This is a genomic window from Halobellus salinus, from assembly GCF_014646875.1.
Taxonomy (GTDB): Archaea; Halobacteriota; Halobacteria; order Halobacteriales; family Haloferacaceae; genus Haloquadratum; species Haloquadratum salinum.
The window spans coordinates 55,168-112,838 of sequence record NZ_BMOC01000003.1 but is presented as its reverse complement, the minus strand read 5'-3'; the positions used below and the strand labels follow the sequence as shown (position 1 = coordinate 112,838).

Below are 57,671 nucleotides of genomic sequence, written 5' to 3'. Positions count from 1 at the left end.
ACGAACGCAAGAATATCCGGGAAGTAGTCCTCAAGGGCGGCCTCAACGGCCTCGGGCTGGTCCTCAGCGAGGGTCTCCAGCCGGCCGTCGTGGTGTTCGAGGTGGAAGTACTCGTCTTCGCCCATCTTCTGGACCATCCCGGTGAAGTCGTCGTGGTCGATGGCGTCGAGCAGCAGCCACGCAGCCCGGTCGGTGAGCGCAACCTGGACGATGAACGTGGGCCACGCGTCCGCCTCGGTGTCGAGCGTCGCCGCGTTGGCGTACTCGTCGGGAGCGCGCTCGGATTCGAGCCACTCGTCGTCGACGCCCTGGCGGGTGAGGACTCGGAACAGCTGTCGGACCTGTCCGATCTCGTCTTGGGCGTTGCTGGCCCCTGAGATGTCGTCTTCGAGGTTTGGCCCCTTCAACATCCACTCGCCGTAGCGCTGGCCGAGCAGGATCTTGGTGTCGGCGATGGCCTGAACGTAGTCGACCGCCGGCTCCGGCCACCCGTCGTCGCTCATGCGGTCCTCCCGCCCGCGATGGGCTGTCCCTCGACTTCGATGAGGTTCTCCTCGTGGACGACGCCGATGAAGTCCCAATCCTCCTCGTCGTAGGTCCGGTGGGCGTAGATCCGCGCGAGCCGGTCGGAGTCGGCCTGGACCGTTCCGACGTGCATCAGGTCGTCGCCAGCGCTGACGCGGGTGAACACGTGGTACTTCATAGGCTGATACCGGCGTCCCGGAGCTCCTCCCGGGCGTTGTTGGTGAGCATGTCCTTCGACCAGACCGGGTCCCAGGTGATCTCGATGTTGACGTCGGTGACCCCGCGGACCGTCCGGAGCGCCGCGCGCACGTCGTCTTTGATCATATCGTACGCGGGACACCCCATACACGGGAACGTCATCGTGACAGTCACGTCGCCGCCGCCGGCGTCGATATCGTAGACCATCGCCATCTCGACCAGACTGACCGGGATGTGTGGATCCGGGACGGTGTCGAGGGTGGCCCACAACTCGCGCTCGAACTCGTCGGCGTCCTCGCTGGGGCCGGCGTGAGCGCCCGCGGCGATCGACCCCGCGGTGTTGACGCTCATGTCACACCCCCACTTCGAGCGTCCCGGACTGGATGAGGTCGACGTGCGTCCGGTTGGCCGGGCCACGGTCCCGCCAGCGGTCGATCACGCCGTCCCAGCCGATCGGCTCCTCGAAGCGCCAGTCCTTGCTCCCGGCGTCGAACGCGACCGGGGCGTCGTACTCCAAGACGAACTCGTCGGACTGCTCGTCGTAGTGGGCGGGCACCTCGAGGTCGAGGTCGTCCGCCAGCGGCACGACGTGGCTCATCCACTCCTGGCGGAGCTCGTCGTTTGTCTTGCCCTTGATGCGGTAGTCGAGCTGGTCGGTGTTGCGCTTCTGGCTGTCGGGAAGGCCGAACCACTCGACACCCATCGGAAACATCCAGTCGACGGCGTCCTGGACCTTGCCCTTGGTCTTCTCGGACTTGCTGGTCAACCGGCGCATCCAGGTCTCGCCGTGGCGGAGGTGGAACTGCTCTTCCTTGCCGACCTTCCGGAGCGCGCGCTTCCAGGGGGCGTAGGAGGTGTGCTCCTCGATGTCGCTCAGGAGGACCATCCCCGCGCGGTCGAACATCCCGTGCGAACAGACCAGCTCCGCGAACGTCTCCAGCGGTTGGTCGAAGCCGTAGGTGTTTCGGAACTCGTGGGGCTCGCGCTCGTACAGGAGCTGCTCGCGATCCTCGCCGAGGTCCTCGAGCAGGCGGTAGGCGATGTGGCCGTGGCCGAGCTCGTCTTGGATCACGCTCACACACGACGCCCGCGAGTCCAGCGTCGGCGCGTTCATCGACTGCTCGTAGTACGCCGGGGCGCTCATGAGTTCGGTGTCGGCGGAGACAAGCAGGGTTCCCTTCAACGCCTTCTTATACCCATCGGTCATCTCCGACTCGTCTTCGATCATGCGCCCGTTCTGTAGCTGCTCTTTGAAGCGTTTCTCTGTTGGCATCGCGAATCAATCTCCGTACTGCGTGGTTCGACTCTACCGTCTTAACCGTTGTGGCAGGCGTGCGAACCGTAGTCACGGTAACTGTCGCCACAGACCGGCGCACGGGCCACAGCGGCGGACGGCCACAGGCGCGGATCCGACCCCCTCCCAACGCGAATCTTTTAGACGCACCGGTTCGGTACGGTGTGTATGGGTATCCGAACGCGCCACGCCACCGAAGCCGACGGCGAGGAAATCTTAGCGCTCTGGCACGGGTTCACGTCGTACCTCTCGCGGTTCGACGAGCGGTACGAACACTCGGACCAGGCCGACGAGCGCTGGCTTCAGTACTTCGAGAACCAACTCGTCGACTCGAAGTACGGGACCGTCCTCCTGGCGGAAAACGACGACGACGACGAGTTCCTCGGGGTGCTCGAAGCCCGGGTGATGGGTGACCACCCCATCTTCCGGCTGGCGAACCACGGCTACATCAACGGGATGTACGTGCGCGAGGACCACCGTCGGAAGGGGATCGCGAGTCACCTACTGAACGGCGCCGCGGAGTGGTTCACCGAGGATCCCCGCGACGTCGAGTTCTACCGCATCGACGTCCTGGCCGGCGAGGAAGACGCCGCGGCGATGCTCGAATCCCACGGACTCGAACCGGTTGAACACGTCTACGAACAGCGACTCTAACATGGTCGAGACCTACGAAGTCGAGTTCGTCGACAAGGGACGCACAATCACGGTCCCCGAAGACCGGCCCATCCTGGAGGCCGCCGAGGAAGTCGGGGTCGACCTTCCCTACCAGTGCCGGATGGGCGTCTGCGGGGTCTGCTCGGCGCTCCGCGTCGAGGAGGGCGAGACCGACCAGGTGGAGGCGATGTTCCTCTCGGGGGGCGAAAAAGACGAAGGGTACGTTCTGACGTGTGTCGCGAAGCCCCGGTCGGACCTGAAGCTTCGGTCGAACGAGAGCCCGTAGCCGGCTCCGGTGCGGTTCCTCTGTATCACGTCGTCGACGCCGAGAGAGCCACTACCCCTTCGGTCGCCTCCTGAACGGAACGCTCCGACCCCTTGCTGGGGTGTGTTGCTGTGTTAGCTGGTGTATACGAACCCGTATACGACAGTCGTGGATCGACTGACGGTCCGCGCTCCACCGCGGCTGAAACAGAACTAATAGGTGTACAACTGTGATTCTAAGCGGCGCGTATGTTAGTATCGTTTCTGAAGAATACCGGCCCCGGCGCTGTATACGGGTTTGTATACAGTTTTTTCGCGGGGCTCCTGCGCGGCAGCATCCGAAACGGCAGATCGCTGCTTCACCCGAACGTGCGGAGCAGTCCGGGCGTAGGTCACTTCTACAATATTTAAGTCTCCACCCGGTGTCGATTGGCGTATGCAGGTCACAGTACTCGGAGCTGGCACGATGGGCCACGGCATCGCACAGGTGAGCGCGATGGCGGGTCACGACGTGACACTCCGGGACATCGAACCGGAGATCGTCGACGAGGGGGTCGATTCGATCCGGTCGAACCTCGAAGGCGGCGTCGAACGCGGGAAGGTCACCGAAGCCGAGATGGACTCGGCTCTTGGGAACATCACCGGCGAGACCGATCTCCCGACCGCGATCGGAGGGGCCGACCTCGTCGCGGAGGCGGTGCCAGAGGACCTCGGTCTGAAGACAACCGTCCTCACCGACGCCGAGGACGTGGCGAGCGAGGAGACGATCCTCGCAACCAACACCTCGTCACTGTCAGTGACAGAACTCGCAAGCGGGTTGGAACGGCCGGGGAACCTGATCGGACTCCACTTTTTCAATCCGGTCCACATCATGTCCCTCGTCGAGGTGATCGTCGGCGAACGTACCGACGAATCGACCCGCGCGTTCGCAACCGAGTTCGTGGAAGCGATCGACAAGACCCCAGTCGTCGTCCGCGACGTGCCGGGATTTGCCTCCTCCAGGCTCGGCGTCGCACTCGGCGTCGAGGCGATCCGGATGGTGGAAGAAGGCGTCGCCGCCCCCCGCGACATCGACAACGCCATGGAACTCGGCTACAACCACCCGATAGGGCCGCTGGAGCTCACAGACGTCGTCGGGCTGGACGTCCGCCTCGACATCCTGGAGTACCTCCGGACCGAGCTCGGTGAGCGGTTCACCCCGCCCCAGTTGCTCAAGCGGAAGGTCCGGGCGGGGAAGCTGGGGAAGAAGTCGGGTGAGGGGTTCTACGTGTGGGAGGACGGCGAGGCCGTCGCGACCAGCGGGGAGTGGAGCGACCGATGAGCGACGATATCTTCACCACCGAGTTCGAGTCGATCCGGGTCGAGCGCGACGACGCCGTGGCGACTGTCACGATCGACCGGCCCGACGACCGGAACGCGCTGAACGAAACGGTCAGATCGGAGTTGAAGACCGCGTTGCCCGCGATCGAGGACTCCGAGGCGCGGGTGATCGTACTCACGGGCTCCGAGGAGTGCAACGCCTTCGTCGCGGGCGCGGACGTGACCGAGTTCCGCGACCGCGACCTCTTCGAACAGCGGGCGGCGAGCGCCCGCCCCCGGGTGTACGAGGTCGTCGACGGGCTCACGACCCCTGTCGTCGCCGCGGTCAACGGCCACGCCCTCGGCGGCGGACTGGAGCTCGCGACGGCCTGCGACATCCGGATCGCGAAGGAAGGCGGCAAGCTCGGCCAACCCGAAATCAACCTGGGGATCATCCCGGGCGGCGGCGGCACGCAGCGGCTCCCCCGGCTGATCGGCGAGGGGCAGGCGATGCGGCTGATCCTCTCGGGCGAGCTGGTCGACGCCACGGAGGCGGCCGAGATCGGGCTGGTTGAGCAGGTGTGCGATTCCGAGACGTTCGACGACCGCGTCGCGGCACTCGCTGGGTCGATCGCCGACAAGAGCCCGTTGGCCCTGGAGTTCGCCAAAGAGAGCGTCCGGGCCGCGTCGCGGACGGGGCTCGACGAGGGGATCGACTACGAGGCGCAGTTGTTCGTCCAGCTGTTTGCCACCGAGGACAAAGGCGAGGGTATCGACGCGTTCTTCGAGGATCGGGCGCCCGAGTGGCAGGGTCGGTAGGCCTCGACTACGGCCGGCTCCCAGTTCGGAAGCCGGGGAGTGAACCGCCGATTCCGGCGTTTTCGCCCGTGTTCGCCGGGCCCGCGGCGGCACATTCACAAACTATTTGTAACGTGGCGGGGTTCTCACGCACGTAATGAAGTCCTTCGACGAACTCGACCTCGAGTACTTCCAGACGGAGACGCGGGACCACGTCGGGATCCTGCGGATCGATCGCCCGCCGGTGAACGCCCACAACATCGATGTCCTACTGGAGCTCCAGCGCGCCGTTGAGGGCGTCCGCTTCGACGACGAAGTCCGGGTCTGTGTCTTCGGCAGCGCGAACGACGACATCTTCTCGACCGGCTACGACATCAACGCCCTTCAAGAAGAGACCGGCGAGCAGACCGGCTACGCCAGCCAGACCTCGAAGGAGATCATCATGAAGATGCGGACGACGGACACGCTGTTTATTGCCGCCGTCGACGGCCACTGCATGGGCGGCGGCCTCGAACTGGCGCTGGCGTGTGACTTCCGGTTCGTCGGTGACGACGACGACTATCGCGTGGGGATGCCCGAGATCCACCTCGGCCTGATCGCGGGCGAGGCGGGTACCCAGCTGCTGCCCCGCTACATCGACCGCTCGGAGGCGCTCCGTCTGATGGTCACCGGTGAGGAACTGACCCCCGCAGAAGCCACCGAGAAGGGCATCTTCGACGAGCTCCACCCGCCAGAGGAGCTGGAGGACGCCGTCTTCGAGTTCGCGGAGATGATCGTCGACAAGCCCGCGGGCGCGGTCGGCCACAACAAGCTCGCGGTCAACGAGGGGCTTGAGCTCCCGCTTTCGGACGCACTGGCTCACGAGCGGGAACTCCAGAACCAGCTGCTCGGCTCCGACATCGCCGAAGAGGGGGTCGACGCCTTCCTCAACAAGCGCGAGCCCGACTTCCTCGGGGTCGAACTCGGCGACAAGGAGCCCGGCTCCGACGAGTAGACGCGCGCCCGACTCCGCCAGCCGACATCTCTTGCCGATCCGAGGCGTCGAGAAGCCGCACGCCCGCGGCGCGAACAGACACGAGATCGACCGGCTCCCGTCCCCGGTTACCCGAGATTTAGGTTGACGCTCTTCGACTGGGTGTACTCTCGCACCGCCTCGGTGCCCTGTTCCCGGCCGAGCCCGCTTTGTTTGACCCCCCCGAACGGCGTCTGGGGGAACGTCTGCGGATACTCGTTGACGCTGACCATCCCGTATTCCAGCCGACTCGCGGCGTCGTGAGCCGTCGAGAGGTCGGTGGTCCATACCCCGGCGCTCAGCCCGAACGGCGAGTCGTTGGCGATCGCCATCGCTTCCTCGAACTCCGAAAACTCGATCACACACAACACGGGGCCGAAGATCTCCTCGCGGGCGATCGTCATGTCGTTGTCGACGTCGGTGAACACCGTCGGCTCGATGAAATAGCCCGCCGGCTTGTCGTCGGGGACCGATCCGCCGGTCGCCAGCGTCGCCCCTTCGTCGATTCCGGTCTCGACGTAGTCGAGCACCTCCTCGCGGTGGGAGCCGCTGACCGCCGGCCCCATCCGACCGTCGTCGTCGATGCCGCTGCCGAGGGGTGTCGCCTCCGCGCGTTCCACCACGCTATCGACGACCTCGTCGTGGACATCCTCGTGGACAAGCAGGCGGGAGCCCGCCCAGCACATCTGGCCGCAGTTCATGAAGATCCCGTAGTGGACACCCTTCGCGGCGGCGTCGAGGTCGGCGTCGGGGAAGACGACGTTCGGTCCCTTCCCGCCGAGTTCCAGGGTCACGCCGGTCAGGTTGTCGGCGGCCGCGGACATGAGTCCCTTGCCGACCCCGGTGCTGCCGGTGAACGCGACGTGGTCGACCCCCGGGTGGTCGACCAGTGCGCTGCCGGCCTCCGACCCGCGGCCGGGGACGACGTTGACGACGCCGTCGGGGAGGCCGGCGGCCTCGGCGGCCATCCCGTAGTAGAGCGCGGACAGTGGCGTGGTCTTCGAGGGTTTGACCACCGCGGTGTTGCCGCACGAAAGCGCCGCCGCGAGGCTCCGGCCGGCGAGTTGGAACGGGTAGTTCCACGGGGCGATGTGTGCGGTGACCCCCAGCGGCTCCCGAAGGGTGTAGTCAAGCCGGTTGCCCGGGACCGGGATGGACTCCCCAGTCAGTTTGTCGGCCCACCCCGCGTAGTACCGGAAGGTGTCGATCACCATCTCCACGTCGAGTTGCGCCTCGAACGGCGTTTTCCCGTTGTCGTGGGACTCGACCAGAACGATCTCGTCGGCCATGGCCTCGATCTCGTCGGCCATCGCCCCCAGCGCCGCCGCGCGTTCTTTGGGGTCTGCGCTCCGCCACGGCGCGTCGTGCTCGGCGGCCGACTCGGCGGCGTCGACCGCCGCCGCCACGTCCGCTTCGGTGGCGCACGCGACGGTCGCGTACGTCTCCTCGGTCGCCGGATCCTCGGTTTCGATCGTGCCGCCGTCTACTGATTCGGTCCACTCGCCGTCGATATACAGGGCTGTCGGGCCCGCGTAAGTCATGCGTCAGGAAGTCTCCGTGGGGGATAAAAAGCGTTGGCACCTTCCCACCGGCCGGGTCAACTCACTCGAAGTCGGGTCGCTCGCCGTTCCGGAACGCCTCGACACCGGTCTCGTGGGCGTCGCTCCCGTACGCCAGCACTTGGAGGTACGCCTCACGTTCGAGTGCGTCGCGGAACGGTCGGCCGATGTTCTCGTGAAGCCCGCGCTTCGTGAGTCCCAGCGTCTCCGTGGGCTTCCGGTCGAGCGCCCGTAGAAGATCCGCGACCTCGCTGTCGAGATCGGCTGTGGGGACCGCCCGGTTGATGAGGTCCATCTCGGCGGCGTCGGTCGCGTCAAACAGCCGGCCGGTCATGGTGAGTTCTTTTGCCGTTCTGAGCCCGACCAGCGCCGGCAGCAGGACCGTCCCGCCGGAGTCGGGGATCAGCCCGACGTTCCCGAACACCTCGCCGAACCGAGCGTCCTCGGTCGCGTAGACGAAATCGCACGCAGCGGCGACGTTCGTTCCCGCGCCAACGGCGTCGCCGTTCACCTTCGCGATCACCGGCAGCGGCAGGGTCAGGAGCGTCTCGATCACCTCCGAGAGCGTCTCCCGGACGCGGTCGTGCGCCTCGCTCGGCGTTTCGTCGCGGGCGGCCATCGCCTCGATGTCGCCGCCCGCACAGAAGGCGTCGCCGTCGCCGGTGAGCACGATGGCGCGGGCGTCGGCCTCCTCTGCCGCCTCCAGCGCGTCGACGAGTTCGGTTGCCGCGTCGGCTGTGAGCGCGTTCTTCGCGTCCGGTCGGTCGAACGCGATCGTGTGGACGCGACCGTCGGTCTCGACTCGTACCATAGCCCGCGTCGCCGTCGAGCGGTAATAAACCCACCCGAAGCACGTACTTTTTAGTCGCTCCTCGCCGGGGAGAACGTATGACCGATGCGTATATTATCGGCGCCGGGCAGTCCGACTTCGGTTCCTTCCCCGACCGGTCTTACCGGTCGTTGTTCGACGACGCCTTCGACGAGGCCGTCGGGAGCGTGGATGGCGATTTCGACCCCGCCGACGTCGATGAGGCGTTTCTGGGAACGCTCGGGGTTGGGGGGCGGCAACTCGGGCTGAGCGGACCCGCCGTCACGGAGCATCTCGGACTCCACGGCATCCCGACCACGCGGGTCGAGAACGCGTGTGCGGCATCGGGGTACGCGCTCCGGCAGGCCGTGATGGCGGTCCGGTCCGGGATGGCCGACCTCGTGCTCGCGGGCGGCTACGAGGTTATGACAGATATGAGCGGCGACCACACCAAGTGGTGGCTGGGCGTGAGCGGTGAGACCGAGTGGGAGCGGCTCTCCGGCACCACGTTCGCGGGCGTGTACGCCCAGATGGCGAGTGCGTACCTCCGCGAGCACGACGCCACCGTTGAGGACCTCTCCCGGGTCGCGGTCAAGAACCACGGCAACGGCGCACAGAACCCCCACGCACACCTCGGGTTCGAGTGCACCCTGAAGCAGGCGACGAGCGCCCCCGATGTGGCGGCGCCGCTGAACCTGTATCACTGCTGCCCCACCACCGACGGCGCGAGCGCAGTGCTCGTCGCGAGCGAGGCGGTCGCCGCGGACCTCGCGGACGCACCGGTCCGGGTGTCGGGTGCGGGCGCTGCCTCCGGCCGCGTCGGGCTGTTCCAGCGCGACTCACTCACCGGGATTCCGGCGTCGGAGACGGCCGCCGACCGCGCGTACGAGGAGGCGGGCATCGCGCCAGAAGACCTCGACTTCGCGGAGGTCCACGACTGCTTCGCGATCGCCGAACTCGCCGCCTACGAGGATCTCGGCTTCTGCGACCGCGGCGAGGCGCCGCGGCTCCTTCGGGCGGGCGTCACCGACCCCGACGGCGACCTCCCGGTGAACACCTCCGGCGGACTGAAATCCAAGGGTCACCCCATCGGGGCGACCGGGACCGGCCAGGTCGTCGAGGCGTTCGCACAACTCCGCGGCGACGCCCACGTCCAGGTCAAGGACCCGGCGATCGGGCTGACGCACAACGTCGGCGGGTCGGGAGGTGGCGTGACGGTCCACGTGTTCGAGCGGGTCGAGGAGGGGGAGCTATGACCGGCGCTGGAAACGGGACGGGTCGCGGGATCGCCGCGACCGGGCTGTATCTCCCCCGCCAGCGACTCGACGGTGCCGAGATCCAGGCCGCGTGGGGCGCGGCCGCGCCGGTCGACCGTGCGGCAGTGCCCGCGGCAGACGAGGACGCGCTCACGATGGCGGTCGCGGCCGGCCGCGACGCCCTGAGCAGTGGCGACCTCGCCGCCGCCGACATCGCCCATCTGGCGGTCGCAACGACTACGCCTCCCTTGGAGGAGGAGGCGTTCGCGCCGCGGATCGGGGCGGCGCTCGGGCTGGACTCGGCGGTCTCGACGACGACCGCGACCCAGAGCACCGCTGCTGGCGGGGAAGCGCTGCTCTCGGGCGTCGACAGCGACGGGCCCGCACTGGTTGTCGTCGCCGACGCTCCAGAAGGCGATGCCGCAGCGGTCGGCCAACGTGTCGGCGCGGGTGCGGCCGCGTTCCTCGTCGACGACGACGCCGACGTGGTGCTCACAGACCGCACCCGGGAGTCGAGAGACGCCCCGGGGCTCCGGCTCCGAGAACGGGGACGTACGGAAGTGTCGGAGCTAGATATCACGACGTACGAGCGCACGACGATCCGCGATGTCGTCTCGACCGCTCTCGATCGGCTGGCGATCGACCACGGCACAGTCGACGCTGTGAGCCTGTACCAACCGACCGGCGACATCCCTCACCGGATCGGGACGGCGTTACCCTACGATGGCGGTGCGATCGATCGGGGAACCGTCGTCGACGACGTCGGTGACGCAGGCGCCGCGGCGGTCGCGATCGGGTTGCTCGCCGCGCTGGAGGCGGTCGATCCGGACTCGACTGTGATTGCGGGCTTCTTCGGAAGCGGCGCGACGGCGGTCGGCCTCGGGTTCGAGGTGGCCACGGCGCCCGAGACCGGCGTCACGGCCGCGATCGAGGCGGGCGAGGAGGTCCCGTATCCGGCGGCGTTGCGGGCGCGCGGCACGATCGGGGAGACCGAGGTCGCGGGCGGCGGCGCCCACGTCAGCCTCCCGTCGTGGCAGCGCACGACCCCCCAGCGCTACCGGCTGGCCGCCGGTCGGTGTCCCGACTGCGGCGCCGTCGCGTTCCCGCCGGAGGGTGCGTGTCCGGCGTGTGGCGCCCGCGAGGACTACGAACTCACGCCGCTGTCCCGGACCGGCGAGGTCGCCGCGGTCACCGTGATCGGTCAGGGCGGCGCGCCCCCGGAGTTCGTCGAGCAGCAGCGCCGGGACGGCCCGTTCGCCGTCGCGATCGTCGAATCGACCGCGATTGACGGCGACGGCAGCGCTCGGTTCCCCGCGCAGTTGACCGACTGTGATCCCGGATCCGTCTCGGTCGGCGACGCGGTCACGGGGCGCCTCCGCCGGATCTACACCGTCGAAGGCGTCACGCGGTACGGGCTGAAGTTCGTACCGGAGTAGGGCGCGGCCGCCGGAGTCGGGCGTCGCGCTCGATTGTGTTCGGAGACGCGGTGGCGGATCGGGAACCCACCGCTGGGTGGGAATTGAAGCGGTCGCGCTCTCGACGAACCTGGGCGAAGTAAGGACCACGGGCGTGAGCGAAATGAGCGCCCAGGACCGTTGTCCGAGAGGGAGCCCTCTTGTGATCACGAAAGACGCGTCGCGTCCTTCGAACGACAGCGAGCCCTGAGAGTCGAGAGCGCGGGAGCTTCCGAAATACTGACTCTGTCGTTCGTACCGGTTCCGTTCACAAGTGAACAGATCGTGAAACGACCTGACAGTCCGTACTAGTCCTCGTACTGTTCGTGTTCGCGATCCCGGAGCTTCACGCGCTGGATCTTCCCGGTCTCGGTACGGGGAAGTTCGTCGACGAACTCCACGGCGCGGGGGTATTTGTACGGCGCCAGCGTGTTCTTGACGTGATTCTGGATCGTCTCGGTGAGGCGGTCGCCAGCCCCGACCCCCTCGGTTGACACGACGAACGCCTTCACGATCTGGCCGCGCTCCTCGTCGGGGGAACCGACGACCGCGACCTCCGAGACCTCCTCGCGCTCCTCGATGACCGCCTCGACCTCGGGGCCGGGGATGTTGTACCCACTGGAGATGATGAGGTCGTCCTCGCGGGACTTGTACTCAAGCCGGTCGTCCTCGCGGTGGATGTAGATGTCGCCCGGGAGGCTCCACCCGTCGACCAGCGCCTCGTCCTGCTTGCGCGGCCGGTTCCAGTAGGAGATCCCGGTCGGGCCGCGGACCGCGAGCAGGCCGGCCTCCCCGCGCGGCATCTCCTCGCCGGTGTCGGGGTCGACCACCTTGCACTCGTAGCCGGGGACCGGGTAGCCGGTCGCGCCGGGGTCGATCTCCTGGCCCTCGCGGTGGCTCACGAAGATGTGGAGCATCTCCGTGGTGCCGATGCCGTCGTAGATCTCCACCCCGTACGTGTCTTTGAACCGGTTGAACGTGCTGTGGGTCAGCGGCTCGCCCGCGCTCACCGCCAGCCGGAGCGAGGCGGTGTCGTACTCCTCGTGGCCGTCGGGAAACTTCGCGAGGATCTGGTTGAACGCCGTCGGAATCGAGCACAGGACCGTGATCCCGTGGTTCTCGATCGCGTCGAGCAAATCACCCGGCCCGGCGTTCTCGACCAGGCTGGTGGTGGCGCCGACCCGGAGCGGGAAGGTGAGCAGATCGCCGTAGCCGTACGCGAAGGGCAGCGGCGGGTTGCCGCCGAAGACGTCCTCGGCGGAGGCGTTCAGACAGTAGTTCGCGTAGCTGTCGGCGGTCGCGAGCACCTGGCGGTGGGTGTGGGTCGCGCCCTTGGGCTGGCCGGTCGTTCCGGAGGTGTAGAGCATGAGCGCCAGGTCGTCGCGGGTCGTGGGGTGGGCGTCGAGTTCGTCGGCGGCCGCCGCGGTCACCTCGTCGTAGTCCACGTGGTCGTGGTCGATCCCGTTGCGCTGGACGGCCACGACGGTGTCGACGGTGTTGAGTTCGGGCAGAGCCTCGTCGATCTCATCAAGGAGGTCGTCGTAGACGATGACGGTTGACGCCTCGGCGTTGTTGATGATGTGGACGAGTTCCTTCGCCCGCAGGAGCTTCATCGACGGCAGCGCCACCGCACCGATCTTCTGGGCGGCCAGACACGACACGACCGCCTCCGGGCGGTTGGTGAACCGAACGACCACGCGGTCGCCCGGCTCTACACCCTGCTTCACCAGGGCGTTCCCCAGCCGGTTCACCCGCGTCTGGAGGTCGGCGTAGGTGACTGCCTCGTCACCGAACCGGATCGCGACGTTGTCGCCGCGCCCCTCGCCGACGTGTCTGTCGACGAGCTGGGTTGCGACGTTGACCTCCTCGGGATAGTGGAGTTCCGGCAGCGGGTGGATGAGCTGTGGGCCGTCCTCGGGGAGGTACGACTCAGGTACGTTCTCCTGCATGGCTGTCTCGGATATCAGTATTTATTATGAAATAGTTTGCGGTCGCGCGCGATCACAAGACCAATCGAACGGGAGTGGCGCGAGGACGGCCCGATCGAACGGGAGTGGCGCGATCACAAGACCGATCGAACGGGAGTGGCGCGACCGCGACACCGACTGAATCCGGCCGTATCCGCGCGGAATCGGCAGGTTCAAATACCAAAACAGCGTGAACGATGATTATAATGCCACAGAAAGGTGTTGACAGACGGACGTTTCTCAAAGCGACCGGCGGCACCGCCGGACTCGGCCTGATCGCTGGGTGTTCGAGCGGCGGTGGCAGCTCCGATGACGGGGGAGACTCGGGCGGCGACGGTGACTCCGGCGACGGTGACTCCGGCGACGGTGACTCCGGCGGCGACACCACGATGACGAGTGGTTCGGACGACGGTGGCTCCGGCGCGATCAACATTGGATCGGTCCAGCCGCTCGCGGGGAACTTCGCGCCGTGGGGGCAGGTCCACTCGGCGGGGCTCGCGTTCGGCGTCCAGGAGATCAACGACAACGGCGGCGTCCTCGACGGCCGGGAGCTGAACATCGTGGAGGCCAACTCCGAGAGCGACCCTGCGGAGGCGGCGTCGATCTTCGAGCGGTTCGCCGAGCAGGACGACATCGTGGCTGCGACGGGCCCGGTGAGCTCCGACGTCGGGATCCGGACCTCCCGAACCGCCCAGGAACTCGGCATTCCGATGTTTATGCACATGGCCGGGTCGAACGACACCATCACGCCGGAGACGCAGCACACCTTCCGAGTCGGGCTCGCGCCCGCCACGCCAACGGCGCAGGCGCAGGCGGGTCTCGCCGCCGATCGTGGCTACGAGAACGTCGCCGCGATCGTCGGCGACTACGCGTGGGGCCGGTCGATCCAGTCGGGCATCGAAGAGAACTTCGACATCGACGTCGAGATCCAGGTTGCCCCCGTCTCCCAAAGCGACTTCTCCTCGTACGTCCGGCAGGTGCCCGAGGACGTCGAGATGGTCATCGCGAGCGGCCACCCCCCGGGATCGCTCTCGATCACCCAGCAGCTCTACGAGCTGGGTCGAAATCCCGAGGTGGTCACGGGGCCGTCGTTCCCGCCGAACGTCATCCGGTCTGCGCTTGGTGAGAACGCCAACCGAGGGTTCACCCACGTCCACCTCTCGGACCCGTACAGCGACGAGTTCGCGGCGGTGGCCGAGCGGTTCGCCGAGGCCAACGACGCGCAGTTCAACACCCACACCGCTTACGGCTACGTCACCGCCCAGCTTATGGCGCAGGCCATCGAGAACGCCGGCGAGGCCGACCCGCAGGCGATCACCGAAGCCACCCGGGCGATCGAGTTCGACACGCTGTTTGCGAACCCCATCCAGTACGCTGACTCCGGGGAACTCGAAAACCAGATCCAGCTGTACAGCAGTCTGTCGCTGGACGCGCCGTCGTACTACTCTGACGGCGACTACAGCTACGAGGAGCTCTACCGGACCGACCCGCTGCCGGCGATCGACGCCGACCAGTAACTCGCGCGGCCCAAGGTTTCACCGCGCGTTCCCGGAGCCGTCAGGCCGCCGAGCGCGGCGCTGGCACCGGACTGAGCAAGTCGTAACATATACGTCACCGTCCGTTATGAGTGGGAGTACGTAGATGGTATCAGTCAGCACACTGGCGGCGATCACGATCGACGGGCTCGCCTTCGGCGCCTCCCTGGCGCTGCTTGGCGTCGGGATCACGCTGGTTTACGGCCTGGGAGAGGTGCTGAACCTGGCAATCGGGGCGTTCGCCGTCATCGCGGCCATTACTGCGTCACTGCTGACGAGCGGGGGCGTGCCGCTGCCGGTCGCCGCACTCGCCGGTCTCGGGGTTGTCGGCGTTCTCGGGCTGGTGATCGACCGGACGCTGCTCTCGCTGGTCTACCGGTCGGACGGCGAAGAGCGCATCCTGCTCGGCATCTTCACCACGCTCGGGCTGGCGGTGATGCTCGAAGGAATCATGGTCAACTTCGTCTCATCGCGGTACTCCCTCCCGCTTGATCTCGCGCCGGTCGACATCGGCACGACCGTGGTTACCGGAACATCGGTCGTCTCCATCGCCGTCGCGGCGGTCGTTCTCGCCGTTCTGTTTACCTTCCTGAACCGGACGTTTCTGGGGAAGGCGACCCGAACGATCTTTCAGGACGAGCGGGGGGCACAGCTCGTTGGGATCGACCCCCGGAAGATCCGGACGCTGGTGTTCGTCCTCTCGGCGGTGGTCGCGGGGCTCGCGGGGCTGGTTGTCGCCGCCCGGTCGAACATCGGGGTGGGTAACGCCTTCCAGTTCACCACGTTCGCGCTCATCGTCTCGATCGTCGGCGGCGTCAGAAGCCTCGTGGGCGCGGTCGTCGCCGGGGCGGTGTTGGGGCTCGTGAACACGCTCGCGAACTTCTTCATCGGGTCGTACGTCGCGACGGTCATCCTGTTCGGCGCGGCGATCGTGTTCCTGCTCTTCCGTCCGGAGGTGATGTCGTCGTGAACACCGACACGCTCCCGGGGACGCGGAAACTCGCCCTGGTGGCGGCGGTGTTCGTGCTCGCACCCATCCCGATCGCGGGCAGCGGCTACGGCGTCGGCGTGCTCACGCGGGTGTTGCTCTTCGCGCTGTTCGCGCTCGCGCTCAACATCGTCTTCGGTCACAACGACCAGCTGTTCCTGTTCATGGGTGGACTGGGCGGGATCGGGGCGTACACCACGGCGCTGGTCGCCGACACCGTCGGCGTGACCGCGTGGCTCGCGCTCCCGGTTGCGGCGCTCGTGTGCGGTATCATCGGACTGTCGGTCAGCTGGATCTCCGCGCGCCGGCGCTTTACGGTCATCCTGATCTCCATTCTCACCCTGAACCTCCAGTTGGTCTTCGCCGAGGCGTTCATCGGCGCCAGGGACCTCACCGGCGGCTCCACCGGGTTCCCCTACGAGCTGTTCTCCATCTCCGGGATCGCCGGGGCGGTCGGGATTCCGACAAAGGTCGTGCTCTACTACGTCATCCTGGCGTTCCTTATGGCCGCGATGGTGCTGTACATCTGGCTCATCAACTCCAAATACGGGATGGCGTTCGAGGCGATCCGCGAGGACGAGGCCGCCGCGGAGTCCATCGGGATCGACGTGGTCCGGTACAAGACCATCGCGGGGTTCGTCGCCGGAGTCATTATCGGGATCGCCGGCACTCTGCTGGCGCGGGAGGCGACCTACATCACCCCCTCGATTTTCACGTTTCTGGCGGTCGACGTGATCGCGCTGGTCGTGCTGATCGTCGGCGGGATCCGCCGGACCTACGGTCCGATCGTGGGCGCGGTGGTCGTCGAGGCAATCGAGGCGTTCCTCAGCAACTACGCCGCGGACTGGCGCGCGGCGATCTTCGGCGCGCTCCTGATCGTGCTGTTCCTGTACTTCCGGAGCGGAGTCATCGTTACTATCCGGGACCTACTCGAGGCGTACGACCTCGTCTCGAGCGGCGGGAGCGGCGGTGGCGGGACGCCCGCGGAGACAGAGGCGGAGTGATCTCACCGGGGATGCCGTCCGAGACCGCCGCGGACGCGACGAGACAAAACCGTTATTACCCGACGCGTGCGTTCATCGATCAATGCTTGAGGTCGCCAACGTCAGCAAGAAGTTCGGGGGCCTCGTCGCGGTCGACGGGGTGGACTTCGAGATCGACCGCGGGGAGATCGTGGGGCTCATCGGCCCCAACGGCGCGGGGAAGACGACGCTTTTCAACACCATCACCGGCGTCCTCGACCCCGAGGAGGGCTCCGAGATCACGTTCAACGGCGAGGACCTCCTCACGCTCGACACCCACGAGATCGCCCGGTCTGGAGTGCTCCGCACGTTCCAGATCGTTCGGGTGTTCGGGGAGATGACGGTGCTCGAGAACGCGGCTGCCGGCGCGCTGTTCGGCACCGACGCGTCGGTCTCCCAGGAAAACGCGCAGCGCCGCGGCCGGGAAGCGCTCGCGTTCGTCGGCCTCGAAGACAAAGCCGATATGGAGGCCCGAAACCTCCCCATCGCCCAACAGAAACAGCTCGAACTCGCCCGGACTGTGGCGTCGGATCCGGACCTCGTCCTGTTGGATGAGATCGCGAGCGGGCTCACCCCCGGCGAGATCGAGGCGCTCTCGAACACGATCCGACGGCTCCGTGACGACCGCGACATCTCCGTTTTCTGGATCGAACACATCATGGACGCGATTATGGGGACCGCAGACCGGATCATCGTCCTCAAGAGCGGCCGAAAGATCGCGGAGGGGACGCCCGAGGCGATCAGAAACAACGAGGCTGTCACCGAGGCGTACCTGGGGGCCGACAACTCGTGATCGAACTCGACGCCATCGACGTCTCCTACGGCAACATCCAGGTGATCTGGGACCTCGACCTCCACGTCTCCGAGGACGATACTGTGGTCTCGATCGTGGGTCCCAACGGCGCCGGCAAGTCCACGCTGCTCAGGGTGATGTCCGGGCTTCATCCGGTCAGCGACGGGCGTGTGAGCGCCTGGGACGCCGACGCTGCCACGCTGAACCCGACCGAGATCGTCGAGCGCGGGTTCGTCCACGTCTCCGAGGAGCGGAACCTCTTCGGGGACATGACCGTCCGAGAGAATCTCGAGATGGGCGCGTACACCCATCGGAATAGCCTCGACGACACGATGCAGGAGGTCTTCGAGCTGTTTCCCATCCTCGAGGAGCGCTCCGACCAGCTTGCGAAGTCGATGAGCGGCGGGCAACAGCAGATGCTCGCAATCGGCCGGGGGCTCATGGCACAGCCGACGATCCTTGCGTTGGACGAGCCCTCGGAGGGGCTGGCGCCGCAGATCACCGACCGGGTGTTCGGCAAGATCGAAGAGATCAGCGAGGAGGTAACCGTACTGTTGGTCGAACAGCACGTCAACCGGGCGCTGAATATGGCCGAGCGGGCGTACCTCCTTGAGAACGGCCGCGTCGTCCGCGAGGACACCGGGACGGGGCTGTTGGAGAGCGACCACGTCAAAGACGCATACCTCTGAGTATGGTCCGGTACTTCGAGGACATCGACGCGGGGGAGACACACGACCTCGGCTCCTACACCGCCGACCGCGAGGAGTTGCTCGCGTTCGCCCGCCGGTACGACCCCCAGCCGATCCACATCGACCCCGACGCCGCGGCGCAGACGATGTTCGGCGGCCTCATCGCGAGCGGGTGGCACACGGGCGGGTCGTGCATGGCGCTCCTGGCCGAGGGGTTCCTGAACGACACCGCGTCGGTGGGGTCGTTCGGGATGGACGAACTCCGGTGGCGGACGCCGGTCCGGCCCGGCGATACCGTCTCCGTCGCGGTCGAGGTCACCGAAAAACACGCCTCCGAGAGCCGTGACGATCGGGGGTACGCCGACGTCAACCTTCACGCCGAGAACGGCGACGGCGAAGAAGTCATCTTCTGGCGGTCGACGAACATCATCCTCACCCGGGCGGGGAGCGACGCGTGGCCGTTCGAGGAGTGAAGATACTATGCTGTAGGAGACGGCACCGAGATACCTTCGGAAGCCCCCGCGTTCTCGATTCCCGGGACTCGCTGTCGTCCGAAAGACGCTGCGCGTTTTTCGTGATCACGAGAGAGCTCCGCTCTCTCGAACGACGCGCTTCGTCGTTCACTGCGCCACCGGCGGCGAGCCGCCGGTTTCCAGCGAGACCTCCGGTCTCGCCCGGTTCGCTCCTGCGGTGCTTACTTCGTTCAGGTTCGTCGAGAACGCGGCCGCTTCCAGTCCCGCCCACCGGCTGTTTGCCCCGGCAGCCACGTGCCGAAAGACAGCCGTCCAACGCTGGCGCACATCGAACGGCCGCGTCACCGCTGACTACCCCGGCGCGGCGACGTAGACGTCACCGTCCGCGACCTCGCAGTCGAAGGTCGCGATCCGCTTGCCCGACACCGCGTGCTCGCCCGTCTCCAGGTCCCACTCCCAGAGGTGCCACGGGCAGGAGACGGTACACTCCGCCTCGTCCACCCCGCCGCGGGTCGCGGTCCAGGTGTCCTCGGCGTTGATCTTGGTCTCGCCCGTCTTACACAGCGGGGCCTGCTGGTGGGCACACCGGTTGGAGATGGCTTGACATCCTCCCCGTCGGCGTTGAACACCGCGATCTCGATCCCGCGGACATCGACCGCGACCCCGGTGCCGGCGTCGATGTCGTCGACCGTTGCGACCTTCGTGAAGCCGTCGTCGCGTGCTGGGTGCGCGCTCATCGTCCTAGATGTCGAGGATCTCCTCTGCGTTGCCGTGGAGGATGGCCTCACGGGTGTCGTCGTCGAACGCCCGCGACGTGTAGAACCACGTCGGCGGGTCGAGTGTCTGGTGGGGCCAGTCGCTGGAGTAGGTGAACATCCGCTCGGCGTGGCTCAACTCCAGCATCGCCGCGGCTTCGCTCGCGTTGCGCGGCATCGCGAACGGCTGCGTACAGAGGTAGACGTTGTCATCGAGATACGCGCTGGGCGTGCGCTCGAGGTAGCGTTCGCCGGCGGCGTGCTTCCGTGGGGTGAGCTGGACGTCCTCGGGGTGCATCTCGTAGAACTCGTCCATGCGGTACCGGAGAAACGGCACCCACCAGTGGCCCGCCTCCTGGAACACCACGTTCAGACCGGGATACTTGTCGAAGACCCCGCGCATGATCAGGTTGAGCAGATTAACCATGCCGTGGATCGGCCAGTCGAAACCCAAGATTTCGGTCCAGGTCAGCATCTCGTCGCCGATGTAGCTGTGTTGGGGCCAGTACGCAAGCGAGCCGTGGAGCAAAAGCGGGAGGTCGTGGTCGACCAGGGCCTCGAAAACGGGATCGAACTGCTCTGCGCCCCACGGCACCTTCGGGTCGAACCACGAGTAGGCGGCCACGACCTCGTCCTCGCCGCCGACGCGTTCGATCTCCTTGACCGCATACTCGGGGTCCCACTTCGGGACCATCATCGAGGTGTACATCCCCTCGTCAACGAAGTGTTCGACCATGTAGTCGTTCGACGCCTGACAGACCGCGTTCTTCAGGAGCGGGTGGTGCTGGAGATTCAGGGTGTTGACCCCGGGGTTGACGACCGGATCGTCGATCGCGAACTTCGCGCAGGCCGCCCGGACATCCTCGGCGTACTCGGCGCGCCTTTGGGTGAACAGCCCTTCGGTGCCTTCCTTGATCGCGTAGGCGGCGTCCCACTTGCCGACGACCGGGGTGGGGCCGAACTCCGTGCTCACCTTGTCCGCGAGCACGTCGTCGTCAACGTACGATACCAACTCGTCGGGCATCGGGTTGACGTGGAAGTCAAGATCGATGATGTAGTCGTCGAAGGCAGCCTCAGGGACTTCCGCGCCGGAGTCCAACCGCCGGATGGATGACGGCATACCTCACGATTTGCGAACTAGGTGAAATATGTTGTGCCGGCGGTCCTCCACCCCGGCGCACGGGAGCCGGAGCGAAACCGACGATGCAATACTGTTAGATAACTGAACTACTATATTTGTATGTTCAGTTGTATCTACGGTATCTATCTCAGAAGGGCTGAGAAATGAGTTCGTAATCACAGTACAATATTCTATTTTTGGTATGACCACGCCAGTGCGGCCCAACTCCCGGTTGCGTCCGACCGCCCTCGGCGCGGGCGGGGTGTCCACGCCGACCCTCGCCGGACCGGATCGCCGAAGCGCGTGGCCGCCGGGAACACGCCCGCGCGTATCCAGTTGCTGCCGGTCGAACGGATCGCTGCCGGTCGAACGGATCGCTGCCGGTCGAACGGATCGCTGCCGGACGGCACGCCCGATTATGGGATCTGATAGGTGCGCCGGAAGCCTTTTTCACCGAGACCGTAGAGCGTGCTCCAATGGCAACCGACGGCGACGCGCCCCCCACCGGGGAAGGCGAGGACGCGTCGGAGCGGGGAGGCGAGACGCCACCAGCCCCTCATAGAGCGGCCGCGGATCCGGACAGCGGTGCCGAATCCGGGACGGGTGCGGGAGATGAACTGCCGACGAGCGGTGCGGCGGGGGCGGCGGCCGACGGGACAGCCCCGCCGCTGGATTCGGCCCCGCGGGTCGCGGTCGGCGAGTACACGTGGGCGGACTTCCTCGCGGAGTACGGCGACGGGAGCGAGGTCGAGACGCTGTATCGCGGCTACGACCCGCGAATCCGGCGTGACAGCCACAACGAGGAGTCGGGCGGCCGGCGGGACGACAGCGACGCGGTGGAGATCCCGACGCCGACCCGCGCCGACTGGGCGGTGGTGGGACTCGACCCCGAGACGCACCTCGACTTCCACCCGACCGAGGCGGCCGACGGTGTCGAGTCGGCGGCACGGACCGCCGCCCGCCACGACGCCGCGTTCGAGGCGTTCTGCGACCCCGCGACCACGCCGGTGGTCAAAGGCGAGTGGTTATGGGAGCACTACAAACGGGAGTACTACTACGCCGACGACGGGTCGCGCCCCCGCGACGCCGACGGCGAGATCGAGCGGTTCGACGCCGCGTCGGCGCTGGGGTTCGACCCCGACGCGACCGAGGACGCGCTCGCTCACGGCGCTACACGTGCCGAGGCGCTCGACGAGGTCGTCGATGAGCGGACAGTCGACGTCGACCCCGAGTTCGACGAGGACGCCTTCTTTTCCGACACTGGGGGGGCAACAACCGTAGTCAACCGGTACGACCTCGAGAAGGCGGTCCCGCTCGCAAAGAAGTCCCACTTCCGGGAGGTCGAGCGCTACTGGGTCAACGAACCCCACGCGTTCGTGATCATCTTCCATTCCACGAAAGAAAACGAGAAGAAGTATTACGTCATCCGGCCGCACCAGACCCCGATCGAAGCGGAGTTAGTGGAGTTTCTGACCGGGAAGCTCCGGACCGCGATCAAATACGACGACGACCGCGTCGTCAGCGACGCCCCGGGGACCCGCCGCCGGACCATCGAACAGCAGACGCTGGAACTCCTCGAACGGTACAACCTCTACCGGACTCCCGAGGATCCCCGCGCGGCGGGCCTCTCGGTAGCTCAATCCGGCCCGACCGACGGGACCGACAAGGGACTGCTCGCGGGGTTGGACGTGGATCTGAACCTCGGTTTTGGCTCCGACGACGGCGCCGAGAAGCCGTCGCCGGACCGCTCTGAGCGAAAGCTGGCGAGGGTCGCCCGGTCGGTGGGGATACACCCCGGTGCGTTCGGCGGCCGGTTCGACGGGATCTTCGGGAACGGGGCTCCTGCGGACCACGATCCGTCGCTCGACGGCATCGCGGCGCGGCCGGAGCCGGCGGTGATCGCGGAGGACGCCGCAGCCCTGAACGACTACCAGGTGGAGAAGCTGTTGTACGCGCTCCGGCGGGATTTCATCGGGTACGAGCGGATCGACGGGATCAAACACGACGTGAACGTCGAGGACATCTCGTGTGACGGGTACAACTCCCGGGTGTTCGTCTACCACTCCGACTACGAGCAGATCATCTCGAACGTCTCCCACGGCGAGGACGAACTCGACGACTTCGTGGTCAAACTCGCCCAACGGTCGGGGAAAGGCATCTCGAAGCGGCGGCCGCAGGTCGACGCCACCCTGCCGGACGGGTCGCGGGCGCAGTTGACGCTCGGGCGGGAGGTCTCCGATCACGGCACCAACTACACCATCCGGCAGTTCAAAGACGTGCCGTTCACGCCGGTGGACCTGATCAACTGGAAGACGTTCTCCTTAGAGGAGATGGCGTTCCTGTGGCTGTGTATCGAAAATGACAAGAGCCTGATCTTCGCTGGCGGGACCGCCTCGGGCAAGACAACGTCGCTGAACGCGGTGTCGCTTTTCATCCCCTCGAACGCCAAGGTCGTCTCAATCGAGGACACTCGGGAGGTCGAACTCCCGCAGCGCAACTGGGTCGCCTCCGTCACCCGACCCTCGTTCAGCGACGACGACGGCGGCGACGTCGACGAGTTCGACCTCTTGGAAGCGGCGCTCCGGCAGCGCCCTGACTACATCGTGATGGGTGAGATTCGCGGCGAGGAGGGCCGGACGCTCTTTCAGGTCATGTCAACGGGTCACACCACCTACACCACGTTCCACGCCGACAGCGTCGGCGAGGTGCTGAAGCGGTTCACCACCGACCCGATCAACGTCTCGAAGACGATGTTCACCGCCCTGGATCTGGTGTCGGTCCAGACCTCCACACGGGTGCAGGGTAACAAGGTCCGGCGGAACAAATCCCTGACCGAGATCAACCACTACGACGCCGAAAACGATGAAATCAACGTCCAAGACGTCTACCAGTGGCAGGCCGAGGGCGACGAGTTCCTCAAAATGGGCTCGTCGAACACCGTAGAGGACATCAAGTTCGACCGCGGGTGGACCCACGCGGAACTCAACGAGGCGAAGTTCAAGCGCCGGGTCGTGCTCGCGTACCTGATTGACCGGGGGCTCAACACCTACACGCAGGTCGCAGCGACACTCCAAGCGTTCATCAACGACGAGGAGACCATCATCGCGCTGATGGCGAGAGGAGAGCTCGAACGCAGCTTAGAGGACCTCCGGGAGATGGAGTCGGTCAAGATCGACGTCGACCCCGACAAAGAGGAGATGGTGCCCCGACCCACCCCCGGTGCGGACGTCACGGAGGTGTGCGACGAGATCCTCCAGCGGGCCGAAGACGAACTGTGGCCCGACTACCGCGACCTCGGAGACGTCGATGTCGCGGACGCGCTGGTTGCGGTGGCGTCCGCGCCCGACGTTGCCGCGACCGGCGGTGAGCACCACGAACTCGACGCGCTCGACGACAAGGCGGTGCCACCGGCGCCCGACGACACCGCCGGAACACCGGCGCCCGACGACACCGCCGGAACACCGGCGCCCAACGACACCGCCGGAACACCGGCGCCCGACGACACCGCCGGAACACCGGCGCCCGACGACGGCACTGACCCGTCCGTCGACCCGGAGGGCGCCGACACCGCGGTTGACTCCGCGGACGACGCGGATCGTGACACGGGCGACGGCACCGCCGACGGGGATGACGAGGGCGACGCGGTCGCGTGGGACGTCGTCGACGAGAGCAACCCGGACGAGGACCCCGAACTGAATCTGTTCGACCGGTTCGACGACCGGTTGGCCGCCGAGTCGGAGGCCACAGACGAGTCCGGGGCGGGCGGTGAACCGCAGCCCCCGGACGACGCGGCGGCTGGCCCCGACAGCGACGCGGACGAGTCGGTCAAGATCCAGGAACTGCTGGCGGACGCCGACACCGACTCTCAGACCGACGACCCCAGGGGGGCCGACGACGTCGCTGATCGGGAGAATGACACGGCGGGAGGCGACCGATGAGCTTAGACGTCGGTGACGCCGAGAGCGAGCAACTCGACAGGAGTACCGACCTCCTCGGCGACGCGTTCTACCCGGTGTTTCAGTTCCTGTTCGACGAGGACGGCGACTTCGTGAGCGACGTGGAGACGAAACTCGAACAGGCCCGGATGTCAGCGACCGTTGAGCTCTATCTCTCCCGTGCGCTCGCCCTCGGCGCGATCGGCGGCGGGGTCCTGTGGGCTCTCGGTACCGCAGTCGGGTGGGCGATCTTCGCGTTGGGGGTTGTCTCCCCCGACATCATCAGCCTCGGCCTCCCTGCCCCCGACGCCGCGACCGCGGCCGCACTCAACGCGTTCACGGCCCCCGCGGTGACGGTCGTCTCCGGACTGGTCTTCGGGGCAGTCGGGTTCGCGGGTGGGTTCGGGACGCTGATCGCGATCCCGTATTCGACGGCCGGAGAGCGGAAGCGGGAGATCAACATGCTCCTCCCCGACGCCATCTCGTTCATGTACGCGCTGTCGGTCGGCGGGCTGAACCAACTCGAGATCCTGGAGGCGATGGCCCGCGCCGACGACACCTACGGCGAGGTGGCAAAGGAGTTCCAGAGCATCGTGCGCGAAACGGAGTATTTCGGGACCGACTACCGGAACGCCATCCGCGAGCAGGCGATGGTGACGCCGTCGGAGGAGCTCTCGCAGTTCCTGTCGGACATGCTCTCGATCGTGAACTCCGGCGGGAGTATGGAGCAGTTCCTCGACGACAAAAAGGAAAAACACCTCCGGACCGCCAAACAGGAACAGGAGACGGTGCTTGAAACCCTGGAACTGTTCGGCGAGATGTACATGACGCTGTCGTTGTTCCCGCTTTTACTCATCATCATCCTGGTGATTATGAGTATGCTCGGGCAGGCCCAAGACAGGCTGCTGTTCGGGACCGTCTACGCGCTCATCCCGCTCACCGGCGTCGGGTTCTTGGTCCTCGTCTCGACGGTCAAGCAGGACGAACCCGGCAACGGCTACCTCCAGCCGTCGAACAGTTCCGACCGGTTGGAACAGGTCACCCGTGAGGGGCTGATCCACAGGGGGCTGATCGAGAGTTTCGTGGGCGAGTTCCGGGTCTTCGACCGAATCCGGTCCCGCGAGGGGACGCACAAGACCGGACGGCTGCTCCGCCGCCCCGACCTGTTCTTCCGGGATCACCCGCTGTACACCCTGATCGTGACTGTTCCCGCCGCGCTCGCGGCCCTCGGTGTTGCGATCGCGAACGGGGCGGCGCCGCTTTCGTGGCAGGGTATGGTGAACAACCCCGTGTGGGGCACCTTCGTGTGGTGGTACGTGCCGGTGTATACTGTGGGGATCCCGCTGGCCGCCTTCGACGCTTGGAACGGACGGTCGCGGAACGCGGTTGTGGGGAAACTCTCGGACACCCTCCGGAAGCTCTCCAGCGCCAACGACACCGGCCAGACTTTACTGGAGTCGGTCGAAACCGTCTCCGAGACCTCATCCGGCAAGTTGGCCGACGAGTTCGAGACGGTGCGCGCGAAGGTCAACTACGGGATGAGCCTCCGGAGCGCCCTTGTGGAGTTCAACAACAAGTACCACATCCCACGCCTCGCCCGGACGGTCAAACTCATCTCGAAGGCCCAGGAGGCGTCGAGCCAGATCACAGAGGTGTTGACCACGGCGGCGCAGGCCTCCGAGACCCAAGACGACATCGAGCGCGAGCGGAAGTCCCGAACCCGGATGCAGGTGGCGATCATCCTCATGACGTACCTCACCTTGCTGGGCGTGATGGCCATCCTCAAGACCCAGTTCCTCGACGTTATGGCGGGGCTTGCGTCGCAGACCGGCGGCGGCAGCGAGGCGGCCGCGGGTGGGCTCAACTTCGGTGACGGGATCAACATCGACCTGTTATCTGTGCTGTTTTTCCACGCTGTCACCCTCCAAGCCGCACTGTCGGGGTTCATCAGCGGCTACATCCGGAACGCCGACATCGTCTCGGGCGTGAAGTTCGTCGTCATCCTCCAGACGGTCGCGTTGGTGGTGTGGATGGTGGTCGGATGACGCGACCCTCACCGTCGGGCGACCGCGCCCAGACGACCATCGACTTCGCGATCGGGATCGGGTTGTTCTTACTCGTGGTCGCGTTCGTGGTCGCGTTCGTGCCGACGGTTTTCACGCCGTTTCAGAGCACGGAGGGGCCACAGACCGCAGACCGGGTCGCGACGTCGCTGTCGACGGACCGGCTCGGCGACCCCTCGGAGCCGTACGTGCTGAACGAGACGTGTACGAACGGCTTTTTCCACCAGTTGAACGGCGGTGGCCCGGCGGCGTCGACGTGTGGGTTCAACACCTCGGCGGCCACCACGAGAGCGGTGTTCACGCTCGACCGAACCCGGGATATCAACGTGACCATCCGGTACGCCAACGGCTCGGTCGTCGACAGTGGGGACCGGCTCGCCGCGGGGCCGACCCCGCCGGAGACGGCCTCGGTGTCGGCGGCCACCCGCGTGGTGTCGCTTGACGGCCACCCCCGCCGACTCGTCGTGAGGACGTGGTGATGGACCGCGCACAGGCCCACACCCTGGAAGCGATCACTGCGTCATTGATCCTGCTATCGAGTCTCGTCTTCGCGCTCCAGGTGACGGCCGTCACGCCGCTGACCGGCAGCACCTCCAGTCAGCACATCGAAAACCAGCAGGCGGCCGCCGCCGAGGGCGTGCTCGCGTCGGCCGCGGAGCGCGGAACGCTGAAGCCGACGCTTCTGTACTGGAACGAGTCGGCGGACAACTGGCACGGAGCATCGAACGATGGGTACGTCGACGGTACCCCGCCGACGGCGTTCGGCGACACCCTCGAATCGATGTTCCTCAACCGGGGGATCGTCTTCGATCTGACGCTGTACTACGTTGCCAGTGACGGCGACAGGCGGCGCGAGTCGATTGTCGACCTCGGGAACCCCAGCGACCACGCCTCCACCGCCCGGTGGACGGTTACGCTCGCCGACGACGACCCGCTGCGCGGGACCGGCGGGTCGGCGTCGGACACCACACTCTCGAACGCGTCGTATCTCGTCCCCGACGCCGACACCGACCAGGCGCTCTACTCGGTCGTGGAGGTGGAGCTCGTCGTATGGCGGATGTGAGACGGCCCTCCGGTCGGCGTCCGAGCGGCGCCGGCCGGTCCGGCGGCGACGACCGCGCCCAGCTCCTCCTCGTGGGGGCGCTGGCGCTCGCGGTCGTGTTCGTCGCGCTCGCGCTGCTTTTAAACACCGCAATCTACACCGGCACCCTCGCGACCCGCGACTCCGGCGTGGAGGCCACGCCCGCCATCGAGTACGTGTCGGCGTCTCGGCGTGCCGGCGTTGACGCCGTTGCGTCGGTGAACCGCCGGAATAACACCTCTGCGGCCGAGTTGAACCGGGCGCTGAACGCGACGATGGGGGAGTGGGACGACCTCGCGTCGTCTCACCGCGCCGTCGTCGGGGACGCCGCGGACGTCGACGTCACCGGGGTCACGAACGGTACTCGGATCCAACAGGACGACGCCGGCCGGAACTTCACGGGCGGCGGCAGCGCGGACGACTGGACTGTCGTCTCGGGCGGCTCGAACGTCCGTTCGATGCGGTTCTCCGTCGAAGAGTCGACGCTCACCGACGATCCGGCGGATCTGAGAGCCGACGACGTGTTCCATGTGAATGTCACCTCGGGGGCCGGCACGCGGAGCGTGTTCGTGTACGACACTCCCACCGGCCCCGAGATCCGCGTTGACGACGGCGGAACGGAGACGATCTGTGTGGTCGGCTCGGTGACCAGCGGAACCTTCAGTATCGATGTCCCGAACGAGTCGGTCGGCGGCGCGCCGTGTCCGGCACTCGGCCCGGTAGACAACACGAGCGGACCTGTCGACATCAACTACCGTGACGGCGGCGCGGCCAACGGCACATACACGATGGTGGTTGACGAGCCGCCCGCTGTGCTGTCGCTGTCCGGGCTGAACGACACCGGGCCGTCGCCGTACTGGACCGACGCCGTCTACGGGGCCGAACTCACAGTCACATACCGGACCGTCGAACTCGACTACGAGGCGACAGTCGAGGTGGTGCCGGAATGACTGACGACACGCCGCGGCGAGCGGGGTCCCGACCCGGCCGGGCCGTCTCGATTACGGTGAACTACGTGATCGTGCTGGGGATCACGGCGGTGCTCGTCTCGGGGTTGCTCGTCGGCGCGGGCGGATACGTCCAGGACCAGCGCACGAGCGTTGTGCGTGAGGAACTCACCGTTGTTGCCGAGCGGCTGGCGGCCGGAATTGCCGATGCGGACCGGCTCGCACGGGCGGACGCACAGTCGCGCTCGGTCCGCGTCGGCGTGCGCCTCCCCGCGCGAGTGGCGGGCGAGTCCTACCGGATCACGGTGACGACCCGTTCGACTCCCGGCGAGGGGCCGATGCGATACGCCCTGACGCTGCGATCGTCGGGCACCGACGTGCGCGTTACGCTCACCACCTCTACGCTCGTGGGTATCGAAGAGGGATCGGTAAGCGGTGGATGGGTGGTTGTCCGGGCCGACGCGGGCGATTCGACGCTCGTCCTCGCGGACGGCGACCCGTCGGGATCGCTGTCGCTCGCACCACCGGCCTCGGGAGTGACTCACGCATGACTGCCCGCGCCGTCTCGTCGAACCTCGGACTCGTGCTCCTGTTGGCCCTGACGGTCGTTGGCGCGGGCGTCGTCGTCGGGGTCGGCGGGGCCGCCTTCGACGACATCCAACACCGGACCTCGGTCGACCGCGCGGAACACGCCATAACGCTGCTCGACGCGCGGACGGCCGTGGTCGGACTCGGCGAGGGGTCGACCCAGACTGTCAGACTCGGGCGGACCACCAGCGGGGACTACGCCGCCGACTCCGACACCGGGTGGCTGCGGATCACGCACACGAACTACACGGCCAACAGGACCGAAACCGTCTACAACGCGTCGCTGGGGTCGGTCTCCTACCGGACCGGCAGCACGACGGTCGCCTACCAGGGTGGCGGCGTCTGGCGCCGCCAGGCGGGCGGCACGTCGATGGTGTCGTCGCCGGAGTTCCACTACCGCGGCACGACGCTGACGCTGCCGGTCCTCCGTGTCCGGTCGGACGACGCGGCCGCCGGGGAGACAACCGCGACCGTTGAACGGGACGGTGAGTTGACACGAGTCTACCCCGCCGACGCCGCTGTCGCCACTGACGGACCCGGCGCCCCGTACGACGCGAACACCACGGAGGGATCGATCCGGCAGTACGACAACCCGGTCCGGAACGGGACGGTGTCGGTGACGGTCAAAAGCGAATACTACGAGGGGTGGGCCGAGTATTTCCGGACCCGGACCACCGGCACCGTCTCCGTCGACAACGGGAACCGGACCGCCACGGTCGTCCTGGGGACGGCCGACCAACCCGGCGCGTTCCGGCTTCCGGACAAGAACGAGGGTGTCGCCGTCCGCGGGGTCGCCGACGGCCACTCGGTGGAGACATTCGAGACGTCGATCCGGATCGGCGCCAGCAACGGCAACGGTGGGACGGCGAACAACCTCTATTTCTCGTACTACGTCGAGGCGGGTGACGACGCTTACGAGGTGTTCGTGGCGACGCCGACGGGGATCGGGGGCTACTGCACCGGTGGTGGTCCCGACGACGTGGACCTGCGGATGGACGTCTACTACCACAACGACTCGACGGCGGCGGGCGTCCACCACTGGACGAACGACACCATCTCCTCGGTGTCCGGGCCGGTCCAACTCGCGTGTTCGGACGGTGCCCCGGAGCTCCGCATGGCGTTTACGAGTCCCGAGCAGTCGCTCACCTACGACCCCGGCACCGTCGACAGGAACGGCGATACCGAACTCGATTGGGCCTCACTGAATGACGGTCCCGCGCCGGACCCGACGACGTTCGGTCACACCGGCGACGACAACGAGCACACCACGTACGAAAGCGGCGACGAGCAGAACAGCAGGATTCTCACGCGCCACTACCTCGCGACGTTCGACGCCGGTTTCACCGTGCGTGTCAATCACGGCCCCGGAGGGAGCGGCAGCGCCCAGATCAACCAGGCCAACTCCGACGGGGTGCTCCGCTACGACACGAGCGAACGCGGATCGTACCTCACCTACCTCTATGTCACCGAAAACAACGTGACCGTCGAGTTGCACTAGCGGGACCGCGGGGCCGCGCTACCGCGTCGGCAACCCCTCGGTGAGGCTGACGATGCCGTTGCCGACCTCGATCACCGCCGTGCGGTCGGGATCGGCGCCGATCCGACACGTTGCAGTCCGATGTGTGTCGTTATCAAGCGTCGCTCGGACCTCGTACTCCCCGGCGGGGAGTGCATCGATTACGCTTTCGGCGTCGCCGGGTTGGAGGTAGTAGTCGGCCGCAAACGCCACGTCGCCGTCGGGGCTCACCACCTCGACTGCGACGTCGTACGCCCACTCGTGGGCGTAACTCCGGAGGTGGAGATCCTCGCTTCGAGCGGCGGGTCGGCTGTTGGAGGCGTCGCGGGCGCGTCGCCCGACGGTTCGGCCACGGGGTGTCTGCTCGGGAGCCATACACCAGTCGTCGGTAGGAACCCACAAATACCTCCGTGAGGCTCAAATCCCTGTTTGAGTGTCGGCGCAGGTGAATGGGTGGGGGCGATCAGGACGCGTCACTCGAACTCGGTGGTCACCCGCAACCACACCACGGTGACGCGGTCGACATCCTCAACGGTACACGAGACCATCCCCGGGGCGTCGGGACCGGGATCGTCGACTTCGGTGCAGTCGAAGCCGACCGACTCGTAGTGACGGGCCCACGCGTCGGTGTACGGCGTGGTGGTGTTGACGTGGACCGACTCGTGGGTCACTGACTCGTTGCCGTAGAGCCGCCGCGGCCGATTGGCGTCCATCCGGATGCGGACCGTCCGGTCGCCGCCGACCGCATCGGAGCCGACGTGTTCCTGTTTGATGATCGTGAGTAACACGCGGTCGTCGTCGACCACGACCGGCGGCCCGCGGACCACCGACGCGCCCCCGCGCGCCGAGTCTCTGAGCACCGCGCCGTTGCTAAGTCGGACCTGCCCGCCCGCCTGTACGTCGTACACCAGCGGCGAGACCGATATCTCCCCGGCGGTGTACGCCTGTGCACCGTCCGCCGAGGTCACCGTGATGTTGACCGCGGCGTCGTCGGCCGACCGCAGCGTCGCCGCTGCGAGTTTCACCTCGGTCCCGCGGCTCGGGGCGCCATCAAGCAGGTCGTCGAGGGTGTCCGCGAGCACGTCGAACGCGCGCTGGGCGTTTTCGACCCGTTCGGCGTCGCGGGTGGCTTCGAGTTCGGAGACCCCCACCGCGTAGACGGTGCCGACCGACGCAACCACGAGAGCGAACACAAGCACGAAGCTGACGGTCTCGCTGACGCCGCGGTCAGAGCCACACGCACGGCCCGAACCCTCGCTCTCGCGTCGCACATCCGGCGTTTCGTTGCGACGTATATATACTGTCGCCCCATCCCGAAACGCGCGGCCCTCAGTCGTCGCTGGTCTGTACGGCCGCGTCGCCGTCGACCGCATCGGCCGCTGCGGTCGCCGCCGGCGGGAGTTCGCTTCTGACGTCGTCGCGGGCCCGTTCCCCGATGACCTCGGCGTAGGCGTCGGGCATCACCTTCACGAACTCCGAGACGACGTCGTTCCACTCTTCGAGCATCCACGCCGCGCGGTCGCTGTCGGTGTAGGCCGCGTGGTTTTCCACCAACCGCTTGAGCATCGCGCGGTCGGACTCTTCTAAGGTGTCCGACAGCGACACCATTCCGGTGTTTGCCGTCGCGGCGAACTCGTCGTCGGGGTCGTAAACGTACGCCACGCCGCCGGACATGCCCGCGGCGAAGTTCTTGCCGGTCTCGCCGAGCACCGCGACCGCGCCGCCGGTCATGTACTCGCACCCGTGGTCGCCGACGCCTTCGACGACCGCTTTCACCCCGGAGTTGCGGACGGCGAAGCGCTCGCCCGCGACGCCGTTGACGTACATCTCGCCCCGGGTCGCTCCGTACAGCGCCACGTTCCCGATCAGGACGTTCTGCGACGCCTCGTAGGCCGCATTCGACGGGGTTTCGACGATCACGCGCCCGCCGGAGAGCCCCTTTCCGATGTAGTCGTTGGCGGCGCCGGTGAGGTGCATCGTCACGCCACTTGCGAGGAACGCGCCGAACGACTGGCCGGCGACGCCGTCGAACCGACACCGAATGGTGTTGTCGGGGAGGCCGTCGCCACCGTACCGCCTCGAGATGCGGTTCGACAGCGTTGCACCCACCGCGCGGTCCTCGTTGGATATCTCTCGATCGATGGCGACCGGCGTCCCCTCCGAGAGCGCGGCATCGGCTTCCTCGATAAGGTCGTAGTCCACCTGATCGGCGACGCCAGGGTGGGTCTGTGCTTCGGTCTGCCGGCGGTTTTCGCCCCCGGGCTCGGCGATGACCGCCGAGAGGTCCAGGTGGCTGGCCTTCTCGTGGTCGGTCTCCCGTTGGGTGAGGAGTCCGGGGCGGCCGACCATCTCGTCCAGCGACCGGAAGCCCAACTCCGCCATAATCTCCCTGAGCTCCTGGGCGATGAACGTCATGTAGTTGATGACGTGTTCGGGCTGGCCCGGGAACCGGTTCCGGAGTTTGTCGCGCTGGGTGGCGACGCCGACCGGACAGGTGTTCTCGTGGCACTGCCGCGCCATCACACACCCGGAGGTGACCAAGGAAGCGGTCCCGAAGACGTACTCCTCGCCGCCGAGCAGCGCCGCAACCGCGACGTCGCGGCCGGTCTTCATACCGCCGTCGACGGTGACGCGGATCCGCGACCGGAGGTCGGTCTTCCGGAGCATCTGGTTGGCCTCCGCGAGCCCGAGCTCCCACGGCAGCCCCGCGTTCTTGATCGACGTCTTCGGCGACGCGCCCGTCCCGCCGTCGTGACCCGAGATGTGCACCACGTCGGCGTTGGCTTTCGCGACGCCGGCGGCGATGGTGCCGATCCCGGCCTCCGAGACCAACTTCACGTTGATGTCGGCGTCGGGGTTGGCCGCCTTCAGGTCGTGGATGAGCTGCTTCAGGTCCTCGATCGAGTAGATGTCGTGGAGCGGCGGCGGCGAGATGAGGCCGACGCCGGGCGTCGCAAAGCGGACGTGGGCGATCATCTCGTTTACTTTCTTGCCGGGGAGGTGGCCGCCCTCGCCGGGCTTGGATCCCTGCGCCATCTTGATCTGGAGCTCCTCGGCGTTGGTGAGGTAGTCGGAGGTGACCCCGAACCGGCCGGAGGCGACCTGTTTGATGTTGCACTCCTTCTCGGTGCCGAATCGCTCGGGCGGTTCGCCGCCTTCGCCGGTGTTGGACTTGGCGCCCAGCCGGTTCATAGCGATGGAGTTGTTCTCGTGGGCCTCCGGCGAGAGGCTCCCCAGCGACATCGCGGCCGTCGAGAAGTTCTCGACGATATCCTCGACCGGCTCGACCTCCTCGAGCGGGACCGGATCCCGGTCGGAGTCGAACTCCAAGAGCCCGCGGAGCGTCTGGAGCTCCTGGTTCTGGTCGTTGATCATGTCCGCGAACTCCTGGTACTTCTCGTAGTCGCCCGACCGGACGGCCTGCTGGATCGTCCCGACGGTCTGTGGGTTCCACTGGTGGTGGATGCCGTCCGACCGGTGTTCGTACTCGCCCTGGCGTTCGAGCTGCGGATCGTCGCCGTACGCCACGGTGTGTCGGGTGCGGGCGTCCTCCTCGATCACGTCGATGCCGATGCCTTCCGTCCGGATCTCCGTCCCCTCGAAATATTCCGCGACAAACGCCGAGTCAAGGCCAACCGCCTCGAAGATCTGTGCGCCCTGGTAGGACTCCACGGTGGAGATCCCCATCTTCGACATCGTCTTGAGGAGGCCGTCCTCCAGCGCCTCGGTGTAGGCTCCGATCGCCTCCGCCGCGTCGGCGCCGTCGGGGCCGGCGACGAGATCGGCGATGGTCCGGTACGCGAGGTAGGGGTTCACCGCGTCGGCGCCGTACCCGACGAGCGTCGCGAGGTGGTGGACCTCGCGGGGGTCGCCGGACTCGACAACCAGCCCCGCTCGGTTCCGGAGTCCGCTTCTGACCAGGCTGTGGTGGACCGCACCGGTCGCGAGCAGGCTTGGGATCGCGACCCGATCGGGGTTGAGGCCGCGGTCCGAAAGCACGACCACGTCAGCGCCCGATTCGATGGCGTCGGCGGCGTCGTCGCGAACCCGCTCGACCGCCTCCGTGAGCGAGCGCTCCCGGTCGTAGGTGATGTCGACGACCGTCGACGTCATCGCGTCCTCAACGCTGTCACCCAACGACCGGATCGCGCCGGTCTGGGCGTCCGAGAGAACCGGCGAGTCGACCACGAGCTGTCGGGCGTGCTCGGGCGTCTCGTCCAGGAGGTTGCGCTGCGCGCCCAACCGCGACTCGAGCGAGGTCACGAGCTCTTCGCGGATGTAGTCCAGCGGCGGGTTGGTGACCTGCGCGAACAGCTGTTTGAAGTAGGTGAAAAGCGGCCGGTTGAAATCCGACAGCACAGACAGGGGCGTGTCGTCGCCCATCGACCCGACGGGGTCTTTGCCGTCCGTTGCCATCGGCTCGATGAGGTGGCTCACCTGGTCTTCGGTGTAGCCGAACGCCGCCTGCGCCGCCCGGAGGTGGTCGACATCGTTTCGAGGATCGTAGTCGTCGGGATCCACGAGCGAATCGAGGTGGCGCTGCTCCCGGTCGACCCACTCGCCGTACTTCTCGTCGGTCAGCGACTCGAAGACCTCCGCATCGGGGATGACCCGGCCCTCCTCCGGGTCGGCCACGAACAGTTGGCCGGGCTGGAGCCGGCCGCGTTCTTCGATCTCCGCGGGGTCGGTGTCGAGTGCACCGACCTCGCTGGCCATCACCAGGGTGTTGTCGGTGGTGACGTCGTACCGGCAGGGCCGAAGGCCGTTGCGGTCGAGCACCGCAGCCACGCGGTCGCCGTCGGTGGCAGCCACCAAGGCGGGGCCGTCCCACGGCTCGATCAGCGAGGCGTGGTAGTCGTACCAGTCCCGGCGGTCGTCGGCCATCGCGTTGTCGCCGCGGAACGCCTCCGGGATGAGCATCCGGAGGACGTGGGGGAGGTCACGACCGCTGTGGAGCAGCAGCTCGACGGCGTTGTCGATGGAGGCGGTGTCGGACTGCTCGGGGTCGTTGATAACCGGTTTCAGGGAATCGAGGTCGTCTCCGAACGCGTCGTGTTCGAGGTCGGTCTCCCGGCTCCGCATCCAGTTGATGTTCCCCTGGATGGTGTTGATCTCGCCGTTGTGGATGACGTGGCGGTACGGGTGCGCGAGGTGCCACGCCCCCAGAGTGTTGGTGGAAAACCGGGCGTGGACCAGCGTGAGCGTGGTCTTCAGCCGCTCGTCAGTGAGATCGGGGTAGTAGTCGGCGAGCTGGTCTCCCTTCAGGAGGCCCTTGTAGACGAGCGTCTTCCGCGACAGCGAACAGACGTAGAACCGCTTTGCGCCCTCCGAGTCGAGTTCGTCGACCTCCTTCTCGACCGCGCGGCGAGCGACGTAGAGCGCGCGGTCGAACTCGTCGGCAGCGAGGTCGGCGTCGGGGACGACGAACGCCTGTTGGACGTTGGGCTCGGATTCAACGGCTGTCGCGCCGAGGTCGGTGTTGTCGGTCGGGACGTCACGCCAGTGGACGACGTCGAGTCCGTGCTCCGCGAGGACGCGCTCGAAAATCGCCACCAGCCCTTCGCAGGCCGCGTCGTCCTGCGGCATAAATATCGAGCCGACCGCGTACTCCTCAGGGAGGTCGACGTCGATGACGGCGTCAAAGAAGTCGTCGGGGCGCTGTACTTTGATCCCGGCGCCGTCGCCGGTGTTCTCCTCCGCGCCGGTGGTGCCACGGTGTTCGAGGTTCTCCAGCAGTTCGAGCCCGTCGGAAACGGTTCCGTGTGATCGGCCGCCGTCGAGGTCGATGACGGCGCCGACGCCGCAGTTCGACCGCTCGTCCGTCGGGTCCGCGAGCCCGTCGGACTCGCCGGTCGTGTGGTTGCGTCGCTTGGTCATACTTACCAGTGGAACCTCCCCCTAATGACGCTTCTCCTCAACGTGTATGAGGCCACTAGTCACATATAAGGGTATACCAATATACTGTCTGAAATACAAGGCCTCTGGCGCCGGCGATACGGGTAGTGTTCACATAAGCTGGTGACCCTGTGGCCACCTCGAAAGCCCCGGCCGGCGGCCGGTTAGCCAGCCCATGTAGGCGGGACTGATACTGTCGGCTATAGTCGCGTGACGTATTTCGACACCCCGGGGTGTCAAAAATCTTCACGTAGTTATAGCCGACAGTATGAAAGGGGCCGGTCGCTTTCGAGGTGTCTCCAGTCGCACCGCCCTCATCTGACCACTGCCGGTGATACGAGCCCCGGAGCCGTCCACGTCGGCCGGCCACCCCCGGTCACAACTCCGAGAGCGTCTCGTGGATCCCCACCACCAAGGCGGGAACCACGACCATGAACAGATGCTCCTCTACGGGGATCCCGGCGAGGTCGACTCCGGTTCGGAGCTGGATGGCGAACACCCCCACAGTCAGGGTGTACCAGTCCCACACGAACGCCAGCGGATACAACACGAGAATCGTCCGGGCCGCTCGGCGGAGCGCGCCGGCTCGATAGAGCAACACGAACGCCAGCGACCCGAACCCGACCTCCGTCGCGAGGTAGGTGTACGGGCCAAAGACCCCGATGTCGGGGAGCGGCGCCCCCGCGAGCGGCCGGAACCACACGCTCGCAACGAGGAGCGCGAGGAAGACGTACGCGCCGCGGACCAGGAGCTTCGTCGCCAACTCCGCGTCCGCGCGCGTCGTGACCGCCGCCACGGCCCCGAACGCCACCGCTGCCGCCGGCGCCGCGGTCGGAAACAGCCCGTCGACCGCGAACACGACGACCAGCGTGAACCCGGCGTACAGCAGCCCGTGCGCCAGGCGACGGGCTCGAGTGCGCCCCATCGCGACCGCGACGGTCCGCTTGTCGATCGAGCGGTCGTAGTCGTAGTCGGTGGCGTCGTCGATGATTTTCACGCCCGCGAGTGTGATCACGAACACGGCCGCAAACGCGAGCGCGTCGCCCGCGACCGACCCCGCCTGAGCGTAGGCGCCGCCGACGATTGCGGTCGCGACCCCCAACGGGTACCCCAGGGTCGTGGTCACGGGGTTGGTGTCGAACTGCGGGGCGTGGAGGACCCCCAGCAACCACATCGGAAGCGCGAGCGCGGCCGCCACGGGACCGACCACGGCCCAGAGGCCGACGCTCGCGGCCGCGAATCCGCCCCCGGCGCCCACCAAGGCGCGCCGGCACCCCGCAGCCGTCAGCGGGTGATCGTCGTCCTCGCCGCGGCCGTAGAAGTCGACGTAGCCGTCCTTCACGTGGGCGGTGTAGACGGCGAAGAAGGTCGCCGCGGCGTGCAACAGCAGCGGCACGAAGGCCATCCGACCCGCGATCACGGCCCCGAAGGCGCTCGCCGCAACCGGCGGGAGCATGAACACCGGGTGGACCTGCGACGCCAGCGCGCCGAGGTCGGCCCGGAGCCCGGTGTCGTCGCGTGCGAACGCCATACGCTACCGTGGAGCGCGCGAAGCAAAAGGGTTCGGCGGAGGGTGCCGGTCGCACCCGCGGCGAGTGTGACCCGCTCGGAACGACGACACACCCCTCGGTGCCACGCGGTTTGTCACCACCTTCGGAATCCCGGAGCGGCCAGGAGGCCGCTCGGAGTCTCCGGGACCCGTACTGGAACCCGGGATTGAACCCACTCCTGCACTGGGGTCAGGAGTGGTCGCTTGCTCTCCGGGGCGAGGTCGCTCCAGGAGACCGACCCCGCCTCGACGATACTCTCGGGTTCCATCGCTGGGTCGCTCAGCACCAGTCCAGCGGTGATCTCGGGAGGCCGGGACTGCTCACTCGGGACTGGCGATTCACCCACCGGATTCGCCGCGGGTCCTGACGCCGACCCCACGACGATCGAGCCGACCATCCCGAAGAGCTCGTGGGGAGCGCACATGCTGTTGTGAGCCCCTTCCGCCTCGAACGTGTACAGCCAGTACTCGCCGATACTGAGACTCGGGGAGGAGTACGGCGACACGCCGTCCGGAACGCGTCGGGTGTAGCCGAACACTGGGTGGTACGCGTTGATAGAACGCGTTGATAAAGATACGAGCACATACCCCCGCGTTCCCGCGAGTGAAGCGAGCGGGACGCCGGTCGGCAAACGACCGCAGGGAGTGCGCCGACCGGGATTTGAACCCGGGCCATGAGCTTGGAAGGCTCAGGTCCTACCACTAGACCATCGGCGCGTGCCGTCACAGACAACTTCCAGGCCCCCGAATAAGGATGTTACCCTTCGTCGGCGGCCTGGCGATTGCGACACCCGGTCTCATACTGTCGGCTATAACTACGTGAAGATTTTCGACACCCCGGGGTGTCGAAATACGTCACGCGACTATAGCCGACAGTATCAGTCGTCGTCAGCCGGGTCCGCGGCCGGCGTCTCGATCGGCGGCGCCCGCGCCTCCTCGAACCCCGCCGCGGCGGCGTGGACCCGGTCGCCGAGCCCCGGCACCTCGTCGTCGCCGACGGGACCCTCCGCGCGGATCGACGCCCGGTCCCGCGGGAACTCGCGAAGGTCGTAGTGGATGTCGAGGCCGGCCTGGGCGCCCTTCCCCATCGCGACCGGAATCTGATTGTGGCCGGGCGTGATGTCGCCGACGGCGTAGACCCCGTCGACGCTCGTCTCCATACTGTCACCGACCACGACGGTGCCGTCGTTGTTCAGGTTGCACCCGAGTTGGGTCGCGAGGTCGGTGTTGTAATCCGACCCGTACATCGCGAACCCGCCGCGGTACTGCCGGACGCTTCCGTCCTCGAACTCGAACGACTCCAGCCATCCGTCGCCACTCTTGTTCATCCCGGAGATCTCGCTTTCGACGATCCCGACCGGGTGTCCCCGAAGCTGCTCGTCGGTCTCGTCGCTCCACTCGGGGTCCTCGCCGCGGAGGAGGACGTCCACGTCGTCGGTGAAGTTGAGCATAATCATAGCGACGTGCGCGGTCGCCTCACCGGTCCCCATCACGTAGACCGGGCGGTCGACGAACATGTACGCGTCACAGTGAAGACAGTAGTGGAGCCCCTTTCCGGTCCGGGGAACGGGCGGCTCAGGCCGCTCGTCGTTGAATCCGACGCCGAGGACGACCCGGTCGGCCACGAGTTCCGTGTCGTTCCCGCCCAGCCGGAACCGACCGTCGTCGGTTCGTTCAGCGTCGACGATCAGGTCGCGGACAACGTCGCCACCGTAGTCTTCCACCTGCTGTTGTGCCGTCCCGAGGAACTCGTTGCCCGAGACGTCCTCTGTGACTCCGGCCACGTTGTGGGTGTCGAGCATCATCGCCGCGCGGCCGCCCCCGCGGTCAACCACCGCGGTGTCGTGACCGAGTCGCGTCGTGTACAGCGCCGCCTGCAGCCCCGCGGGCCCGCCACCGACGACGACGACCTCGTATTCCTGGCTGTCGTCTACATCGCTCATTATACTCGTAATACTCACCGCGCGAACTTAAATGCAGAGCACGCGTGCGTCGGGCTCGGCCAGCCGCGCCGGACGGCCGAGGGCGTCACTCACCGGGTTCGACCACCGCATAACAGTTGCCGCTCGACACCGCGGTCCCCACCACCACGAGGCCGCTGTCGCGGATGTCCGCCGCAAACTCCGTGGGGTCGTAGATGTGGTAGAACCGCGGGACCGACTCCCCCCCGGGGAGCGTCCACGGGACGGTGGTGTCGAACCCCGAGTCGGCGTCGAAGCGGTCGTGGGCTGTCGCCCACGCGCTCACGAGCGCCCGACCGTCGGGAGCGAGCACCCGCGACAGCTCCGAGAGGCTCGCCACCCGGCGGGACCGCGGGCGGAGGTGATGCAGTGTCGCAACGTACACTGCGACGTCAACCGCGTCCGAGCACACCGGAAGCGACGCCGCGTCGGCCTGGAGTAGGTGTGGCCGCGGGTCGGTCCGGCGGTTCTCGCCCCGCTGCCGAGCCGTCGCGAGGAGTTCCGCACTGACGTCGGCGCCCACGACGCGGCCGACGACTGCCGACAGCGATTCGGCGTGCCGGCCGTTCCCGCAGCCGACGTCGAGCCCGACGCTCGAGGGGCCGCCGGCGTCCCGCGTCGAGCGTGTGACCACCGGCGCGGCACCCCCGGCGAGCGCGTCGGTCGCATCGGCGTCGAGCCGCGACACCGCGTCGCCGGCGTCGGGGCGGAGAAACGCCGTCACCTCGGGCCAGGGGTACGCCCGCGTCGACGCGAAGTGCTCGGCGATCCGGTCGTAGGTTCGCTTGACCGGCGTCTCCGTCGACTCGTCCATGCGCCGGATACACTCCGGGGAGTCAAAGCCACCACGGTCGGCAGTCGGCTGCGAAAGCCCGGTGTTCGTCTCCGTTGGGTCAGAGGAACGCGAACACCGCGTACGTCAGAACGAGGAGGACGGTCGCGTGCTTCACGCCGTCGAAAGCGGTCCCTTCACCCAACTGTCCAGCCACGAGGCCCGAACAGACCCCCTGAATCGCGGCGGCGTGGAAGAACAACACCTCGTAGGCGCCGGTGTCGACCGACCCGACCCCGCCGATAATCCCCGGATCAACGCCGGCCACGCCGCCAACGCCGCCGCTACCTCCGGCGGCACCCCCTGCGGCGCCGGCGGCCTCGATAGCGGGAATGAACGACACGGTCAGCGCGACGATGATGCCGAGGAAGACGAGAAACGACACGTAGATCACAACGAGGTAGGTGAGCATCTCCTGTCTCCGTTCCCGTTCCAGCCGACGGATCTCCTTTGCCTCGTCGGCGGCGATGCGGAGCACCGGACCGATGTCGCCGCTGGCCGCTATCGCGTTCCGGATCAGCGTGACCGACCGCGACACCGTGGGGGTGCCGGTCCGGCGCTCCATCCGCGCGAGTGCCTCACCCACGGTCGCGCCCCACTCGATATCCCGCCACACCCGCTGGATTTCGTCGCCGAGCGGGCCCAGTTCTGCGTCCGAGAGCCGATTCAGGCTCCCAACGATGGTCGCCCCCGCCTCGTTGACGCTCGCCATCCGGTCGAGGAAGTCCGGCATCTCCGCTTCGACCGCACGGAGCCGGCGCTTTTCGATCTCGTGTGCCACGGCGATCCCAAGCAGTGCCACGATCGTGGCCAGAACGACGGGGCCGTCAACGACTTCGATGAGGCCCAGCACCGGCGCCGACGACACCGCTGTTCCACCACGGAGGAGTCGGCCGGCCTCCCCGACCGAGGGGTTGAGCGACAGTAGCACGATCACGAGCCCGATCGGGCCGGTGACCAGAAGCGAGTAGACGGGCCGATCAAGCACCAGCCCCACTGGATCCGAGAGCGTTCGTCGGTACCGTCCGATGCGGTCGTAGGCCGTGAGCCGCAGCCAGTTGTCCGCGTCCGTGCCCGGATCGGGGTTGCGTCCCCGGACGGTGCCGCCGTCGGCCACGCCGCCGACGCCGCCGACGCCGCCGTTTCCAGGCTTGTCGGGTCCGCTGGCCATCCGACCCCGGGGATCCATGTCAGCGCGTTTCTCCTCGCCGGTGCCGCTCCGACTGACCACATCGAGTCCTTCGGTGATGCTATCGACATAGACCACGAACCCGAACGTCGCAAGCGGGATTCCGAGGTAGGTAACGAGCCGGATGACGACGAGGGTGTCCTGGATGACGAGCCCGACCACTACCAGTACCGTGATGAAAAACAGCGGCCCAGCCACTAGCACGGTCACGTACACCTCCGCGAACGTTGAGAGCAGATCCAGGTACTGCCGCTGTTGGGCTTCGACCTCCTCTTGGAACCGCTCATACTGCTCGTGGAGGAACCCCGAGACGCTCTGTCCGGACAACAGGACGCTCGCGAGGTTCTCGGTGAACTCCTCGAGATTCTCGCTGGGGGTTCGGTCGGCGGTCTCTCTCAGCGCGGTGAGCACGTCAGTGCCGAACGCGTCTATGTCCCGGACGGCGACCCCGAGTTCGCGAGCGGCCTCACCGTACACGTCCTGGTTTCGCGAGAGCGTCCGTAACACGGCCTGGAACGGCATCCCCGATCGAGAGAGCGCGTAGACGAACGCGACGGTCCGCGGGAGCGTCGCGTCGATCTCGACGCCGCGAGCGCGGGCCCGCTGGCCGAGGATTGTCCACCGGCCCCAGTAGGTCCCCGCTGCTAACCCCGCTCCGAGCATCGCGCTCGTGACGGCCAAGAGCCCGAACAGGCGCAGCCCCGACAACTCCACGACCGCGAACCGGGTCGCCAGCGGCGCCAACTGCCCCGGAAGCACCCCGGCGATGAGTGCGGGATCAGCCGCGAGCGACCGGAGCACGGCCGCGCCGACGTAGATCCCGTAGACGCTGCCGACCACGCCCGCAACCCCCGCTATGAACAGCGTCTGTGACTGGAACACACGGTGGCTTTCCCCTACGAACGCCGCGCGCATCCGCCGGATCTGGTCGCGGCGCTGGGGAGTCGGCTCCGCGACGTACCCACCGAAAATCGGGAGCGCAAGTCGGGAAACCAGCAGCTCGGCCCGAACACTCACGGGCAGAAGCACCACCGGGACCGCAAGCAGTGTCACGAGGACAAGCGGGAAGTATACGAGGAGATCACCCGCCGCCATCGACTCTAGCCCCCTCGTCGCCGATCACCGACTTCCCGCCGAGGGTCGCGTCCTCTCCGGTGGGCCCGGCGGCCTCGAGTCGGTCCATCACTCGCTCGGGGTTGGTGTAGTATTCGTTGACCAAAGCGGTGAACGCACGGTAGTCGGTGGTCCCGAGGTTCGAGAGGAGTTGGAGGAACCGTCGTCGCCGGCGCATCTCGCGTTTGCGTTCGGTCCGCGTCCAGCCTCGCTCGCGCTGGATCTCGTCAACGAGGGTGGAATCGGACCGGTCGAACGTATCCGACTCGGGGTCCCAGGTGAACGCCCGGGAGTAGTCGAGTTCCCCGGTCCGCTGGTCGATCTCTCCGATCTCGCCGATGGCCTGCGACCGACGGACTCGTTCGCCGCCAACCCGACTGAGCGTCTGGATACAGAGCAGATCCAGCGACTGGACCATCGCCCGCGGCACGTTGATCGGTTCGTTTTCCAACCGGTTGATCACGGTCTCGATCGAGTCGGCGTGCATCGTCGAAAACGTGGTATGGCCCGTGTTCATGGCTTGGAACAGCGTGACCGCCTCGTCGCCGCGGACCTCGCCGACGACGATGAACTCCGGCCGGTGGCGGAGCGCCGATCGCAGCAGGTCGTACATGTCGATGTCGCTCCCCTCGTGGAGGCGTTGCCGCGTGACCGACGACAGCCAGTTGTCGTGGTACAACGACAGTTCCCGGGTGTCCTCGATCGTCAGCACTTTCGCACGCGGCGGAATGAACATCGACACCGCGTTCATGGAGGTGGTCTTGCCCGAGGCCGTCCCGCCGGCGAAGATGAGGCTCTTGTTGTTCTCGATGCAGAGCCAGAGATACGCCATCTCCTCGACGGAGAAGGTTCCGTAATCAATGAGGTCGATCGGGGTGAACGGCTCATCGGCGTATTTCCGGATGGTGAACGCCGACCCACGTGGCGTCACCTCCTCGCCGAGTGCGAGTTCTACGCGCGAGCCGTCCGGCAGCGTGGTCCCGACCACTGGGTCGCCGACACTCACGTGCCGACCGGACTCTTGTGCCAGCCGGATCACGAAGTCGTCTAGGTCCTCGCCGTTGTAGACCACGTTCGTCTCGATGTCGGTGTAGTCGTCGTGGTAGACGAAAATCGGAAGGTCGTACCCGTCACACGAGATGTCCTCGATATGCGGATCGTTCATGAGCGGGTCGATCCGGCCGAACCGACGGAAGTCCCGGGAGAGGTAGTACAACAGCGCGTGGAACGTCCGCATCGATACGTTCACGCCGTACTGTTCGAGAAGCGTCCGAAGCTCCCTGTTGAGCGTCTCCTCGGCGGTTGGCTCCTCGTCGGTCCGGTAGAGGAGCGGATCCCGGATGTCGACCCGAGTTCGAGCGAGAAGCTCCAGCTCGAAGTCGTCGAGTTCGGGTTCAACCGCGTAGTAGTAGTGCTCGCTCTCTTCGTCGTCGTGGGTGATCACGACGTAGGCGTACGGCGCGTTGACCCAGTAGCGATCGACCACCGCCTCGCCCGGCAGTGGCTCGAACTCGGCGAAGATCCCGTCTTCCGGGCGGTACGGCCGGACGTCGAGCGCGGAGCCGCGGAGCACACTCACGAAGCGCCGGAGCCGCGCTTCGAGCCCGCCGAGCGCGCCGTCAGGCCCGTCCCCGGGGTCGTCGGCGACCGCCGTCCCCATCCCCCGGTCCGCCGTCTCCGAAGTGTCGTTACCCGACCTCGTCACGCCCGACGGCGCAGCGGCTGCATCCGCCCCACCGTCGGTCTCGCCTCTTTCGTTGCTCGGATCCATGCCTGCCATCGTTGGTACCCGACGTGATGTCGACGTTCTCGGCGGAGCGACTTATACTGTCGGCCGGACCGCGGAAATCCACCCGGATCCCCGACGCCGACCCGGGACGCCAGCACCCCCGTCGCGGCCGTCCCACCGTGGCTAGCGAACAGCCGGCACGTCGCGTTCCCACACCGGTGTGCCGGACAACCGCTGCTCGGTGTGGGGCGGTGCTCACCGCACACAGGCGGTGGTCCCGCGATTGGGGATACGCCCTCGCCCGAGCAGCGGTCGTCCGTCCGGGGAGAGTGGACCCGCCTGCGCCACCCGACGCTCGTAACCACGTTGCTGTCGCTCGTCGACGTCCGGCCGGAAACCATAGCGCTCCGTGGTTGCACGACGTCACGTCCCGAGCGCTCACTCCCGGTCGACCGTTAATAGGACGCCGCCGAGAATCACGAGAAGGACGACGCCGACCGGGACGGGGACCCCCGGAAATCCCCGCGTCGCGAGCAGATACGTCGCAACACCGAGCACGACGCCCGAGAGTCCGAGCAACCCGCCGAGGAGCCAAACCGGATCGACCGGTCCCGACTCGACCGCGTCCTCGTACCGGTAGTAGACGGTGGCGACCACGACCGCGACGGCGAGCACGCCCGCGCCGGCCGCCCACGTCTGGTACGCGACCTGGATCGACTGGCCGGCCTGGAACGCGGTCGCCGATACCGGATCTGAGACGGCGACCCGCCGCGCCACGGGCACGCCGAACGCGTAGCGGATCTGGACGAACGGGAACCGGACGAAGAGCACCGCGCCGCCGGAGACGCCCGCCGAGTACGTGATGTTCCAGGGCACAAAGGCGGCGAGCCACGTCGACACCACCGCCAGCGCGCCCGCGTACTCCGTGCGAACCCAGGTCATACCTGGCCATCGGGACCGGGTGTGTAAACGCTGCTGGAATCGGTCGGCGGCCCGCGCGCCGGGCTACACAGCGGTTATGCCCGCATTACATAGCATATATTACATACATTTTGATTTGGTACTTTGCGAGCTTCCGATCTCAAGTAACGCGATCTGAACCGAAAATTAATACTGTTATTCTGATCTATACTTAGATATCAACTCTATCCGAGTATTCTCTGTCTCACCGCAGTTCCCGGGGATCCGCCCCGTCATCACTGCGACGACATCGGATGTGAACTCCACGTCGGGGTCGGCAAGCGACTCAACCCACCCTGTTCTGTGATAGCACAGTTTGTTCACTCCGCCGGTTCGGACCCCGGACCGACGGCCGCCTCACTGGAGGTCCGCGTCGACAGGCGGGTCAACGTGGTCCGGTACCGCACTCCGGAACAACCCCTCGCCGATCTCGCGCTCGAACTCGGTCCGCACGTCCGCCAGGAGTGCAGGCTCCGAGAGGAGGTCGTACGCCGCCCCCGCGAGCACTTTCGCCGCGTAGATCGCAGTCTCGTTTGCGAAGTCGCCGTTGGCGGCGACGACCTGCCACGTGTGCGACGGCGCGCCGACGGGCCAGGCGGCCGCCCAGAACTGCGCCACCGGGGTGATCTGGCTCACGTCGCCGACGTCGGTCGACCCGAAGTGGACCTCCTCGGCGTCCATCGCGGGCAGCGGCTCGGCATAGAGGTTCGATCCCCGGACCGTCTCCCGGTGGGACTCGGGGACGTCTTCGGTCCGTGATTCGATCGTCTCCGGGTCGTACGTCTGCTTGAGGTCGCCCGCGAACGCCCGGTCCTCGTCAGAGAACGGGACGGCACCGATCGTTTCGAGGTTGTCCTCAACGACGTCCGAGAGCCGCCGGTTCGGGACGTAGGGGTGACACCCCGTAATGAACTGCCGGTCGACAGCGGTCCGGGTCATCGTCGCCGCGCCGTCGGCGATGTCGTCCACCCAGTCGGTCAACCGGTCGACCTCCGCCCGGTCGGGCGCCCGCACGAAGTACCAGACTGTCGACGTTGCGGGCACGACGTTGGGTGCGCCGCCGCCGTCGACGATCGAGTAGTGGATCCGTGCGTCGTCGGGGACATGCTCGCGCATATACTCCACGCCGCTGTTCATCAGTTGGACCGCGTCGACCGCGCTCCGCCCCGAGGCGGGAGAGTTGGCGGCGTGGGCCGATTCGCCGGTGAACTCGTACTGCAGCGAGTTCATCGCGAGGGTTTCGCCCATGAACGGCGAGGTCAGGTCGCTCGGGTGCCACGCCAGCGCGGCGTCGGCGTCGTCGAACGCTCCCGCGCGGGCCATAAACACCTTACCGACCAGCGTCTCCTCGGCGGGACACCCGTAGTAGACGATGGTGCCGTCAACGTCGCCGGATTCGATCGCCTCCTTGATCGCCAGCGCGCCGCCGAGGCTCCCCACGGCGAACAGGTTGTGACCGCATCCGTGGCCGGCACCACCCTCCTCGATGGGTTCTCTCGTCGCCGACACGGTCTGTGACATTCCCGGCAGGGCGTCGTACTCCCCGAGGATCCCGACCGTCGGGTCTCCATCACCGTACCGGGCCTCGAACGCCGTCGGCATCCCCCCGATTCCTGTAGTCACCTCGAACCCCGCGTCGGCGAGGCACTCGACGAGCAGCGACGAGGATTCCGTCTCCTCGAGCGCCACCTCCGGCATCTCCCAGAGTGTATGGCTCAGCGACAGCAACCGGTCCCGGTTCGAGGACACCGTCTCGATAACGTCCCGCTTCTCCATAGCGCACCTTCGCAAACATAGTTGAAATATCTTTCGCAGAATTTAATATCGAACGTTCGGTCAGGCTCCGACTCACGTCGACCGCGGGGCGGGCACTCGAGTCACACCTGCGGCATCACTTCGTCCGCGAACAGCTCCAGTCCGGTCGTCTCCGGGAAGTCGACGAACTCGACGATGACCTCCTCGAAGCCCAGTTCCCGGTACGACCGCAGTTGCTCGCAGACCTCCGCGGGGGTGCCGACGAGGGCGGCGCCGCCCGACCCGGCGTGGTCCCCGCTAAACCGTGGGGCCTCCTCCAACAGCGCCTGGACCTCGGCTTCGGTCTCGCGGACGATACACCGGGCGAACCACGATTTCTCGATCGCATCGAACGGGCGGTCGGCGGTCTCGCAGTGTTCCCGCAGGACGCCGAGTTTCCGCTCCATTTTCCCGAGGCTCCCGTAGTAGTTCCAGGTGTCGGCGTACTCCGCGGCCATCCGGAGCGTGATCTGCTCGCCGCCGCCACCGATCATGATCGGCGGATGCGGGTCCTGTACCGGGTGCGGTTTGCAGATGGCGGCCTCGAGGTCGTAGAACTCGCCGTCGTGCGTGACCTCGTCCTCGGTCCAGAGACGTTTCATCACCTCGATGGTCTCTCTCATCTCACGGAGTCGGGCCGGGGCCGACGGCCACTCGTAGCCGTAGGCGGTCGCCTCGTCCGCCTTCCACCCCGCGCCCATCCCGAGTTTGACCCGGCCGCCGGAGACGACATCGAGCGTGGCGACCGTCTTCGCCAGGAGCGGGCCGTGGCGGAGGTGGTTGTTGATGGTCTTCGGGTAGAGCGTCACGTCGTCGGTGGCCCCCGCCAGCCCGGTGACGGTGGTGAGACACTCGGTCGTCGGTCCAGACCCGGTCATGATGTGGTCCGGCACGCCGAGGCTGTCGTAGCCGAGCGCTTCGGCGGCCCTGCCGAACGCCCGCTGGTCCTGCCAGTCGATGTGGTCGCAGAACGGCAGCGACGTGTGTTCGGAGTCGCCGCCGCTCGTCGGCACGTTCACGCCGTAACGAATGCTGTGAGTCATGGTTGTCTTGTCGTCGGCCTCAGGCGTCGCCGTCCGACACCGGGTAGAAGCACGCGACCTGTCGTCCGTCGTCGAAGTCGTCGAGCGCCGGCTCCTCGGCGCTACACCGGTCCGTGGCGTACTGACACCGGGTCCGGAACCGACACCCGCTCGGGAGGTCGACGGGGTCGGGCACGTCACCCCGGATGTCGCTCGCGGTCCGCTCGGTCCCCACCCGGCCCTGCTCGGGGTCGGCCATCGGCACCGACTCGAGCAACGCCTCGGTGTAGGGGTGGGCCGGATCCCGGATCACCGACCGGGTTGGCCCCAACTCCACCACGTCGCCGAGGTACATGATCATCGTCCGGTCGGCGAGGTAGTTGATCGTCGAGAGGTCGTGAGAGATGTACATCATCGTCAGGTCCCGCTTCTTCTGGAGGTCTTCGAACAGGTGGAGGATCTCCGTACGGATGCTGACGTCCAGCATCGACACCGGCTCGTCAGCCACCAGAAACAGCGGGTCGACCACCAGCGCCCGTGCGATGCTGACTCGCTGGCGCTCCCCGCCGGAGAGCTCCGCCGGGAGTTTGTCGAGGTACGCCTCCGGCGGCGAGAGCCCCGCGTCCGAGAGCGCCTCCCGGACCCGCTCGTCGCGTTTGACTGCGTCGCCGATTCCGTGCACGACGAGCGGCTCTTTGACCGTCTGCGACACGGTAAACCGAGGGTTCAGCGACTCGTACGGGTCCTGGAACACGATCTGACACTCCCGGCGGAACGCCTTCCGTTCGGCCTTGGAGTAGTCGCTGACGCTCGTGCCCCGGAACTGGATGTCGCCGCCGGTGGCTTGCTGGAGCAACACGAGCAGCTCTCCGAGCGTGGACTTCCCGCACCCCGACTGGCCCGCCACGCCCACGATCTCCCCGCGGTTGATCTCGAAGGAGACGTCGTCCACGGCCTTGAGAGACTTCGGCTCCCCCAGGAAGTTCAGGTTGAACAGGCCATCGTCGTCCCGCACCGGGTAGTACTTCCGGAGGTCTCGGACCCGGAACAGCGGCTCGGCGCTCATCGGTCGGCCCCCTCGGTCCAAGTGTCCTCGCGACTGCTCTCCTCGCGGAACCTCGCCGCCTGGTCGGTGTAGTGACACCGGGCCGTGTGGCGGTCCCCGACCCCTTCGACCGGCGGCTCCCGGGCACACGCTTCGGTCTCGAAGGGACACCGTTCGGCGAACCGGCACCCCTCCGGCGGGGTGACGAGGTCCGGCGGCGTCCCGGGGATGCTGACCAGTCGCTCCGGGTTGTCGGCGAGTGAGGGGAACGCGTTGGTCAGCCCCATCGTGTAGGGGTGGGCGCTGTTGTTGAACACGTCGACCGTGTCGCCGACCTCGACCAACTGTCCGCCGTACATCACGCCGGTGCGGTCCGCCACCTCGGCGACCACGCTGATGTCGTGGGTGATGATGATCATCGCACTCCCCAACTCCGACTGCATGTCCTGGATGAGCGTGAGGATCTCCTCTTGGGTCACGACGTCCAGCCCAGTGGTGGGCTCGTCGGCCACGATCAGCGGCGGCTCGAGCGCCAGCGCCAGCGCGACCACAACCCGCTGGCGCTGCCCGCCCGACAGCTCGTGTGGGTAGTCGTTGAGGCGACCCCGGCCGATCCCGACCTTCTCGAGCATGTCGCCCGCCCTGGTCCGGGCTTCGGCCTTCGAGTCGTCGGTGTGGGCGCGGATGATCTCCACGAACTGCGCGCCGACCGTGTACACCGGATCCAGGGCGTTCATAGCGTTCTGGATGATGTAGGATATCTCCGCCCACCGAACCGACTGCCACTCCGACTTCGACAGCTGCGTGAGGTCGCGCCCGTCGAACTCGATCTCGCCGCCGACCACTCGTCCGTTCCCGGGGAGCAGGTTCAGGATGGTCTTCATGAGGGTCGTCTTCCCGCACCCGCTCTCGCCGACGATTCCCAGGATCTCCCCGGCTTCGAGCTCCATGTCGACCGACTCGACCGCCCGAAGCGGCCCGTCGTCGGTCTCGTATTCGGTCGAGACGTCACGGAGTTCGAGCAGGCTCACAGCTCGAACCTCCCGCTGTCGGGGCTCGTGATCCCCTCAACCACCCGCGAGAGGTAGAAAAACGAAAGCACCAACAGCGTGATGCTGATCCCGGGCGGCAGCACCCACCACCACGCCGACCGGATGGCGCCCGAGGAGAAGGTCAGTTCGAGCATCGTCCCCCAGCTCGTCACGTCGGTGGCTCCGAGTCCCAGGAACGAGATCCCGGCCTCCAGCGTGATCGAGAACGCGATGATGATGGTGGTTTCGATCATGATGAGCGGAAGCAGGTTCGGCAGGATGTGGACCGTGATGATCCGGAAATCGCTCGCACCGGTCGCGCGCGCGGCCTTCACGAACGGCCGCTCGGCCAGCGACAGCGTCTCCGAACGCACCACCCGCGCCATCGTCCGCCAGAGGATGAACACCATCGCGAGGACGATGTTCGTGAGCGAGGTGCCGAAAAACAGCACCAAAAGCAGGATGAACGGCGTCGCTGGCACCCCATACAGCGTGTCGACGACCCGCATCAACACCAGATCGACGTTCCCCTTGTAGTAGCCTGCGACCACACCGACGCTCGTCCCGATGGCCATCACTGCGAGCCCCGAAACGAGGCCGACGATCAGGGAGACGCGGGACCCGTACACCCACTGGCTGAAGACGTCGCGGGACAGTGCCGTGGTGCCGAAGGGGTGTTTTAGCGACGGTTCGAGCAGCCGCTGTGCCTGGCCGTTGATCACGAACTCCCGCGTCGGATCGTACGGCGCGATCAGTGGGGCAAACACCCCCAAAAAGACGAAGAACCCGAGCACGCCCGCGGCGAGCACCGCGGACCGTTGAGCGCGGAACTCATCAAGGAGGGTGGTAGCCACCCGTCGGTACCGCCGGAGGGTCGCACGCCGGGTCTGCGAGAGTTCGATCGGTAGTGTGTTTGAGCTCATATATTCACTCCGTTGCGCTCGTGCGTGGGTCGACGTACACCGACAGCGCGTCGGCGAGGAAATTCATAAAGATGATGATGGCTGCGAGCAGGAAGAACGTGCTCTGTGCGAGCGGAAAGTCCTGCGCCAAGGTCGCGTTGAACATCATCTGGCCCAGCCCCGGCCACGAGAACACCGTCTCGATGACCACGGAGCCGCCGAAGGCGAACCCGAGCGACACCGCGGCGTAGTGGAGCACCGGGAGCAAGGCGTTGCGAGCGGCGTGGCGGTAGAGGATCGAGAAATCTGACAGCCCGGCGGCCCGCGACAGTTGGATGAAGTCCTCGTCGAGCGTGTCGATCATATTGTTCCGCATCGTGAGCGCGGGCACACTCAGGAAGTACAGCGTGGTGACCACTAGAGGCAACACCAAGTGGTGCAGGAAGTCGACCGACAAGTACCCGCCCCAAAAGGAGTCGGCGACGAACGTCACGCTGTGGATCCCGCCGGACGGCACCCAGTCCAGCCGGAACGAAAACACCATGATCGCCAGCAGCCCGGTCCAGAACACCGGCGCGGCGTACATCATCAACACCACGGCGGTGCCGTAGATGTCGACGCTCGTGTCCCGGCGGGACGCCAGATACGCGCCGACGAGACTCCCGATGAGGTACGCCAGGATGACCGCCGTCGCGGTCAGTGCGAGGGTGTTGACCAGTTTCGGGACAATCAGCGACGACACCGGCTGGTTGAACTGGAACGAGACGCCGAGGTTCCCGGTGAGCAGGTTCTCCATGTACAGCAGGTACTGGACGGAAAGCGGTTCGTTCAGCCCGTACTGCGACGCCAGTTCCGCCCGCGCCGACGCCGACATCTGGGGGGCGATGACCGACGTGGTCGGATCCCCCGGAAGCAACCGGAACGCGAAAAACAGCGCGGTCGCGACTACCCACAGCGAAAACAGCGAGAGGCCAGCCCGCTTGAGCAAGTAGCGGAGGCGCTCCTGATTCATAGATCCCCGGACTCACTCTTTGGGCATCAGGAGGTTCCCGTCCTCGTCCCAGCGGTAGCCGGCCGCAAAGAGGATATCGCGGGCCTCTCCGGCGCCGCCGTCGTAGGTCGGAAGGTCGGGGTTGTGCCAGAACTCGTTGGCCGGGGCGATCGGTCCGTTCTGGATGTCGGCCAGTCCGTCGTAGACGATCTCCGCGGCGCGTTCGCGGTCGGTGGCGTGCGACGCCGCGATCCGGAACTGCTTGTCGCTGAACGGCCGCCGGTCGTTGTTCATGTAGATGGCTTTCCAGCCGTGCTGGCTGACGTTTTCGGCGCCGATCCCGCTTTGGCCTTTCACGCGGTTGTACTGGGAGGCCTGCAGCGACTCGACGAACGACGCGTCGCCGGACTCGACGTCGCCCAGCGCGGCGGCTTTGCCGCCATACTTGCTCCAGATGAACGCGTTGATGTCGAAATCCGCGAAGTGGTCGTCGTAGACCTGCCACACGACGCGGTCCGACTGGCTGAAGTCCTGGACGGTGAACGGCCCGCTGCCGATGTACTCGGTGTCCTGGTACTCGCGGGGGTGTTCGAGCCCCTCCCGCTCGGGCAGTCCGTCCCAGATGTGTTGGGGCATGATAAACAACAGCGAGAGGTCGACGCCAATGAACGACGCTCGCGGCTGTGAGAGGGTGAACCGGACGCCGTTCGAGCCGGTGACCTCCACCGACTCGATGTCGGTGTAGAACGACTGCATGTACGGGACCTTCCACTCCTGGAGGTATTCGATGGTGAACTTGACGTCCTCGGGGGTGACGGCCTCGCCGTCGTGCCAGGTCATCCCCTCGCGGAGGGTGACGTCGACCGTCTGGGGGTCGACCGCGTCCCAGTCGGTGGCAGCCCACGGCTGTGGCTGTCCCTTCGGGCCGAGCCGGATCAGTCGGTCGTACACCATCTTCAGCCCCATCAGGTCGCCGCTTTTCGTCGGCGCCATCGGATTAAGGGTGGCGGGGAACAGGTTACCGGCTTTCACCGCCGCCTGGACGTCCCCGGTGGGCGTCATGCTCTGTAGATTCCAGACCTGCGTGAAGTTCTGGTCGCCGATCTGGTTGGTGTAGTTCGACCAGTTGTCGGTGTTGGTCGCGGTCAGGGCGTCGGCGGCGAACAGGAACACCACCGGCTGATCCTCCGCGAGGATCTGCTGTGCCTCGTAGGCGAGTTCCTGCCGGCGGTCGCGGTCGGTCTCACGCTGGAACTCGCCGACGAGGTCGTCGTAATCGGGGTTGGTGTAGTTCGGCGTATACAGCCCGCCGTCCGTGGTGAACGCGTTCAGGAACGTCGTCGGGTCGATCCGCGAGGGCTTCCCCGACCACCCGGCCATGTTCACGTCGTAGTTGACGTCGACCCAGTTGCCGAAGATCTTGTTGACCTCGCCGATTGTCACGTTCGCGTCGACCCCCAGCTTCTCGACCCACTGGTCCCGGAAGAGGAACGTCCACTCGTAGCGCTGCGGCAGGAGGCTCCGGGTGTAGCTCTGGATCTCGATTTCCACCCGCTCGAACTCGTCCAGTTCCGAGCCCGTGACAACGCGCTCGTCCGAGGCCGTCTGTTTCTCCGGCGTATCGGTACTCCCCCCGGTCGACCCCGAAGAAGTCCCAGTCGACCCGCCACCGTCGCCCCCTGTACAACCCGCCAACCCCGACAGCCCGATCGCGCTCAGGCCGGCAGTCCGGCGCAGGAACCGTCGCCGTGAAGTATCCATTGGTACGGCATCACAGAGAACTAACACATATATAAAACCTCGCTAAGCGGTACCGTAGACCGGTGCCTCCGGGCGTAAGTTTATTTACTGGTACTCCGACCAGCGGGTATGGATTCCCCAGCAGCGCCGAGAGGCGACTACCCGGTTCTGGGTCGGGACGTCGACGGCCACCCGTTGGTCTATCTGGACAACGCGGCAACAACGCAGACGCCCGCACAGGTGCGAGAGGCACACGACGAGTTCTACCGGCGGTACAACGCCAACGTTCACCGCGGGATCCACACGCTGAGCCACGAGGCGTCGATGGCGTACGAGCGGGCCCACGACCGGGTCGCGGCGTTCGTCGGTGCCGCCGGTCGCGAGGAGATCGTGTTCACCAAGAACACCACGGAGGCGATCAACATCGTCGCACACTCACTGGGAGAGACCGTGCTCGACGAGGACGCTACAATCGTCACAACCGAGATGGAGCACCACGCCTCGCTGGTCACGTGGCAACAGATCGCCGAGCGGACCGGTGCCGGGATCGAGTTCATCCGTGTCACCGACAACGGCCACTTGGACATGGACCACGCCCGAGCGGTCATCGACGACAGCACGGCGCTGCTGTCGGTCGTTCACGTCTCGAACGTGCTGGGGACGGTCAACCCCGTTGCGGAACTGGCGGCGCTCGCTCACGACCACGACGCCTCCGTGCTCGTCGACGGCGCCCAGTCGGTTCCCAACCGCCCGGTGGACGTCTCGGCGCTCGACGCCGACTTCCTCGCGTTCTCCGGCCACAAGATGGCCGGCCCGACCGGGATCGGAGTGCTGTACGGCAGCGCACACCTCCTCGAGGAGTTGCCACCGTTTCTCTTCGGCGGGGAGATGATACAGAACGTTACCCTCTCGGAGTCGTCGTGGAACGAACTGCCGTGGAAGTTCGAGGCGGGGACCCCGCCGATCGCCGAGGGGATCGCGCTCGCGGCGGCAGTCGACTACCTCGAAGAGATCGGGATGGAAACGATCCAGGCCCACGAGAACGAACTCGCACAGTACGCCCTCGAACGGCTCGAAGCCCGCCCGAACGTCGAGACGTACGGCCCACCGCCGGGCGTCGACCGGGCGGGGCTCGTGTCGTTCAACGTGGGAGACGTCCACGGCCACGACCTCTCGTCGATTCTGAACGACCGCGGGATCGCGGTCCGCGCCGGGGATCACTGCACCCAGCCGCTGCACGACGTGCTCGACGTGCCGGGGTCGGTCCGGGCCTCGTTCTACGTTTACAACACCACCGCGGAGATCGACCGGCTGCTCGACGCCATCGAGGACGCGGAGCCGAAACGGGACGCACACGTCCGGGAAAACTACCACGACCGCATCGTCGACCACTTCGAGCGCCCGCGCGACGGCGGCGTTCCGGGGTCGCATTCGTTCGTCGTCGCCGCCGACGAGACGAGCTGCGGCGACGACGGGGAGTTCGCCGTCTCCGTCGACGCCGCCGGCCGGATCGACGGGGTGGAGTACAAAAGCGAGAGCTGTGCGGTGAGCACCGCGGTGGCGAGCCTGCTCTCGGAGTACCTCCAGGGTCGTCGGGTCGACGACGTCGGATCCCTGGAGGCGGAGCTCACGGCGGTACTGGACGACGAATTTCCCGAACTCCGCCGGGACTGCGTCGTCGGCCCCATCGAGGTCATCCAGCACGGCGTCGCGGAGTACCTCGCCGAATCAGCCGCGCCGAACGCGTAGTGCGGAGCGTCGACGCCGGCGAGGGCTGCCGGAACCGACGCACCGAGTCGCCTCACTCGTGGCGGGACACGAACGATTCGACCACCCGTGTCGCGCGGTCGAGCGCGTGCAACAGCCGGTTGCGGCCCCGCCGCAACGACGCCTCCGCGAACCGGCGCTCGCGCCCGGTCAGGTCCGGGATGTCCTCGGCCACCCGGAGCGACGGGAGCCGGTCGTGTGGGGCTGCGGGCTCCTGCTCGTACGGTTCGTCGTCGGTGTACAGCGCGGGTGTGAGCAGGTTCGAGAGCCGAACCTGGAGGTCCTCCGCGTCGGCTGCGACGGCCTGGTCCCCGACACGAGCCTCGATGAGTCGGGTCGCGTCGTCGAGCGCCGTCCGGAGCGCCTCCAAGGAGTCGTACTCGTCGGCAAATGTGACCGCGTCTCCGGCCGTCGACCCGATTTCGTCGAGCACCGCCCGGACGTCCGCAACCGCCGCCCGGAAGTCGTGTGGTGGAACAGGCGACTCACAGATCCGGGCCGCCAGCGTGAGATACAGCCGCGTCTCAGCGGCTAACACGTCGATATCGACCTTGTCGCGGGTGTCCTCTGAGGTGTGCCACCACCACCCTCCGCCGATCGGCCCGCCGTGGTCGGTCTCCGGAGGGAGTCGGGCGCCCGAGAGAAGCGAGCTCAACCCGGTCCCCCAGAAGGACTGATCGGAGTTCCGGGCGGGACGATCCCCGCCAAGGTAACTCTCCGCACCGTCGCCGACGCCGAGATCTGTCGCCGCCGCCATCGCGTCGAGGTGTTCGTCGCCGAGCTCTGCCATGTGCTGGTACCAGAGCGTGTCCGCCCCCTGCAACCCGAGCAGGTCGAGGTGGAGGTACGCCAGCCCGTTGTCGCGGAGGTCGAGCCAGTTGTCGTCGGCGTACCGGGCGCTGCCCGCGTACCGGCCGGTGGAGTGGGCCGGCCAGAACCCGAACCGCACGCCCCGCCGGAGGGGGCGGTCCCGGGTCGACAGCACCCGAGCCACCTCAAGCGTTGCCGCTACCGCGGTCGCGTTGTCGGTCATTCCCTCGAACCACGAGTCGATGTGGTTGCCGATCAACAGGAACCGGTCGCTCTCCCGGCCGTGGATCCGGCCGACGGGACACGGCAGCGTCGCCAACTCGGTCCGAACGTCGGTTGCGACCGTGAGTTCGACCGGGCCCGCCGCCACCTGCTCGCGGAGCCACGCACCGTCGGTCGCGGTGACCTCAACCACCGGAAGGTTCGGAAGCCGGTCGGCGGTCGCTCGGCTCGGCGTCCCCCAAACCGGGGTGACGATCCCCTGATACAGGTGCTCCGAGGGGGACTGACACACCAGGGCTTCCGCCCCCGCCGCCGCCGCCTCCTGGACGACTGTGGGGCGCGGAAGGCCCTCCGCGAGCAGGATCTTCCCCTCGGCCGGCGCTTGACCGCCGTCGGCGTCGTTGAGCCGGTCGCGCGTGACCACCGGGCCACTGACGCCCGAGTCAGGGGTGCTCGCCCCGAAAGAGACCGTGATGGCGTCAACCGGTCGACGGTCCGGCGCCGTCACCGTCACCGACGCGCTCTC

The 57,671-nt window shown here is 66.8% G+C and carries 48 protein-coding genes and 1 tRNA gene (2 of these 49 only partly in view); 21 read left to right on the top strand and 28 right to left on the bottom strand.

The window, feature by feature from the left end; all coding sequences use genetic code 11:
• The 4 genes in view from IEX72_RS03935 to IEX72_RS03920 are tightly spaced (at most 1 nt apart) and all read right to left on the bottom strand, a layout consistent with a single transcriptional unit that may run on beyond the window.
• On the bottom strand, positions 1–503 hold the 5' portion of the coding sequence (locus IEX72_RS03935; RefSeq protein ID WP_188786082.1) for a Phenylacetic acid catabolic protein. Its footprint begins 268 nt before the window's first position; 503 of the gene's 771 nt are visible here — the first part of the coding sequence; its start codon is at positions 501–503; the stop codon falls past the left edge of the window.
• Positions 500–703: a phenylacetic acid degradation PaaB family protein gene (locus IEX72_RS03930; protein WP_188786081.1), complete on the bottom strand. Its 204-nt coding sequence runs from the start codon at positions 701–703 to the stop codon at positions 500–502. The genes IEX72_RS03935 and IEX72_RS03930 overlap by 4 nt, the downstream gene beginning before the upstream one ends.
• A complete protein-coding gene (locus IEX72_RS03925; protein ID WP_188786080.1) occupies positions 700–1,074 on the bottom strand; it encodes a metal-sulfur cluster assembly factor in 375 nt (124 codons plus the stop codon). The genes IEX72_RS03930 and IEX72_RS03925 overlap by 4 nt, the downstream gene beginning before the upstream one ends.
• Before the next feature lies 1 nt (position 1,075).
• Positions 1,076–1,996, bottom strand: a complete 921-nt coding sequence (locus IEX72_RS03920) for a Phenylacetic acid catabolic protein (RefSeq protein WP_229663731.1) — start codon at positions 1,994–1,996, stop codon at positions 1,076–1,078.
• Positions 1,997–2,185: 189 nt separating this feature from the next.
• On the opposite strand from IEX72_RS03920, the gene IEX72_RS03915 reads away from it, so the two are divergent.
• The 5 genes from IEX72_RS03915 to IEX72_RS03895 all read left to right on the top strand — a co-directional run bounded on the left by IEX72_RS03915 (position 2,186) and on the right by IEX72_RS03895 (position 6,026).
• Positions 2,186–2,671, top strand: a complete 486-nt coding sequence (locus IEX72_RS03915) for a GNAT family N-acetyltransferase (RefSeq protein ID WP_188786079.1) — start codon at positions 2,186–2,188, stop codon at positions 2,669–2,671.
• Position 2,672: 1 nt separating this feature from the next.
• Entirely contained in the window at positions 2,673–2,957 is a 285-nt protein-coding gene (locus IEX72_RS03910) for a 2Fe-2S iron-sulfur cluster-binding protein (RefSeq protein WP_188786078.1), read from the top strand.
• 414 nt (positions 2,958–3,371) lie between these two features.
• Positions 3,372–4,256: a 3-hydroxyacyl-CoA dehydrogenase family protein gene (locus tag IEX72_RS03905; RefSeq protein ID WP_188786077.1), complete on the top strand. Its 885-nt coding sequence runs from the start codon at positions 3,372–3,374 to the stop codon at positions 4,254–4,256.
• Entirely contained in the window at positions 4,253–5,053 is an 801-nt protein-coding gene (locus IEX72_RS03900; protein ID WP_188786076.1) for an enoyl-CoA hydratase/isomerase family protein, read from the top strand. Before IEX72_RS03905 ends, IEX72_RS03900 begins: the two co-directional genes overlap by 4 nt.
• A 136-nt stretch (positions 5,054–5,189) precedes the next feature.
• Entirely contained in the window at positions 5,190–6,026 is an 837-nt protein-coding gene (locus IEX72_RS03895; protein WP_188786075.1) for an enoyl-CoA hydratase/isomerase family protein, read from the top strand.
• Between the two features lie 107 nt (positions 6,027–6,133).
• Here IEX72_RS03895 and IEX72_RS03890 read toward each other — a convergent pair whose 3' ends face one another.
• A complete protein-coding gene (locus IEX72_RS03890) occupies positions 6,134–7,585 on the bottom strand; it encodes an aldehyde dehydrogenase family protein (RefSeq protein ID WP_188786074.1) in 1,452 nt (483 codons plus the stop codon).
• Between the two features lie 61 nt (positions 7,586–7,646).
• Entirely contained in the window at positions 7,647–8,414 is a 768-nt protein-coding gene (locus tag IEX72_RS03885) for an enoyl-CoA hydratase/isomerase family protein (protein WP_188786073.1), read from the bottom strand.
• 77 nt (positions 8,415–8,491) lie between these two features.
• Between IEX72_RS03885 and IEX72_RS03880 the strand changes: the two genes are divergently transcribed.
• Positions 8,492–9,667, top strand: a complete 1,176-nt coding sequence (locus IEX72_RS03880; protein ID WP_188786072.1) for a thiolase C-terminal domain-containing protein — start codon at positions 8,492–8,494, stop codon at positions 9,665–9,667.
• Positions 9,664–11,103 carry a zinc ribbon domain-containing protein gene (locus IEX72_RS03875; RefSeq protein ID WP_188786071.1) on the top strand — a complete coding sequence of 480 codons (1,440 nt, stop codon included), beginning with the start codon at positions 9,664–9,666 and terminating at the stop codon, positions 11,101–11,103. The genes IEX72_RS03880 and IEX72_RS03875 overlap by 4 nt, the downstream gene beginning before the upstream one ends.
• Before the next feature lie 326 nt (positions 11,104–11,429).
• Here the strand turns inward: IEX72_RS03875 and IEX72_RS03870 are convergent, their stop codons facing one another.
• The gene (locus tag IEX72_RS03870; RefSeq protein ID WP_188786070.1) at positions 11,430–13,070 is read right to left on the bottom strand and encodes an acyl-CoA synthetase; all 1,641 of its coding nucleotides are present in this window, start codon (positions 13,068–13,070) and stop codon (positions 11,430–11,432) included.
• Positions 13,071–13,294: 224 nt separating this feature from the next.
• On the opposite strand from IEX72_RS03870, the gene IEX72_RS03865 reads away from it, so the two are divergent.
• The 6 genes from IEX72_RS03865 (at position 13,295) to IEX72_RS03840 (ending at position 18,588) form a co-directional block, all read left to right on the top strand.
• The gene (locus IEX72_RS03865; RefSeq protein ID WP_229663730.1) at positions 13,295–14,605 is read left to right on the top strand and encodes a substrate-binding domain-containing protein; all 1,311 of its coding nucleotides are present in this window, start codon (positions 13,295–13,297) and stop codon (positions 14,603–14,605) included.
• Positions 14,606–14,729: 124 nt separating this feature from the next.
• Positions 14,730–15,593, top strand: coding sequence for a branched-chain amino acid ABC transporter permease (locus IEX72_RS03860; protein ID WP_188786069.1), 864 nt, complete (start codon positions 14,730–14,732; stop codon positions 15,591–15,593).
• Positions 15,590–16,615 carry a branched-chain amino acid ABC transporter permease gene (locus tag IEX72_RS03855; RefSeq protein WP_188786068.1) on the top strand — a complete coding sequence of 342 codons (1,026 nt, stop codon included), beginning with the start codon at positions 15,590–15,592 and terminating at the stop codon, positions 16,613–16,615. The genes IEX72_RS03860 and IEX72_RS03855 overlap by 4 nt, the downstream gene beginning before the upstream one ends.
• Before the next feature lie 82 nt (positions 16,616–16,697).
• Positions 16,698–17,426, top strand: coding sequence for an ABC transporter ATP-binding protein (locus IEX72_RS03850; protein WP_188786067.1), 729 nt, complete (start codon positions 16,698–16,700; stop codon positions 17,424–17,426).
• Positions 17,423–18,115: an ABC transporter ATP-binding protein gene (locus IEX72_RS03845; RefSeq protein WP_188786066.1), complete on the top strand. Its 693-nt coding sequence runs from the start codon at positions 17,423–17,425 to the stop codon at positions 18,113–18,115. Before IEX72_RS03850 ends, IEX72_RS03845 begins: the two co-directional genes overlap by 4 nt.
• A gap of 2 nt (positions 18,116–18,117) precedes the next feature.
• Positions 18,118–18,588 (top strand): MaoC family dehydratase, encoded by a 471-nt coding sequence (locus tag IEX72_RS03840; protein WP_188786065.1) that lies wholly within the window; start codon positions 18,118–18,120, stop codon positions 18,586–18,588.
• 351 nt (positions 18,589–18,939) lie between these two features.
• Here IEX72_RS03840 and IEX72_RS15145 read toward each other — a convergent pair whose 3' ends face one another.
• Together IEX72_RS15145 and IEX72_RS03830 are read right to left on the bottom strand one after the other, a co-directional pair.
• Positions 18,940–19,152: a Rieske (2Fe-2S) protein gene (locus tag IEX72_RS15145; protein ID WP_229663740.1), complete on the bottom strand. Its 213-nt coding sequence runs from the start codon at positions 19,150–19,152 to the stop codon at positions 18,940–18,942.
• 177 nt (positions 19,153–19,329) lie between these two features.
• Positions 19,330–20,463: an amidohydrolase family protein gene (locus tag IEX72_RS03830; RefSeq protein WP_188786064.1), complete on the bottom strand. Its 1,134-nt coding sequence runs from the start codon at positions 20,461–20,463 to the stop codon at positions 19,330–19,332.
• A gap of 476 nt (positions 20,464–20,939) precedes the next feature.
• On the opposite strand from IEX72_RS03830, the gene IEX72_RS03825 reads away from it, so the two are divergent.
• From IEX72_RS03825 to IEX72_RS03795, 7 genes are read left to right on the top strand one after another with little or no spacing between them, the layout of a single operon-like run.
• Positions 20,940–24,401 carry a type II/IV secretion system ATPase subunit gene (locus tag IEX72_RS03825; RefSeq protein WP_229663729.1) on the top strand — a complete coding sequence of 1,154 codons (3,462 nt, stop codon included), beginning with the start codon at positions 20,940–20,942 and terminating at the stop codon, positions 24,399–24,401.
• On the top strand, positions 24,398–26,443 hold the full coding sequence (locus tag IEX72_RS03820) for a type II secretion system F family protein (protein WP_188786063.1): 2,046 nt from the start codon (positions 24,398–24,400) through the stop codon (positions 26,441–26,443). Before IEX72_RS03825 ends, IEX72_RS03820 begins: the two co-directional genes overlap by 4 nt.
• Positions 26,440–26,940, top strand: a complete 501-nt coding sequence (locus IEX72_RS03815; RefSeq protein ID WP_188786062.1) for a DUF7287 family protein — start codon at positions 26,440–26,442, stop codon at positions 26,938–26,940. Before IEX72_RS03820 ends, IEX72_RS03815 begins: the two co-directional genes overlap by 4 nt.
• Positions 26,940–27,524 (top strand): DUF7288 family protein, encoded by a 585-nt coding sequence (locus IEX72_RS03810; protein ID WP_188786061.1) that lies wholly within the window; start codon positions 26,940–26,942, stop codon positions 27,522–27,524. Before IEX72_RS03815 ends, IEX72_RS03810 begins: the two co-directional genes overlap by 1 nt.
• Entirely contained in the window at positions 27,512–28,492 is a 981-nt protein-coding gene (locus IEX72_RS03805) for a DUF7261 family protein (RefSeq protein ID WP_188786060.1), read from the top strand. The genes IEX72_RS03810 and IEX72_RS03805 overlap by 13 nt, the downstream gene beginning before the upstream one ends.
• Entirely contained in the window at positions 28,489–29,040 is a 552-nt protein-coding gene (locus IEX72_RS03800; protein ID WP_188786059.1) for a DUF7266 family protein, read from the top strand. Before IEX72_RS03805 ends, IEX72_RS03800 begins: the two co-directional genes overlap by 4 nt.
• Entirely contained in the window at positions 29,037–30,575 is a 1,539-nt protein-coding gene (locus tag IEX72_RS03795) for a DUF7289 family protein (protein ID WP_188786058.1), read from the top strand. Before IEX72_RS03800 ends, IEX72_RS03795 begins: the two co-directional genes overlap by 4 nt.
• 18 nt (positions 30,576–30,593) lie before the next feature.
• Here the strand turns inward: IEX72_RS03795 and IEX72_RS03790 are convergent, their stop codons facing one another.
• The 18 genes from IEX72_RS03790 to IEX72_RS03705 form a co-directional block, all read right to left on the bottom strand.
• Positions 30,594–30,968 (bottom strand): hypothetical protein, encoded by a 375-nt coding sequence (locus IEX72_RS03790; protein ID WP_188786057.1) that lies wholly within the window; start codon positions 30,966–30,968, stop codon positions 30,594–30,596.
• 98 nt (positions 30,969–31,066) lie between these two features.
• Positions 31,067–31,864, bottom strand: coding sequence for a DUF7289 family protein (locus IEX72_RS03785; RefSeq protein ID WP_188786056.1), 798 nt, complete (start codon positions 31,862–31,864; stop codon positions 31,067–31,069).
• A gap of 58 nt (positions 31,865–31,922) precedes the next feature.
• On the bottom strand, positions 31,923–36,470 hold the full coding sequence (gltB, locus tag IEX72_RS03780) for a glutamate synthase large subunit (protein ID WP_188786055.1): 4,548 nt from the start codon (positions 36,468–36,470) through the stop codon (positions 31,923–31,925).
• A 394-nt stretch (positions 36,471–36,864) separates the two neighbouring features.
• On the bottom strand, positions 36,865–38,019 hold the full coding sequence (locus tag IEX72_RS03775; RefSeq protein ID WP_188786054.1) for a lycopene cyclase domain-containing protein: 1,155 nt from the start codon (positions 38,017–38,019) through the stop codon (positions 36,865–36,867).
• Between the two features lie 113 nt (positions 38,020–38,132).
• On the bottom strand, positions 38,133–38,576 hold the full coding sequence (locus IEX72_RS03770; RefSeq protein ID WP_188786053.1) for a cupredoxin domain-containing protein: 444 nt from the start codon (positions 38,574–38,576) through the stop codon (positions 38,133–38,135).
• Positions 38,577–38,683: 107 nt separating this feature from the next.
• Positions 38,684–38,754, bottom strand: a tRNA-Gly gene (locus IEX72_RS03765).
• Between the two features lie 161 nt (positions 38,755–38,915).
• Positions 38,916–39,980, bottom strand: a complete 1,065-nt coding sequence (locus IEX72_RS03760) for an NAD(P)/FAD-dependent oxidoreductase (protein WP_188786052.1) — start codon at positions 39,978–39,980, stop codon at positions 38,916–38,918.
• Between the two features lie 85 nt (positions 39,981–40,065).
• Entirely contained in the window at positions 40,066–40,812 is a 747-nt protein-coding gene (locus tag IEX72_RS03755; protein ID WP_188786051.1) for a class I SAM-dependent methyltransferase, read from the bottom strand.
• 79 nt (positions 40,813–40,891) lie between these two features.
• On the bottom strand, positions 40,892–43,114 hold the full coding sequence (locus IEX72_RS03750) for a type II secretion system F family protein (protein WP_188786050.1): 2,223 nt from the start codon (positions 43,112–43,114) through the stop codon (positions 40,892–40,894).
• Positions 43,101–44,792, bottom strand: coding sequence for a type II/IV secretion system ATPase subunit (locus tag IEX72_RS03745; protein WP_394354591.1), 1,692 nt, complete (start codon positions 44,790–44,792; stop codon positions 43,101–43,103). The genes IEX72_RS03750 and IEX72_RS03745 overlap by 14 nt, the downstream gene beginning before the upstream one ends.
• Before the next feature lie 507 nt (positions 44,793–45,299).
• The gene (locus tag IEX72_RS03740) at positions 45,300–45,803 is read right to left on the bottom strand and encodes a DUF7549 family protein (protein WP_188786049.1); all 504 of its coding nucleotides are present in this window, start codon (positions 45,801–45,803) and stop codon (positions 45,300–45,302) included.
• A 375-nt stretch (positions 45,804–46,178) separates the two neighbouring features.
• Entirely contained in the window at positions 46,179–47,597 is a 1,419-nt protein-coding gene (locus IEX72_RS03735; RefSeq protein WP_188786048.1) for an amidohydrolase, read from the bottom strand.
• Positions 47,598–47,698: 101 nt separating this feature from the next.
• Entirely contained in the window at positions 47,699–48,658 is a 960-nt protein-coding gene (locus tag IEX72_RS03730; protein ID WP_229663727.1) for an LLM class flavin-dependent oxidoreductase, read from the bottom strand.
• 19 nt (positions 48,659–48,677) lie between these two features.
• On the bottom strand, positions 48,678–49,703 hold the full coding sequence (locus tag IEX72_RS03725; protein ID WP_188786047.1) for an ABC transporter ATP-binding protein: 1,026 nt from the start codon (positions 49,701–49,703) through the stop codon (positions 48,678–48,680).
• The gene (locus IEX72_RS03720) at positions 49,700–50,713 is read right to left on the bottom strand and encodes an ABC transporter ATP-binding protein (RefSeq protein WP_188786046.1); all 1,014 of its coding nucleotides are present in this window, start codon (positions 50,711–50,713) and stop codon (positions 49,700–49,702) included. Before IEX72_RS03720 ends, IEX72_RS03725 begins: the two co-directional genes overlap by 4 nt.
• Positions 50,710–51,636 carry an ABC transporter permease gene (locus IEX72_RS03715; protein WP_188786045.1) on the bottom strand — a complete coding sequence of 309 codons (927 nt, stop codon included), beginning with the start codon at positions 51,634–51,636 and terminating at the stop codon, positions 50,710–50,712. Before IEX72_RS03715 ends, IEX72_RS03720 begins: the two co-directional genes overlap by 4 nt.
• 4 nt (positions 51,637–51,640) lie before the next feature.
• Entirely contained in the window at positions 51,641–52,627 is a 987-nt protein-coding gene (locus IEX72_RS03710; RefSeq protein ID WP_188786044.1) for an ABC transporter permease, read from the bottom strand.
• A gap of 12 nt (positions 52,628–52,639) precedes the next feature.
• Positions 52,640–54,367, bottom strand: coding sequence for an ABC transporter substrate-binding protein (locus IEX72_RS03705; RefSeq protein ID WP_188786043.1), 1,728 nt, complete (start codon positions 54,365–54,367; stop codon positions 52,640–52,642).
• A gap of 108 nt (positions 54,368–54,475) precedes the next feature.
• Here IEX72_RS03705 and IEX72_RS03700 point away from each other — a divergent pair, with 108 nt between their 5' ends.
• A complete protein-coding gene (locus IEX72_RS03700) occupies positions 54,476–56,095 on the top strand; it encodes a SufS family cysteine desulfurase (RefSeq protein WP_188786042.1) in 1,620 nt (539 codons plus the stop codon).
• Positions 56,096–56,147: 52 nt separating this feature from the next.
• On the opposite strand, the gene IEX72_RS03695 is transcribed toward IEX72_RS03700, so the two are convergent.
• Positions 56,148–57,671, bottom strand: the 3' portion of a protein-coding gene (locus tag IEX72_RS03695; protein ID WP_188786041.1) for a M28 family peptidase. 213 nt of this gene lie beyond the right edge of the window; the window shows 1,524 of its 1,737 coding nt (coding positions 214–1,737); its start codon lies off the right edge, out of view; it ends in the stop codon at positions 56,148–56,150.

Bases quoted from the DNA above. Each gene is read 5' to 3' on its own strand.
- IEX72_RS03930 (WP_188786081.1), bottom strand. From the start codon at position 703: ATGAAGTACCACGTGTTCACCCGCGTCAGCGCTGGCGACGACCTGATG.
- IEX72_RS03925 (WP_188786080.1), bottom strand. From the start codon at position 1,074: ATGAGCGTCAACACCGCGGGGTCGATCGCCGCGGGCGCTCACGCCGGC.
- IEX72_RS03920 (WP_229663731.1), bottom strand. From the start codon at position 1,996: ATGCCAACAGAGAAACGCTTCAAAGAGCAGCTACAGAACGGGCGCATG.
- IEX72_RS03915 (WP_188786079.1), top strand. From the start codon at position 2,186: ATGGGTATCCGAACGCGCCACGCCACCGAAGCCGACGGCGAGGAAATC.
- IEX72_RS03910 (WP_188786078.1), top strand. From the start codon at position 2,673: ATGGTCGAGACCTACGAAGTCGAGTTCGTCGACAAGGGACGCACAATC.
- IEX72_RS03905 (WP_188786077.1), top strand. From the start codon at position 3,372: ATGCAGGTCACAGTACTCGGAGCTGGCACGATGGGCCACGGCATCGCA.
- IEX72_RS03900 (WP_188786076.1), top strand. From the start codon at position 4,253: ATGAGCGACGATATCTTCACCACCGAGTTCGAGTCGATCCGGGTCGAG.
- IEX72_RS03895 (WP_188786075.1), top strand. From the start codon at position 5,190: ATGAAGTCCTTCGACGAACTCGACCTCGAGTACTTCCAGACGGAGACG.
- IEX72_RS03890 (WP_188786074.1), bottom strand. From the start codon at position 7,585: ATGACTTACGCGGGCCCGACAGCCCTGTATATCGACGGCGAGTGGACC.
- IEX72_RS03885 (WP_188786073.1), bottom strand. From the start codon at position 8,414: ATGGTACGAGTCGAGACCGACGGTCGCGTCCACACGATCGCGTTCGAC.
- IEX72_RS03880 (WP_188786072.1), top strand. From the start codon at position 8,492: ATGACCGATGCGTATATTATCGGCGCCGGGCAGTCCGACTTCGGTTCC.
- IEX72_RS03875 (WP_188786071.1), top strand. From the start codon at position 9,664: ATGACCGGCGCTGGAAACGGGACGGGTCGCGGGATCGCCGCGACCGGG.
- IEX72_RS03870 (WP_188786070.1), bottom strand. From the start codon at position 13,070: ATGCAGGAGAACGTACCTGAGTCGTACCTCCCCGAGGACGGCCCACAG.
- IEX72_RS03865 (WP_229663730.1), top strand. From the start codon at position 13,295: ATGCCACAGAAAGGTGTTGACAGACGGACGTTTCTCAAAGCGACCGGC.
- IEX72_RS03860 (WP_188786069.1), top strand. From the start codon at position 14,730: ATGGTATCAGTCAGCACACTGGCGGCGATCACGATCGACGGGCTCGCC.
- IEX72_RS03850 (WP_188786067.1), top strand. From the start codon at position 16,698: ATGCTTGAGGTCGCCAACGTCAGCAAGAAGTTCGGGGGCCTCGTCGCG.
- IEX72_RS03840 (WP_188786065.1), top strand. From the start codon at position 18,118: ATGGTCCGGTACTTCGAGGACATCGACGCGGGGGAGACACACGACCTC.
- IEX72_RS03830 (WP_188786064.1), bottom strand. From the start codon at position 20,463: ATGCCGTCATCCATCCGGCGGTTGGACTCCGGCGCGGAAGTCCCTGAG.
- IEX72_RS03825 (WP_229663729.1), top strand. From the start codon at position 20,940: ATGGCAACCGACGGCGACGCGCCCCCCACCGGGGAAGGCGAGGACGCG.
- IEX72_RS03820 (WP_188786063.1), top strand. From the start codon at position 24,398: ATGAGCTTAGACGTCGGTGACGCCGAGAGCGAGCAACTCGACAGGAGT.
- IEX72_RS03815 (WP_188786062.1), top strand. From the start codon at position 26,440: ATGACGCGACCCTCACCGTCGGGCGACCGCGCCCAGACGACCATCGAC.
- IEX72_RS03810 (WP_188786061.1), top strand. From the start codon at position 26,940: ATGGACCGCGCACAGGCCCACACCCTGGAAGCGATCACTGCGTCATTG.
- IEX72_RS03805 (WP_188786060.1), top strand. From the start codon at position 27,512: ATGGCGGATGTGAGACGGCCCTCCGGTCGGCGTCCGAGCGGCGCCGGC.
- IEX72_RS03800 (WP_188786059.1), top strand. From the start codon at position 28,489: ATGACTGACGACACGCCGCGGCGAGCGGGGTCCCGACCCGGCCGGGCC.
- IEX72_RS03795 (WP_188786058.1), top strand. From the start codon at position 29,037: ATGACTGCCCGCGCCGTCTCGTCGAACCTCGGACTCGTGCTCCTGTTG.
- IEX72_RS03790 (WP_188786057.1), bottom strand. From the start codon at position 30,968: ATGGCTCCCGAGCAGACACCCCGTGGCCGAACCGTCGGGCGACGCGCC.
- gltB (WP_188786055.1), bottom strand. From the start codon at position 36,470: ATGACCAAGCGACGCAACCACACGACCGGCGAGTCCGACGGGCTCGCG.
- IEX72_RS03775 (WP_188786054.1), bottom strand. From the start codon at position 38,019: ATGGCGTTCGCACGCGACGACACCGGGCTCCGGGCCGACCTCGGCGCG.
- IEX72_RS03760 (WP_188786052.1), bottom strand. From the start codon at position 39,980: ATGAGCGATGTAGACGACAGCCAGGAATACGAGGTCGTCGTCGTCGGT.
- IEX72_RS03755 (WP_188786051.1), bottom strand. From the start codon at position 40,812: ATGGACGAGTCGACGGAGACGCCGGTCAAGCGAACCTACGACCGGATC.
- IEX72_RS03750 (WP_188786050.1), bottom strand. From the start codon at position 43,114: ATGGCGGCGGGTGATCTCCTCGTATACTTCCCGCTTGTCCTCGTGACA.
- IEX72_RS03745 (WP_394354591.1), bottom strand. From the start codon at position 44,792: ATGGGGACGGCGGTCGCCGACGACCCCGGGGACGGGCCTGACGGCGCG.
- IEX72_RS03740 (WP_188786049.1), bottom strand. From the start codon at position 45,803: ATGACCTGGGTTCGCACGGAGTACGCGGGCGCGCTGGCGGTGGTGTCG.
- IEX72_RS03735 (WP_188786048.1), bottom strand. From the start codon at position 47,597: ATGGAGAAGCGGGACGTTATCGAGACGGTGTCCTCGAACCGGGACCGG.
- IEX72_RS03730 (WP_229663727.1), bottom strand. From the start codon at position 48,658: ATGACTCACAGCATTCGTTACGGCGTGAACGTGCCGACGAGCGGCGGC.
- IEX72_RS03725 (WP_188786047.1), bottom strand. From the start codon at position 49,703: ATGAGCGCCGAGCCGCTGTTCCGGGTCCGAGACCTCCGGAAGTACTAC.
- IEX72_RS03715 (WP_188786045.1), bottom strand. From the start codon at position 51,636: ATGAGCTCAAACACACTACCGATCGAACTCTCGCAGACCCGGCGTGCG.
- IEX72_RS03710 (WP_188786044.1), bottom strand. From the start codon at position 52,627: ATGAATCAGGAGCGCCTCCGCTACTTGCTCAAGCGGGCTGGCCTCTCG.
- IEX72_RS03705 (WP_188786043.1), bottom strand. From the start codon at position 54,367: ATGGATACTTCACGGCGACGGTTCCTGCGCCGGACTGCCGGCCTGAGC.
- IEX72_RS03700 (WP_188786042.1), top strand. From the start codon at position 54,476: ATGGATTCCCCAGCAGCGCCGAGAGGCGACTACCCGGTTCTGGGTCGG.